The organism is Nonomuraea sp. NPDC049504 (assembly GCF_040676845.1).
Taxonomy (GTDB): domain Bacteria; phylum Actinomycetota; class Actinomycetes; order Streptosporangiales; family Streptosporangiaceae; genus Nonomuraea; species Nonomuraea salmonea.
Map to the genome: position 1 here is coordinate 449,857 of NZ_JBFAPT010000002.1, position 57,671 is coordinate 507,527.

Annotated in this window: 40 protein-coding genes and 1 other RNA gene (2 of these 41 only partly in view); 29 read left to right on the top strand and 12 right to left on the bottom strand. The window is 72.5% G+C overall.

Going from position 1 to position 57,671, the window contains the following annotated elements; all coding sequences use genetic code 11:
• The 7 genes from smpB to AB0K28_RS05415 all read left to right on the top strand — a co-directional run.
• On the top strand, nt 1–78 hold the 3' portion of the coding sequence (gene smpB, locus AB0K28_RS05385; protein WP_345396689.1) for an SsrA-binding protein SmpB. 390 nt of this gene lie to the left of the window's left edge; 78 of the gene's 468 nt are visible here — the last part of the coding sequence; its start codon lies beyond the left edge, outside the window; the stop codon is at nt 76–78.
• A 28-nt stretch (nt 79–106) separates the two neighbouring features.
• Nucleotides 107–1,972, top strand: coding sequence for a penicillin-binding transpeptidase domain-containing protein (locus AB0K28_RS05390; RefSeq protein WP_345396692.1), 1,866 nt, complete (start codon nt 107–109; stop codon nt 1,970–1,972).
• A gap of 447 nt (nt 1,973–2,419) precedes the next feature.
• Nucleotides 2,420–2,803: a transfer-messenger RNA gene (gene ssrA / locus AB0K28_RS05395) on the top strand.
• A 153-nt stretch (nt 2,804–2,956) separates the two neighbouring features.
• A complete protein-coding gene (locus AB0K28_RS05400; RefSeq protein ID WP_364365391.1) occupies nt 2,957–3,841 on the top strand; it encodes a hypothetical protein in 885 nt (294 codons plus the stop codon).
• Nucleotides 3,838–4,437 carry a hypothetical protein gene (locus AB0K28_RS05405; RefSeq protein WP_345396698.1) on the top strand — a complete coding sequence of 200 codons (600 nt, stop codon included), beginning with the start codon at nt 3,838–3,840 and terminating at the stop codon, nt 4,435–4,437. Before AB0K28_RS05400 ends, AB0K28_RS05405 begins: the two co-directional genes overlap by 4 nt.
• Before the next feature lie 121 nt (nt 4,438–4,558).
• Nucleotides 4,559–5,959, top strand: a complete 1,401-nt coding sequence (locus AB0K28_RS05410) for a hypothetical protein (RefSeq protein ID WP_364365393.1) — start codon at nt 4,559–4,561, stop codon at nt 5,957–5,959.
• On the top strand, nt 5,956–7,119 hold the full coding sequence (locus AB0K28_RS05415; RefSeq protein WP_364365395.1) for a hypothetical protein: 1,164 nt from the start codon (nt 5,956–5,958) through the stop codon (nt 7,117–7,119). The genes AB0K28_RS05410 and AB0K28_RS05415 overlap by 4 nt, the downstream gene beginning before the upstream one ends.
• On the opposite strand, the gene AB0K28_RS05420 is transcribed toward AB0K28_RS05415, so the two are convergent.
• On the bottom strand, nt 7,064–7,480 hold the full coding sequence (locus AB0K28_RS05420; RefSeq protein ID WP_364365397.1) for a hypothetical protein: 417 nt from the start codon (nt 7,478–7,480) through the stop codon (nt 7,064–7,066). The two genes, AB0K28_RS05415 and AB0K28_RS05420, sit on opposite strands and share 56 nt — an antisense overlap.
• Before the next feature lie 98 nt (nt 7,481–7,578).
• On the opposite strand from AB0K28_RS05420, the gene AB0K28_RS05425 reads away from it, so the two are divergent.
• From AB0K28_RS05425 to AB0K28_RS05445, 5 genes are all read left to right on the top strand, one after another.
• The gene (locus AB0K28_RS05425; RefSeq protein WP_364365400.1) at nt 7,579–8,541 is read left to right on the top strand and encodes a GlxA family transcriptional regulator; all 963 of its coding nucleotides are present in this window, start codon (nt 7,579–7,581) and stop codon (nt 8,539–8,541) included.
• A gap of 28 nt (nt 8,542–8,569) precedes the next feature.
• Nucleotides 8,570–10,177: a serine/threonine-protein kinase gene (locus AB0K28_RS05430; RefSeq protein ID WP_364365403.1), complete on the top strand. Its 1,608-nt coding sequence runs from the start codon at nt 8,570–8,572 to the stop codon at nt 10,175–10,177.
• On the top strand, nt 10,174–12,990 hold the full coding sequence (locus tag AB0K28_RS05435; RefSeq protein ID WP_364365406.1) for a BTAD domain-containing putative transcriptional regulator: 2,817 nt from the start codon (nt 10,174–10,176) through the stop codon (nt 12,988–12,990). Before AB0K28_RS05430 ends, AB0K28_RS05435 begins: the two co-directional genes overlap by 4 nt.
• Before the next feature lie 75 nt (nt 12,991–13,065).
• The gene (locus AB0K28_RS05440; RefSeq protein WP_364365409.1) at nt 13,066–13,680 is read left to right on the top strand and encodes a hypothetical protein; all 615 of its coding nucleotides are present in this window, start codon (nt 13,066–13,068) and stop codon (nt 13,678–13,680) included.
• The gene (locus tag AB0K28_RS05445) at nt 13,664–14,230 is read left to right on the top strand and encodes an OmpA family protein (RefSeq protein WP_345396721.1); all 567 of its coding nucleotides are present in this window, start codon (nt 13,664–13,666) and stop codon (nt 14,228–14,230) included. Before AB0K28_RS05440 ends, AB0K28_RS05445 begins: the two co-directional genes overlap by 17 nt.
• Nucleotides 14,231–14,372: 142 nt before the next feature.
• Here the strand turns inward: AB0K28_RS05445 and AB0K28_RS05450 are convergent, their stop codons facing one another.
• Together AB0K28_RS05450 and AB0K28_RS05455 are read right to left on the bottom strand one after the other, a co-directional pair.
• Nucleotides 14,373–15,446 (bottom strand): trypsin-like peptidase domain-containing protein, encoded by a 1,074-nt coding sequence (locus tag AB0K28_RS05450; RefSeq protein WP_364365413.1) that lies wholly within the window; start codon nt 15,444–15,446, stop codon nt 14,373–14,375.
• Nucleotides 15,447–15,466: 20 nt separating this feature from the next.
• A complete protein-coding gene (locus AB0K28_RS05455) occupies nt 15,467–16,897 on the bottom strand; it encodes an AMP-binding protein (protein WP_364365416.1) in 1,431 nt (476 codons plus the stop codon).
• 1,454 nt (nt 16,898–18,351) lie between these two features.
• Between AB0K28_RS05455 and AB0K28_RS05460 the strand changes: the two genes are divergently transcribed.
• Both AB0K28_RS05460 and AB0K28_RS05465 read left to right on the top strand, forming a co-directional pair.
• Nucleotides 18,352–19,224, top strand: coding sequence for a hypothetical protein (locus AB0K28_RS05460; RefSeq protein ID WP_364365419.1), 873 nt, complete (start codon nt 18,352–18,354; stop codon nt 19,222–19,224).
• Between the two features lie 68 nt (nt 19,225–19,292).
• The gene (locus AB0K28_RS05465) at nt 19,293–21,470 is read left to right on the top strand and encodes an acyl-CoA dehydrogenase (protein WP_364365422.1); all 2,178 of its coding nucleotides are present in this window, start codon (nt 19,293–19,295) and stop codon (nt 21,468–21,470) included.
• Nucleotides 21,471–21,486: 16 nt separating this feature from the next.
• Here the strand turns inward: AB0K28_RS05465 and AB0K28_RS05470 are convergent, their stop codons facing one another.
• A complete protein-coding gene (locus tag AB0K28_RS05470) occupies nt 21,487–23,301 on the bottom strand; it encodes a hypothetical protein (protein WP_364365425.1) in 1,815 nt (604 codons plus the stop codon).
• An 82-nt stretch (nt 23,302–23,383) separates the two neighbouring features.
• Between AB0K28_RS05470 and AB0K28_RS05475 the strand changes: the two genes are divergently transcribed.
• From AB0K28_RS05475 to AB0K28_RS05495, 5 genes are all read left to right on the top strand, one after another.
• On the top strand, nt 23,384–24,919 hold the full coding sequence (locus AB0K28_RS05475) for a hypothetical protein (RefSeq protein ID WP_364365428.1): 1,536 nt from the start codon (nt 23,384–23,386) through the stop codon (nt 24,917–24,919).
• A 121-nt stretch (nt 24,920–25,040) separates the two neighbouring features.
• Nucleotides 25,041–25,175: a hypothetical protein gene (locus AB0K28_RS05480; protein WP_281394582.1), complete on the top strand. Its 135-nt coding sequence runs from the start codon at nt 25,041–25,043 to the stop codon at nt 25,173–25,175.
• Between the two features lie 11 nt (nt 25,176–25,186).
• On the top strand, nt 25,187–25,990 hold the full coding sequence (locus AB0K28_RS05485; protein ID WP_364365431.1) for a glycosyltransferase: 804 nt from the start codon (nt 25,187–25,189) through the stop codon (nt 25,988–25,990).
• Nucleotides 25,987–27,165 (top strand): glycosyltransferase family 4 protein, encoded by a 1,179-nt coding sequence (locus tag AB0K28_RS05490; RefSeq protein WP_364365434.1) that lies wholly within the window; start codon nt 25,987–25,989, stop codon nt 27,163–27,165. The genes AB0K28_RS05485 and AB0K28_RS05490 overlap by 4 nt, the downstream gene beginning before the upstream one ends.
• Nucleotides 27,162–31,328, top strand: coding sequence for an alpha-(1->3)-arabinofuranosyltransferase family protein (locus AB0K28_RS05495; RefSeq protein ID WP_364365437.1), 4,167 nt, complete (start codon nt 27,162–27,164; stop codon nt 31,326–31,328). The genes AB0K28_RS05490 and AB0K28_RS05495 overlap by 4 nt, the downstream gene beginning before the upstream one ends.
• Here the strand turns inward: AB0K28_RS05495 and AB0K28_RS05500 are convergent.
• Nucleotides 31,255–32,400: an acyltransferase gene (locus AB0K28_RS05500; RefSeq protein ID WP_345396766.1), complete on the bottom strand. Its 1,146-nt coding sequence runs from the start codon at nt 32,398–32,400 to the stop codon at nt 31,255–31,257. The genes AB0K28_RS05495 and AB0K28_RS05500 overlap by 74 nt on opposite strands.
• A 166-nt stretch (nt 32,401–32,566) precedes the next feature.
• Between AB0K28_RS05500 and AB0K28_RS05505 the strand changes: the two genes are divergently transcribed.
• Both AB0K28_RS05505 and AB0K28_RS05510 read left to right on the top strand, forming a co-directional pair.
• The gene (locus AB0K28_RS05505; protein ID WP_364365440.1) at nt 32,567–33,484 is read left to right on the top strand and encodes a DUF3068 domain-containing protein; all 918 of its coding nucleotides are present in this window, start codon (nt 32,567–32,569) and stop codon (nt 33,482–33,484) included.
• A 162-nt stretch (nt 33,485–33,646) separates the two neighbouring features.
• Nucleotides 33,647–34,753 carry a nitronate monooxygenase family protein gene (locus tag AB0K28_RS05510; protein WP_364365443.1) on the top strand — a complete coding sequence of 369 codons (1,107 nt, stop codon included), beginning with the start codon at nt 33,647–33,649 and terminating at the stop codon, nt 34,751–34,753.
• 370 nt (nt 34,754–35,123) lie between these two features.
• Here the strand turns inward: AB0K28_RS05510 and AB0K28_RS05515 are convergent, their stop codons facing one another.
• Complete coding sequence (locus tag AB0K28_RS05515) at nt 35,124–35,933, bottom strand: crotonase/enoyl-CoA hydratase family protein (RefSeq protein ID WP_364365446.1); 810 nt, start codon at nt 35,931–35,933, stop codon at nt 35,124–35,126.
• A 116-nt stretch (nt 35,934–36,049) separates the two neighbouring features.
• Between AB0K28_RS05515 and AB0K28_RS05520 the strand changes: the two genes are divergently transcribed.
• From AB0K28_RS05520 to AB0K28_RS05540, 5 genes are read left to right on the top strand one after another with little or no spacing between them, the layout of a single operon-like run.
• Nucleotides 36,050–37,597, top strand: coding sequence for an acyl-CoA synthetase (locus tag AB0K28_RS05520; protein ID WP_364365449.1), 1,548 nt, complete (start codon nt 36,050–36,052; stop codon nt 37,595–37,597).
• Nucleotides 37,587–38,486 carry an OB-fold domain-containing protein gene (locus AB0K28_RS05525; protein ID WP_364365452.1) on the top strand — a complete coding sequence of 300 codons (900 nt, stop codon included), beginning with the start codon at nt 37,587–37,589 and terminating at the stop codon, nt 38,484–38,486. Before AB0K28_RS05520 ends, AB0K28_RS05525 begins: the two co-directional genes overlap by 11 nt.
• Nucleotides 38,483–39,511: a lipid-transfer protein gene (locus tag AB0K28_RS05530; RefSeq protein WP_364365455.1), complete on the top strand. Its 1,029-nt coding sequence runs from the start codon at nt 38,483–38,485 to the stop codon at nt 39,509–39,511. Before AB0K28_RS05525 ends, AB0K28_RS05530 begins: the two co-directional genes overlap by 4 nt.
• Complete coding sequence (locus AB0K28_RS05535) at nt 39,508–40,653, top strand: thiolase domain-containing protein (RefSeq protein WP_364365458.1); 1,146 nt, start codon at nt 39,508–39,510, stop codon at nt 40,651–40,653. The genes AB0K28_RS05530 and AB0K28_RS05535 overlap by 4 nt, the downstream gene beginning before the upstream one ends.
• A complete protein-coding gene (locus AB0K28_RS05540; protein WP_364365461.1) occupies nt 40,653–42,233 on the top strand; it encodes an acyl-CoA synthetase in 1,581 nt (526 codons plus the stop codon). The genes AB0K28_RS05535 and AB0K28_RS05540 overlap by 1 nt, the downstream gene beginning before the upstream one ends.
• A 64-nt stretch (nt 42,234–42,297) precedes the next feature.
• Here AB0K28_RS05540 and AB0K28_RS05545 read toward each other — a convergent pair whose 3' ends face one another.
• The 3 genes from AB0K28_RS05545 to AB0K28_RS05555 all read right to left on the bottom strand — a co-directional run bounded on the left by AB0K28_RS05545 (nt 42,298) and on the right by AB0K28_RS05555 (nt 50,411).
• Complete coding sequence (locus tag AB0K28_RS05545; protein ID WP_364365464.1) at nt 42,298–48,792, bottom strand: tetratricopeptide repeat protein; 6,495 nt, start codon at nt 48,790–48,792, stop codon at nt 42,298–42,300.
• Between the two features lie 96 nt (nt 48,793–48,888).
• Nucleotides 48,889–49,518: a LysE family translocator gene (locus AB0K28_RS05550; protein ID WP_345396810.1), complete on the bottom strand. Its 630-nt coding sequence runs from the start codon at nt 49,516–49,518 to the stop codon at nt 48,889–48,891.
• A 32-nt stretch (nt 49,519–49,550) separates the two neighbouring features.
• Nucleotides 49,551–50,411: a LysR family transcriptional regulator gene (locus tag AB0K28_RS05555; protein ID WP_345396813.1), complete on the bottom strand. Its 861-nt coding sequence runs from the start codon at nt 50,409–50,411 to the stop codon at nt 49,551–49,553.
• 109 nt (nt 50,412–50,520) lie between these two features.
• Here AB0K28_RS05555 and AB0K28_RS05560 point away from each other — a divergent pair, with 109 nt between their 5' ends.
• Nucleotides 50,521–51,045, top strand: coding sequence for a cysteine dioxygenase family protein (locus AB0K28_RS05560; RefSeq protein WP_364365468.1), 525 nt, complete (start codon nt 50,521–50,523; stop codon nt 51,043–51,045).
• On the opposite strand, the gene AB0K28_RS05565 is transcribed toward AB0K28_RS05560, so the two are convergent.
• A complete protein-coding gene (locus AB0K28_RS05565; RefSeq protein WP_345396816.1) occupies nt 51,042–52,397 on the bottom strand; it encodes a dipeptidase in 1,356 nt (451 codons plus the stop codon). The two genes, AB0K28_RS05560 and AB0K28_RS05565, sit on opposite strands and share 4 nt — an antisense overlap.
• Before the next feature lie 275 nt (nt 52,398–52,672).
• Between AB0K28_RS05565 and AB0K28_RS05570 the strand changes: the two genes are divergently transcribed.
• Complete coding sequence (locus AB0K28_RS05570) at nt 52,673–54,055, top strand: aspartate aminotransferase family protein (RefSeq protein ID WP_364365471.1); 1,383 nt, start codon at nt 52,673–52,675, stop codon at nt 54,053–54,055.
• A gap of 52 nt (nt 54,056–54,107) precedes the next feature.
• A complete protein-coding gene (gene ald, locus AB0K28_RS05575) occupies nt 54,108–55,217 on the top strand; it encodes an alanine dehydrogenase (protein WP_364365474.1) in 1,110 nt (369 codons plus the stop codon).
• A 1-nt stretch (nt 55,218) separates the two neighbouring features.
• Here the strand turns inward: ald and AB0K28_RS05580 are convergent, their stop codons facing one another.
• The gene (locus AB0K28_RS05580) at nt 55,219–56,577 is read right to left on the bottom strand and encodes a tetratricopeptide repeat protein (RefSeq protein WP_364365477.1); all 1,359 of its coding nucleotides are present in this window, start codon (nt 56,575–56,577) and stop codon (nt 55,219–55,221) included.
• 72 nt (nt 56,578–56,649) lie between these two features.
• Nucleotides 56,650–57,671: the 3' portion of a sulfite exporter TauE/SafE family protein gene (locus AB0K28_RS05585; protein WP_364365869.1), read on the bottom strand. 79 nt of this gene lie beyond the right edge of the window; the window shows 1,022 of its 1,101 coding nt (coding positions 80–1,101); its start codon lies off the right edge, out of view — the gene reads right to left on this strand; it ends in the stop codon at nt 56,650–56,652.

A 57,671-nucleotide genomic window follows, 5' to 3' on the forward strand; every position in this document is an offset into this window, starting at 1 on the left:
TGGGACAAGCGGCAGTCGCTGGCGGAGCAGCAGGCCAAGCGGGAGATGGCCCGCGCGCTGCGCTACCGCAACCGATGAGACGGCGGCACTGCGACCGATGCGATCGATGAGAGGCCGACCGATGCGGCGCGCCCGCCGCATCCTGGCCGCGACCGCCACGCTGGCGGTCGCGAGCACCACCCTGACCGGCTGCTTCGAGGAGTCGTCGCCGCACGACGCGGTGCGCGACTTCCTCGTCGGGTGGCAGTCGGAGGACTACGAGCTGGCCGCCGGCCGCACCGACGGCGATCCCGCCAAGGTGCGCAAGGCGCTCGAGGATGCCAAGCTCGAGCTCGACGCCGCCTCCTTCCGCTTCAAGATCACGGGCATCAGCGTCGCCGGCGACGAGTCCACGGCCGACTTCCACGCCGAGGTCGACCTGGGGGAGAACAACCCCCTCTGGGAGTACGAGAGCAAGCTTCCGCTCCACCTGGTCGACGGCGCGTGGAAGGTCCGCTGGTCGCCCTCGGTGCTGCACCCTCAGCTCAAGGAGGGCCAGCGCTTCGCGGTCGACACCGAGCCCAAGCCGCGCCAGCCCGTCCTCGACCGGGCCAACGACCCGCTGCAGAGCGACACCGTCCTCTACGTCGCCGGGGTCGTCCCCGACAAGCTGGGTGAGCGGGCCGAAGAGGTCGTCGCCAAGCTGTCCGACGTCACCGGCTACGCCCAGGACCGGCTGCTGAGCCGGGTCAGGTCGTCGCCGCCCGACAAGTTCGTGCCGCTGGTGACGTTCGGACGCTCGCGCTACCAGTCGATGCAGGCCAAGCTGGGCGCGATCGACGGCATCGAGATCGACGCGCAGGAGCAGCCGGTCAACCCCGACGCGCCCCGGCAGATCGTCGGCACGGTCAGCGCGCTCACGCCCGAGACCGAGCAGAAGCTCGGCGGGCCGCAGCGGGCCGGCGACTCGGTGGGCAGGAGCGGGCTGCAGCAGGCGTACCAGGACTATCTGACGGGGTCCACCGAGACGAAGGTGATCACCCTCGACCTCAAGACCGGCCGGCAGGTCGCGCAGCTCGAGGAGTGGCCCGGGCGGCAGAACGTCTCGGTCAAGACCACGATCGACCGCACCGCGCAGGCGTCGGCGGAGCAAGCCGTGGCCGAGACCCAGACCAGCGCGCTGGTGGCGGTGCAGCGCGACACCGGCGAGATCCTCGCGGTCGGCACCAAGGGGCTGCACCAGGAGCGCCACGCGCTGGCGGGCAAGTTCCCGGCCGGCACGGCGTTCTCCATCGTGGCCGCCGACGCGCTGCTGAAGGAGCAGGTGAGCCCCAAGCAGCGGCTGGCCTGCCCGCAGGAGCGCACGGTGGGCGGCGCCAAGTTCGCCAACGCCGCCCACAGCACGCCGCTGCCGGCGTCGGCCACGTTCCAGGAGAACTTCGCGAAGGGCTGCGTGACCGCGCTGGCCTCGCTGGCCCGCCGCGTCTCGGCCGAGGGGCTGCTCAAGAGCGCGCAGACGCTGGGCCTGGAGCAGCCGTGGCGGCTGCCGCTGAAGTCGTTCAGCGGCAAGCTGCCGAAGCTGTCCAGCGACGCCGACAAGGCCAAGGCCATCGCGGGCCAGAACGTCCAGGTGAGCCCGCTCAGCATGGCTCTGGTGGCCGCGGCGGTGGCCTCGGGCACCTGGCGGCCTCCCGTGCTGGTGACCGAGCCCAAGACGCCCGACGCGACCGCCACGGCGCCGCCGGTCACCCAGCCCGCGCCGCAGCAGCTCGACCCGAAGGTACGCGCGACCCTGCAGACGATGATGCGGGCCGGTGCGGCCGGCACGCCCGCGCAGGCGGGCAAGGGCAAGGTCTACGGCATCGCGGCCACCGCCCCCGAGGGCATGACCTGGTGGGTCGGCTGGCAGGGCAACGTGGCGATCGCGGTGCTGGCGAAGAACCACGACGCCAGGGCCGTGGCGGGCGACTTCTTCGCGGGCCTCGCGAACTGACGCCGCCGCATGACGCCGCCGCATGACGCCGCCGCATGACGCTGTGAACGGTGCCGCTCACGGCGCTGTGAGCGGTGCTGTGAGCGGTGCTGTGAGCGGCGCTGTCGGCGGTGTTGCGGACTGAGTGTGAAAATGTCCGGACGGTGAGCAACCATCCGGGTGGCCGGTCGCGTCTTACTGAGTGACTGGGCCCGCTCGGGGGTTGCGGTCCCAGTCGCCGTGATGAGACAGGACTTCATCTCGGGGGAAGTCCTGCCGTCCGGACCGGCTCGACCCTGCCGGTCGGCCCCCGGGAGCACGTGCCTCAGTGCCGGGCTCCCGGGGGTTTCGGCATGTATGGGGGTGGGGGCGCCGTGGGAATTAAGTTGGCGCCGAGGGTGTTGTCCGATGTACATTCCTGTTGCGCCGTCCCTCGCGGGGTCGGCGGTGACGGTTGACAACTGCACAGGGGGTGACTGGCTTCGACTTTGGCCTTGCAAGCCAGGTGAAGCGGGCCGAGGACTGCGGACATAACCTCGTTAATCCTGTGACCGCAAACAACAAGTGCCAATTCCAAGAGCACTGTGGCTGCCAGGGACTCCCTGGCGCTCGCTGCCTAAGCAGCGAAACCACTGTCAGCCCGGGAGCGCCTTCGGCCCGGGGTCTGGCATCGCTAGAAGGCTCCACCGCTCGACCCGGCCACGGGGAAGAGCGGGAAATCAAACAGTGGCTGAGCCCGTCGGCGACTCGCCTGCGTGATCGCCGGGGCTGAGAAAAGCACAGCAGGCTGCGCCCGGAGAAGCCCTGACTTGGGGTTGAAGGACGCGGGTTCGATTCCCGCCACCTCCACCAGTCTCGCGACAGGCCCGGTTCCCGTAGGGAGCCGGGCTTTCGTGCGTTTAAGGACCGGTCTGGTCACAGATCTGCCACTCCGTCACTACTCATTGCACTACGTGTGCCAAGGTGTTGCTCTGACATTTTCCTGTGCTGGAGTGGGGTTGAAGCGTGTCAAGGTTCGACTGGCGCCATTCGGTGTTCGCGCCGCTGGTGGGGCTGCTGGTGTCAGCGGTTTTGCTGATGACGGGGATGGTCCGGCAGCTGCTGCAGTTCGTGGGGGCGACCACGGCGCCGGGGGCGGCAGAGCTGGTGGTGACGCTGATCTTCGCGGTGTTCTTCACCACCGTGCTGCGGATCGTGCGGGCCGTGCCGGACATCCGCCGCGAGGCGGCCGCGACGGCGCGCGCCGAGGCCAGCGTGCAGTCGGTGCGGCCGAGCGATGACACGCTGGTCGGCAAGCGGCTGCGGCTGTTCAGAGAGGCCGCGGAGGCCGGTGGCGACGCCGAGGCGGTGCTGACCGCCCGCTCCGCGCTCGACGACGGTGAGATGGCCAACAAGCACCACATCGACCACGCGCTCATCTGGGCACTGCCGGTCTTCGGCTTCATCGGCACGGCCCTCACCATGGCCGCGATGGTCGGGTCGTTCTCCAGCGCCCTCGACAGCCGTGGCGACCCCGGCGTGCTGATCACCGCGCTCAAGCAGCACGTGCTGCCCGAGCTGGCCTCCGCGTTCGGCGTCACCATGATCGCGTTGTTCCTGAGCGTGCTCGCGTTCGGCGCGATGACGCTGATCGAGCGGTCGGAGCGGGCCAGCGTGGCGGCGGCCGACGAGGTGTTCCTCATCTACCTGGCCCGGCTGCCCGGCGGCAAGGGCGCGGCGCCGGCCGCGCCCGCCGGGTCCGAGCTGCGCGGCCTGACGCAGGAGCTGGCGCAGTCGCGGGACAGGACCGAGGAGCTGATCAAGGGGCTGGACGCGCTGCGCACGGCGGTCGAGCGGCAGAGCGCCGCCGAGAGCAAGCCGCAGAAGTACACGCTGGTGAGGGAGCAGTGAGGAAGCAGGCCAGCCGGTCGTTCGCGCCGCCGCTCGACCTGCGGTTCATCGACCTGTTCATGGCGATCGTGCTGGCATTGTCCTTCGTGGCGATCATGCTGACGGTCGTCGCGCGGATGCTGCCCACTGAGGAGTCCGCGCAGCCGCCGCGCCGCCAGCAGACCATCGCGCAGCTCGAACGCAAGCTTGAGGAGTCGGAGCAGGCGCGGCGGGCCGCCGAGGCGGAGCTGCGCGCCACCAAGGAGCAGATCTCCGAGCAGACCGCGTTCGCGCTGCCGTGGTGGCTGATCGGGTTCTGCGCGCTGCTGGGCGTGCTCACGGTGTTCATGAACTGGCGGGTGCGGCTGTGGAACAAGGGCAACCTGCCGCGCTGGTGGACCTGGGCGCTGGTGACCGTCGTGGTGGCGGTGGTCACGGTGGTGATCAGGGAGCTCAGTGACGGGCAGGGCTACCTGCTGCTCGCCGAGATCCCGTGGTGGGCGGCCGACGTGCTCTGCCTGGGGCTGCTGCTGGTCGCGTACGTGCTGATCACCGACATCCGCGACAGGCAGGCCAAGCTCGGAGAAATCAAGGCGAGATACACGCCGGATCGGTAGTAGGGTTCCGGACGGGCTGGCCGCGGGACTCCGGTGCGACTTCCGGAAACCGCCTATACCGCGACTCTTCGCAGCTCGCGCCCCCATTCCCCGGCCAGCTCCGCGACCGCCCCGGGGAGCCATGGAGACCTACGCCGACCTGATCGAGTGCGAGGACGTGCTGCTCTTCGCCAACGCCGCGATGACCGCGACCGGCCAGCGCGAGTTCCACAGCGACGCGGGCCGGCAGCGCCTCTCGCTGAGCTTCCTGCACGACTACATCCACACCAACTATCCCGATCTGTACGCCGCCACCCTCGCCCTCGACATCAACGACCACAACGCCGCCCTCATCATCGCGGGGCTGCTGCGGCGCAAGGGCGGCGTGGGCCACGAGGCGCGGCTGATCGCCTGGCGGCTCGGCCGGATGAGCCCGCCCCGCGTCTACCGGCTCTTCAGGGAGCTGCGGCGGGCGGGCGTCAACAACCGGCGCACCCGCGCGCTCGTCCGCGACTGGCTGGCCGCCCGGCCCGACCTGGCCTTCGACGCGGTGAAGTACCGGGCGGGGGTCAAGGCCGCGGTCCGGCACGCGCACCTCGAGCTGCCGGGGGAGCTGGGCGACTTCCTGTTCACGCCGTTCCGCCGGGCTCACTACGACACGCCCGTGCTGGAGGCGTGGCGGCGGGCCCACTACGACAAGAACGCCCTGTACGAGCTGCCGTACACGGTGGCCGAGGGCTTCGCCGCCCGCCACGGCATCGACAGGGCCGCGTTCCTGGAGGCGATCGCGCCCCGGCTGACCCGCTTGGAGCGGTTGCGGCTGAGCGGGGCCGCCGAGCGCGCCGGCACCGGCACCGGCGCTGATCTGGCCGCGCTGCCGCTGGTCAGGGTGGCCTCCTACGTGCTGTCGCTGGCGGCGGACGTCCGCGAGCGGCGGCGCGACGAGTTGGTCGCGGCGCTGCGGGCGTCGGCGGCCAGGGCGGCGGGGTCGCGCGCCGGCACCTGGGGGAAGGTGGCCGCGGTGCTGGACGACAGCTTCTCCTCCTTCGGCTCGCCCGAGAAGCGCCGCCGGCCGCTCGCGGTCGCGCTGGCCTGCCACCACCTGCTGGAGGCGCTGGCCGGCGACTACCGCGCCCTGTGGCTGTCCGGCCGCGCCGACCCGCTCAAGGTCCGCCCGTCCGGGCCCACCCCGCTCGGGCGGCGCGTCATCGACGCCCTTGAGCAGCGGCCCGACCTGCTCGTCATCGTCTCCGACGGCTGGGACAACGCGCCGCCCGGCCTCGCCTCCGAGGTGCTGCGGGTGTGGCGGCGCAAGCTCGACCCGGCCGGCGAGGTCGGCATCGTGCACCTCAACCCCGTCTACGACGCCGAGCACTTCGAGGTACGGCGGCTGTCCCGGGTCGTGCCGACCGCCGGCATCAGGGACGCCGAAGACCTGCCCGCGCTGGTGGAGCTGGCCAGGTTCGCGGAGGGGCGGAGCGGGGCGGCCGAGCTGCGGGCGTACCTGGCGGAGCGGGCGGCACCCGCGCTGGAGGCACGATGATCGACCTCACCGGGCTGGAGACGCGGCCCGCCCAGACCTGGGGCGCCCTGCGGCTGGTGCCGCTCGTCCGCCGCACGCCCATCGAGGACCTGCGGCTGCACGCCAAGGTGTACGGCGACGAGCCCACCGTGGTCGCGCTGCCCGACAGGTCGCTCTACACCGCGTACGTGCCGCACGCGTTCGTCGCGTCGTGGACCGGCGACGGCACCCCCGCGGCGGCGTACGGCACCCAGCTCGGGCAGCCGCTGCGGCACGTGCCGATCAGGATCAGGCGCAGGATGGCCCGCAGGGCCGACGGGAACCGCCTGCGCTTCCTGCCGCTGCACCTGGCCATGGAGGGTTTCCTCGCGCTCTGCTTCGGCGGCCCCGAGCTGGCGTGGGAGGAGTGGTCGCGCGAGGCGCTGCGGCACGGCCTGTCGCCGCGGATCGAGGAGGCCTACAGCGGGGCCGAGGTGCGCGGCCTGGAGGACGCGCTCAAGGTCTTCGAGATCCATCCCGGTCAGTGCGGGCTGCTGCTCTACGCCGGTGACACGCTGGCCTCGGCGTTCGTGGTGCCGCATCCCGAGGACTACCGGGCGCTGCACCCCACGCTTGTCCGCGACATGTACGGCGACCTCATCCACGAGTACGCCCTGTTCTTCCCGGCGCGCGACTTCACCGGCACGCTCGACGCCGCCGCGATCTCCTCACTGGCCGATCTGCGGGCCGCGGCCGTCCGCGTCGAGCGGGAGTGGGCCGGTTTCCACGACTCCGTGATGGCGGCCGGGCTGCTCCGCGCCCCCGCGCGGGTGCAGGAGGTGTACCGGATGGGCCGGTTCACGCTGAGCCGGTTCCTGCCCGCGTTCGAGCGCAAGGCCGAGAACCACATCGGCGAGATGATCAGCGACGGCGAGGGGCGTACGGCGTATCTGAAGACGTTCCGGCTGTCGGAGGCGCAGGTCAGGCGCGGCCACCTGCTGAGCGAGCTGGCCGCGCACGGCTGGCACATGGGCGAGACCGCCGCCGCGCTGGGCGTCAGCGAGCCATTGCTGGGGATGCGGCTGCGGCGGGCCGGGTTCGGGCACCTGCTGCGGCAGGACGTGCTGGACGGCTACCGGAAGGCGCTCAATGACGGCACCCGGCGTACTCGTCGAGGCGGAGCAGCATCGCCGCCAGCATGAGCGGGAACATGCCGACGTGCGAGACGAGCATGAGCACGTCTCCGTCGATGACGCCCGTCCACAGCAGCGGGAAGAGCGGCACGGCCGGGGCGAACATGATCGCGCACATCTCCAGCGTGGGCGCCCAGCGGTGCCCGCGCACCCGCATCCAGGCGCCCATGCCGATGGACATGTCGAACGCCATCGCCAGGTACCAGAGCTCGGGCTGCTCGGCGAGGGAGACGCCGAGGCCGGCGGCGGAGCGGAGCATGCCGATGAGGAACATGCCGGCGAACATGGCGATGATCATCTCGACGTAGTGGAGGGCGAACCTGCCCCAGCGGCGCCCCGTGGGCGTGGTGGTGGTGGTCGTCGTCGTCATGCCTCGACTGTCGCCCCCAGCGGTGGCGGGGCCCAAGGGAAGCCGTCCGGCAGGTCCGGATACTTGGGTTCCTTGTCCTTCGGACCTACAGTCGTGCCATGGATCGACGACGGTTCGTCGTGGTGGCGTACGAGGCGGCCGAGCTGCTCGACATCGCCTGCGTCACCTCGACGCTGGAGAGCGCCAACTGGCACGGCGCGTTACCGTACTACGAATACCGCGTCGCCACCCCCGGCGGCCATCCCATCACCACCGGCACCGCCCTCCGGCTCGACGCGCAGCTCGCCCTCGAACGCGTCACCGGGCCGCTCGACACGCTGCTGGTCTCCGGCGGCATCGGCCACGAGGACGCCGCCGCCAACCCCCTCGTCGTCGCCCACGTCAGGCGGCTGGCCAGGGAGAGCAGACGGGTGGCCTCGGTCTGCACCGGGGCGTACGTGCTGGCCGCCGCCGGGCTGCTCGACGGCCGGCGCGCCACCACCCACTGGAAGGAGGCGCACGTGCTGGCCGGCCGTTTCCCCCGGGTGACCGTCGACCCCGACCCGATCTTCATCCGCGACGGCAACGTCTCGACCTCCGCCGGCATCACCGCCGCGCTCGACCTCACCCTCGCCTTCGTCGAGGAGGACAACGGCCCCGAGCTGGCGAGGACCGTCGCCAGGAACATGGTCACCTACCTCCAGCGGCCCGGCAACCAGGCCCAGATGAGCATGTTCGTCGAGCCGCCCTCGCCCGCCAACAGCCTGGTCAGGCGGATCGTCCAGCACATCTCCACCCACCTGCGCGACGATCTCGCCACCGCCACCCTCGCGGCCGAGGCCGGGGTCAGCGAGCGGCACCTCACCCGGCTCTTCCTCAAGCACCTCGGCCAGACCCCCGGCCGGTACGTCCGCCAGACTCGCACCGAGGCCGCCGCCCACCTGCTCGCCACCACGTCGCTGCCGATGGCCGCCGTCGCCACGCGCTGCGGGTTCAACTCGGCGGAGACGCTGCGGCAGGCCTTCATCGACCGGTACGGCATCTCGCCGTCCCGCTACCGCCTGTCCCAAGCCGCCGGGTGAGTGCCCGGATCTGGCTAATGTGTCTGCGATGAACGACGACCGGGTCATAGGCGGGTACGCGCTGCGGCGCCTGCTCGGCCGGGGCGGCATGGGCGAGGTCCACCTCGCCACCACGCCGACCGGCGGCCTGGCCGCGATCAAGCTCATCGACCCCGCCCTGGCCAGGGATCCGGCCTTCCGGCGGCGCTTCGAGCGCGAGGTGGCGGCGGCGCGGCGGGTGGCGCGGTTCTGCACCGCGCCCGTGCTGGACGCCGGCCTCGACGGCGACGTGGCCTACCTCGTCACCGAATACGTCAAAGGGCCCGATCTGGCGCGGGCCGTGCGTGAGCAGGGGCCGCTGTCCGGCGGCAACCTGGAGGCGCTGGCCGTCGGCATCGCCACCGCACTGAGCGCCATCCACGGGGCCGGGGTCATCCACCGCGACCTCAAGCCGGCCAACGTGCTGCTGTCGCCGCTCGGGCCCAAAGTGATCGACTTCGGCATCGCGCAGCTCGCCGGGCACGACAGCCTGGCCAGCCAGGCGATGCTCGGGACGCCCGCGTTCATGTCGCCCGAGCAGGTGCGCGGCGAGCCTCTCACGCCCGCCGCGGACGTGTTCGCGTGGGGCGGGGTGATCGTGTTCGCCGGTACGGGACGGCTGCCGTTCGGCGGCGGGGCCCCGGCGGAGGCGCTGTACCGGATCACGCAGGATGAGGTCCGGCTGGACGGGCTGGACGAGGGGATCCAGGGGGTGGTGCGGCGGGCCCTCGCCAAGGATCCCCGGGTGCGGCCATCCGCTCAGGAGCTGCTGGCTGATCTGGTCGGGGGGACGCGGCTGGCGGCGGCCACCGAGGTCGTGGAACGCACATGGACCGGCTCCGTCCCCATGCACCCGGCCACGGAGGCCGCTGGTGATGCCGCCGGCCGATGGGGTGATGCTGAGCCGCTGGGCGCTAGGGATGGTGGTGCCGGAGGCTCTCCGGTCCTCAAGGCCGGCGCGCTCTCTGGGCGAGCGCGGAGGCGGCGGTGGCCCTGGGTGGTGGCTGGTGGGGCGGTGGTTGCCGGGGTCGTTGCGGGCGTGATGCTGCCTGGGGTGCTTGCTGCGCCTCGGTGGCCGTATGAGGCCGGGTTCGAGGCTTGGGACACCGGGGTGTCCGAGGGCGGGAGTGCTCGGCAGGCCGGGTCCGGTTATGAGTTGAGCGTCAAGCCTGGGTGGCGGTTGTGGAAGTCGGCGCCCGTGGCGGAGCCGCAGGAGGGTGTGGTCGTCAGCGCCACCGCCAGGCTTCGAGGTGGGGCCGGTGCGTATGGCGTGTGGTGTCATGGGTCGGCTCGGTCGGGTGATCGGTACGAGTTCGGGGTCGACGGCACGGGCAAGGTGTCGATCGTCAAGCGCCGTACGGGCACCGACGGCGTCACCCTCTATGGGCCCGCTGCCGTGCCGAAGACGGCCGCCTACCGGGTCGTCGCCGAGTGCGGGAGCGGTGGGGACGCGGTCGGGCTGCGGCTCTGGGTGAACGAGCAGTTGGTCGCGCAGGTGTCCGACGGCGACTCCCCGTACGGGCCTGGGGAGGCGGGTGTGCATGCGGCGTCCGCGCCCGGCCAGACCGTCCACGTGAGCTTCGAGTCGTTCGCCGCCAGGCCGGTGGCCGGCACGTGAGCGTGCGCTTCGGCCTGCTGGGGCCGCTGCGGATCGACGGTGGGCAGCCGCCGGGTCCGGCCAAGCACCGTACGCTGCTGGCCGCCCTGCTGCTGTCGGCGGGCGAGCAGGTGCCGGTCGAGCGGCTGCTGTCGGCGGTGTGGGACGACCGGCCGCCGGCTTCGGCGGAGTCGGTGCTCAGGGTGTACGTCAGCGCCTTGCGCAAGCTGGTGACCGGGATCCGTACGGTGGCCGGTGGTTACCTGCTCGACGTCGAGCCGGACGACGTGGACTGTCACCGGTTCGAGCGGCTGGTCGCCGAGGCGCGGCGGGCGCGGGCGGCGGGGCAGGTGGCGGGGGCGGCCGAGGTGTTCCGTACGGCGCTCGGGCTCTGGCGTGGGGAGGCGCTGGCCGGGGTGGAGTCGTCGGTGCTGCGCCGGGCGTACGGGGTGCCGCTGGAGGAGCTGCGGCTGACCGCCGTGGAGGAGCGAGTCGAGCTGGACCTGCAGCTTGGCAGGGGCGCCGAGGTGGTGGGGGAGCTGCGGGCGCTGACGGGTGCCCATCCGTTGCGGGAGCGGGCGTGGGTGCGGCTCATCGACGCGTTGCACCAGGCGGGGCGCAGGTCGGAGGCGCTGGGGGCGTACCAGGAGGCGCGGCGGACGCTGGTGGACGAGCTGGGGCTGGAGCCGGGCGACGAGCTGGTGGCCGCCCACCGGCGGGTCCTCAATGGCGATCATCCGGTGGGTCAGGGCGGCTTCCCGGCTGGTCAGGGCGGGTTTCCTGGCGGTCAAGGCGGCTTCCCCGCTGGTCAGGGCGGGTTTCCCGGCGGTCAGGGCGGCTTCCCCGCTGGTCAGGGCGGGTTTCCCGTCGGACATATGGGCTTTCCTGTGGGTCCGGGTGGCGGGTGGGTGGATGAGTTGCCGCCGGATATTTCGGACTTTGCTGGGCGGCGGCAGGTGCTCGACTGGATTGCGCGGACGGCCGCCGATAGCGCCGGCGCGCCCGTCCACCTCGTGCTGCACGGTCCGCCGGGGTGTGGGAAGTCAGCGGTGGCCGTGCATGCGGCCTCCGCGCTCGACCGGCCCCACGGTCGCCTGTACGCCGCGCTCGGCTCCCGCCCGCCCAGTGCGGTGCTGGAGGATCTGCTGCGCTCGCTCGGCTGCCCCGACGGCGCGGTGCCGCCGGGGCTGGACGACCGGGTTCGCCTCTACCGCAGCACGACCGCCCGCCGCAGACTGCTCGTCGTGCTGGACGACGCCGCCGACGAGGCCCAGGTGCGCCCCCTGCTGCCCACAGGGCCGGGCAGCATCACCCTGGTCACCAGCCGGTCGCCGCTGGCCGGGCTGGAGGCGGCGCGGGCGTACGAGCTGGGCCTGCTCGACGAGAATGAGGCCGTCGCGATGCTCGCCGGCGTGGCAGGGGCAGAGCGCGTACAGGCCGAGCCTGAGGCCGCGCTGCGCATCGTCAGGCTCTGCGGTCACCTGCCGCTGGCGCTGCGCATCGCCGGCTCGCGGCTGGCGAGGAGGCCGGGCTGGACGCTCGACCACCTGGCCGGGCGGCTCGGCGACGAGCGGCGCAGGCTCGACGAGCTGAGCGCGGGCGACCTCGCCGTACGCGGAAGCCTCGCCCTGGGCTACCGCGGCCTGCCCGACCCCGAACGGCTGCTGCTGCGCCGCCTGGGCGCCCTCTCGGCGCGGGACTTCGCGCCCTGGGTGGCGGGCGCCGACCTGGAACCGCTGGTGGAGGCCGGGCTGCTGCAGTCGCGCGGGCTCGACGAGGCAGGCCAGGAGCGGTACGGCTGGCACGACCTCACCCGCCTGTACGCCGCGGAACGCCTGGCCGGGGAGGACGGCGGTCCAGGCCCGGTGCTGGCCTCGCTGGCGGGCGAGATCCTGGAGCGCACCAGGCAGGCCAGGGCCGCGCTGCTCCCGGCGGAGCCGGGCACCGGCCGTACCGAGGTGCGCCCGCCCGCCGCCGGTCTGGAGACGGGCCGGCTGCGGCAGGAGGCGCGGTGGCTGAGCGCCGAGCGCCGCTTCCTGGTGGCGACCGTGCACGACTTCTTCCGGGTTGGTCTGTACGAGGCCGCCTGGCGCCTGGCCTTCTACCTGACGCCGCTGTTCGCGCTGAACGCCCACCACGACGACTGGCACGCCACCACCGCCACCGGCCTCGACGCGGCGAGGGCCGCCGGGCATCGGGAGGGCGAGGCGCTGCTGCTGCGCGGCCTGGCCGACCTGCACAGGGCCGAGGGGCGTACGGAGGCGGCCGCGGCGGCGTTGCGGGCGGCCCAGCCGCTGGTCGAAGGGCTGGAGCTGGCCCGGGTCACGCTCAGGCTCGGCCTGGTGCACGCGGCGCGTCCCGGCGGGGGCGGCGAGGCGGAGCGGGCGTTCGTCCGGGCGTTGCAGGTCTTCGAGGAGCACGGCGACCGGCGGGGACGGGCGGACGCGTTGCGCGCGCTCGGCGCCCTGCGCGGGGACGAGGGGATGCTGGGGGCGGGGCTGGCGGCGTACGAGGAGCTGGGTGATCCGCGCGGTGCGGGGGAGGCGCTGCTCGACCTGGGCAGGCTGCACCTGCGGGAGGGGCGGATTGCGCGGGCGCGCGAGTGCGTGGAGCGGCGGTTGCGCGTCAACCGGCGGCTGGGCGACCGGCTGCCGGAGGCGGTGGCGCTGCTGGTGCTGGCCGAGGTGCTGACGGCCGCGGGCGACTTCGACGCGGCGGTTGAGACCGTTATGAGAGCTATGGCAGAGTTTGACGCCCTTGGCGATGGCCAGGGCAGGGCCGAGGCGGAACGGCTCGCACACGAGCTTCAGAAGCGGCGTGAACTACGCAGGTGACGCGACTATGCGGATACTGAACGCCGCCTCCCTAAGGTGAGGCCCACAACCCCCGACGACGAAGGTGACCACACGATGCGAAAGTTGTTCGCGCCGGCTGTCGCGGCTCTCGCGCTGGCGGGCTGCGGCATGATCCCCGGCCCGCCCGGCGCCGGTGGCGGCGAGGAGCGGCAGACGCAGACCGCCGCCCAGGAGCCCGCCCAGCCGACCCAGACGCCCACCCAGGCGCCGACCCAGACGTCGACCGGGTCGGCCCAGCAGGCGCCCGCCCAGGACACCACCGTGATCGCCACCCGCGAGGCCAAGACGGGCGCGGGCGACATGTACGGCGCCGCCCGGGTCGACATCACCTCCCTGCGCCGCCAGGGCAAGACCGTCAGCCTCACCTGGACCGTCACCGCGACCGACGGCAAGGTCAACCTGCACAACGGCATGGGCCGGTCGGCGCTCGACTTCACCGTCTCCAACGTCTCCCTGATCGACCCCGTCAACGCCAAGCGCTACCGGGTGGCGCGCAACGGCACGAGCGAGGACGCCGAGTGCGTGTGCTCGGGCACGCAGGGGCAGTTCCTGGAGTCGGGCGAGGCGTCCACGCTGTACGCCGTCTTCGCCGCACCGCCGCCCGACGTCACCAAGGTCAACGTCGAGATGCCGATGATCGGCGTGCTCAGCGATGTTCCGATCTCTTAGCGTCGCGCTCGCCGTCACCCTGCTGCCCGCGCTGTCGCCGACGCACCCGGCGACGCCCCCGCCCAGCGTGCCCGCCGACGCCACCGGGGTCGTCGAGGACCTCGTGCTGCCCGTCGAGGACATCATCGGCGAGGTCGAGTCCATGGACGGCACCGAGAGCGAGACCACCCAAGGGCGCCAGGTGACCGTGGCGGTGACCAGCGACGTGCTGTTCGCGCTCGACAAGTGGCAGCTCGCCGCCAAGGCGCGCGACCGGCTCGCCGAGGTGGCGCGCAAGGTGCGGACGGAGGGGGCCGGCGGGGTCGTCAAGATCGAGGGGCACACGGACGACCAGGGCACCGACGCCTACAACCGTAGGCTGTCGCTGCGCCGCGCCCAGTCGGTCGAGCGGGCCATGCGCGGGCTGCTCACCGACGCCGGCGTGACCCTCCAGGCGCACGGGTACGGCGAGAGCCGCCCCAAGCTGCCGAATGTGGTGGACGGCAAGCCGGTGGAGGCCAACCGCGCCAAGAACCGCCGCGTCGAGATCATCTTCACCGCCGAACAGTGACTCTCCCGGGTCACTCGGCGGGCTCGCGCATGGCGGGATCGCTGGACACCACACCCTTCTCCTGCGCCGCACCCCCTCTCCACGCTGAACTCCCTCCGCTGCGCCGCACCCCCTCCTGCGCCGCACCCCCGGTGGTCCGGGCTCAGTCGGCTTGGAGTTCGCCGAGGGTGACGGTGACGGTTTGGTCGGTGCCGTCGGCGCGGATCAGGGTCACCTTGGCGCGGGCGCCGGGCCGGAGGGTGGTGATGATCTCCGCCAGGGCGGCCATGGTGTTCGTGGGCTTGCCGTTGATCGAGGTGATCACGTCGCCGGGCCGGATGCCGGCCTTCTCGGCGCCGCCGCCGCGTTCGACGCTCGCCACCCCGACCCCGGCCGGCTGGCCGTCCGAGCCGATGACCGTGCTGCCGCGGATGCCAAGGGCGGCGCGGTGGCTGTTGGTGACCTTGCCGTTCTTGATGATCTGGCGGGCGATGTCGGTGGCCGTGTTGCTCGGGATGGCGAAGCCGATGCCGGGCGCGGCGCCGCCGCCCAGTTGCGGGTCGGTGGCGGCGAGGGTCGGGATGCCGATCACGCTGCCCGACAGGTCGACGAGCGCGCCCCCGCTGTTGCCCGGGTTGATGGCGGCTGAGGTCTGGATGGCGCCGGCGATGGTGGCCCCGGGCGAGCCGGGGTCCTGGGGTTCGCTGACCGTACGGCCGAGTGCGGAGACGATGCCGTCCGTCACGCTGCCGGACAGCCCGAGCGGGTTGCCCATGGCCAGCACGATCTGTCCGACCCGCACTTTGGACGAGTCGCCGAACCTGGCCGGCCGCAGCCCGTCCGCCTTGTCCACCTTGATCACCGCGAGGTCGCCCGCGGCGAACGACTTGACCAGCCGGGCCGACCGCGGCGCCCCGCCCGTGGCGATGGTGACGGTCATCTGCGTGGCCTGGCCGACGACGTGGGCGTTCGTGACGATGTGTCCGCTGCGGTCGAGCACGATGCCCGAGCCGAGCCCGACCTTCGTGTTGATCTGCACGATGGACGGCAGGACGTCCGCGATCACCTTCTCGTACGCCGCCTCCAGGCTCTGCGGCGAGACGGGAGGGGACGTCGTCGGGGACGGCGACGTGGGCATGGTCGCGGTGGGGGTGGTGGCGCCCGTCGTGGACGGGGGAGGGCCGCAGCCTGTCAGCAGCACTGCTGCGGCGGCCAGTCCTGCGGCGATCTCCCTCATGACAAGGTGAACTGCCCAGCTCACCCCGAAAGATACGCCTCCCTGACGTTTCTCCTGCTGAGCTTGCCGGTCGGGGTGCGGGGCAGCGACTCGCGGTACTCGATCACCCGGGGGTGCTTGAGCCTGGCCAGACGGGGCGCGCAGTGGCGCAGCAGCTCGGCCGTGAGCTCGTCCCCCGCGCTCACCCCGGCGGCCGGCTGTACCAGGGCCACCACTTTGTGCCCCCACTCCGGGTCGGGCACCCCGATCACCGCGACGTCGGCCACCGAGGGGTGTTCGAGCAGCGCCGCCTCGACCTCCGCCGGGTAGATGTTGACCCCGCCGGAGATGATCAGGTCGGTACGCCGGTCCAGCAGGAACAGGTAGCCGTCCTCGTCCAGGTAGCCGATGTCGCCCGGCGTGTACGCGCGTCCGCGCATCGTCGAGGCCGTCTTGCCCGGGTCGCCGTGGTACTCGAACCGGTTGATGCCGCCGATGTAGACCAGGCCGGGGGAGCCCGGCGGCTGCTCCTCGCCGTCCTCGCCGATGATCGTGAACGTCATCCCGTCCAGCGCCCTGCCCACCGTGCCCGGCCTGGCCAGCCACTCCTCCGACGAGACCATGGTCGCCACCGCGGCCTCCGTGGAGCCGTAGTACTCCCACAGCACCGGGCCCAGCCAGTCGATCATCGCCTTCTTCGTGGCCGGCGGGCAGGGGGCGGCGCCGTGGTAGAGGTGGGTGAGGGACGACAGGTCGTACTTCTCCCTGTCCGGTACGTCCAGCATGCGGTGGAACATGGTGGGCACCATGAACGCGTTCGTCACCCGGTGCCGCTCGATCAGCTCCAGCGTGGCGGCGGCCTCGAACCGCTCCGGCGCCACGATCGCGTGCCCGAACTGCAGCGCCATCATCGCCTGGCCGTACGGGGCCGAGTGGTAGAGCTGCGAGCACACCAGGTGGACGCCGTCCATCGGGAGATCGAAGTGGCGCCAGCTCTTGCGCATGAGGATCGGATAGAGCTCCTCCGGCGTCAGGTCCAGCAGGCGGCGGCGGACGCCTTTGGGGCGGCCTGTCGTACCGGAGGTGTAGAGCATCATCGAGCCCGCCTTGCGGAGCGGCGGTGGCGTGGCGGGCCGGCCTTCGATCAGCTCGGGCACCGTGAGCGCGTCCGGGGAGATCACCGCCTTGGCCTGGCAGTCGGCCACGATGTAGTCGATCTCCTCGGTGGTGAAGTGCCAGTTGACGGGGACGAGGTAGACGCCGATCTGGTACGTCGCCAGCATCATCGTCAGGGCGTCGAGCCCGTTCTTCAGCACGGTCACCACGCAGTCGCCCGGTCCCGCGCCGCGCGAGGTCAGGCCGTTGGAGGCGCGGTTGACGCGGTCCAGCAGCGCGCCGTAGGTCGTGCCCTGGTCGCCGAGGAGGGCGGGGCGTTCTGGGTCGTGGGCGGCGATCTCGTAGAAACCCCTCATGTTCGCTGACATTACAGAATTAGATTCTGCTGGGGGAATAGAGGAAATATCGTGCTCGTCGGTGACGTAACCTCATGGCCATGGCGGACGACGGCGAGCAGACACCTACGTATGACCCACCCACCACCCCGTTCCGCAAGATCGTCCTGCCCGCCGAGGAAACGGTAAAAATCCCCCTCCCGACCCCCGACACCAAGCCCCCCGCCCCCACCAAGGACCCCAAGTCCTCCGCCAAGGACTCCGGGCCGGCGAGGGATGCGACTCCGGGCAAGAGCGCCGCTTCGGCGAAGGGCGCGGCACCGAGTAAGGGCACGGCACCGAGTAAGGGCACGGCGTCGGGTGGGGCTGCCGCCCCGGCCAAGGGCGCTGGTTCTGGGCAGAGCGCTGGAGCTGGAGCGGCCAAGGGCGCCGCACCGGCTAAGGGTGCCACGCCAGGCAAGGAGGGTGGGCCGGGCAAGGGTGGCAGGCCCGCTAAGGACACTAAGGGTGCGACGCCGGGCAAGAGCACGGTCTCGGGCGGTGGCGCGGGGTCGGCTCAGGGTGCTGCGTCGGGCACGGGTGCGGCCTCTGGGAAGGGCGCGGGTCCGGCTCAGGGTGCTGGGGCGGGCAAGGGCGCGGCCTCTGGGGCCGGGTCGGCTCAGGGTGCTGCGGCGGGTAAGGCCGCGGGCTCTGATGGAGGACGGCCGAGCGGTCCCGAGCCAGGCACGGCCCCCGCCAAGGGTGCTGGCTCCGGGCAGAGCGCTGGGGCGGGCAAGGGGACCGGGTCCGGGCAGGGGGCTGGTGGTTCGGCTGCGTCGCAGGGTGTTGCGGCGGGGGCTGAGGCCGGGCAAGGGGCTGCGGCTGAGGAGGTTTTGGGGCGGCGTTTGGCGCCGCGTTCGGTGCCCTCGCAGGATCTTGGGCGGAAGGTTGCGCCCATCACCAAGCCCGATGCCAAGCCGGTGCAGGGTGTGCCGCCTTATGCGCCGCCTAGGCCGGGCTCGGGGCCGAATCCGGTGCCGCCCGGTGCCGGACCTACCCCCGTGCCGCCGGGTGTCGGGCCGAATCCGGTGCCGCCGGGTGTCGGGTCTCATCCAGTGCCGCCGGGTGCTGGGCCGAATGTCGGGTCTGGGCCGCGCTCGGGGCCCTATCCGGGGCCGCCGCCGGGGTCTGGGCCCCAGTCAGGGGCCCATCCGGTTCCGCTGCCTGGGGCGGGGCCGCAGTCGGGGCTCCATGCGGGTCCGCCGCCGGGGGTGGGGCCCTATGCAGGGCCCGGGCCGCAGTCAGGGCCGAATCTCGTGCCGCCGCCCGCGTCGGGGCCGAATCCTGTGCCGCCGCCCGGGGCTGGGCCGTATTCCGGGTCTCAGCCGCACTCGGGGGGCAATTCCGTCCCGCCGCAGGGGGCGGCTCTTCACATCGGACCTGGGCCGCATTCGGGAGCAAATCCGGTGCCGCCGCCGGGTCCTTATGCGGGGCCGATGCCGGGCTCAGGGCCCAATCCCGTGCCGCCTGCGGGGCCGGGGGGCGCGGCCGTTGGTGGGCAGGAGCAGCGGTTCGGGCAGCCGGGGGTGCGGGCGTTGGTGCCCCCGCCGCCCAAGCGGCGCGGGCTCGGGGATATTCCGATCAAGGTGATCTACCTGTTCGGGGCCATTCTCGCGACGGTTCTGGCTGTTCTGCTGGTGTTCGTGGTGTTCTCCGGGGATGTGCCGAACCGGGAGCAGGAGCAGGTCGTGCAGGTGGCGCCGGTGCCTACGACGCCGACGCCGTCCGCGTCCGCGAGCCCGACGGCGACCGAGACGCCGATCGTGTTGCCGCCCGTCCCGGCGAGCAAGAAGTACGCCGCGTTCCCCGGCACGGCGTCCGCGGTCACGGGGACGATCACCGACAAGAAGTCGGGCATCAGCTACCCGAGGCTGGCCGCGCCGTGGGCGGCGAAGTCGTTCTCGCCGTTCTCGATCGCCCAGCGCATCGGCAAGGTCGCGGTGCCGCACACGGTGGTCGCCTCGGCGATGCTCCCGGGTGACGCGCCGGAGAAGAAGCCGTCGTCGAACGCCGACTACCGGGCGATCGCGACGCAGGCGGCCCGCTGGACGATCCGCACCCAGTATCCGAAGGGCGCGACGCTGGACGAGTGGACGGCGTCGAAGAAGATCCCGGTGGGCAAGGGCTGGACGCTGGGCTACAAGGTGACGTTCACGTCGGGCGGCAAGAAGCAGGTGGCGCAGGCGATGGTGACGGTGGTCGAGGTGGGCAAGACGAAGCCGGCGATGCTGATGGCGTCGATCCCGGAGGCGAACAAGGCCCGCTGGCGCGATCTGAACACGCTCGCGGAGCAGGTTCGTCCACTCTGACCGAGAGGCAGAAGCATCCTCTAGAATATGGTTCTGGGCATGACTCGGACCTGGCTGGAGGATGAGTAATGGCGATCGGTTTGAGCGAGGAGCACGAGGCGCTCCGCGAGTCGGTGAGCGGCTGGGCCGAGCGGAACATCCCCTCGGAGCTGCTGCGCGCGGGCAGCGAGGGGCGTCCGCCGTTCTGGGCGGGCCTCGCCGAGCAGGGGCTGCTCGGCCTGCACGTGCCCGAGGAGCACGGCGGCTCCGGCTACGGCCTGCTGGAGGCGGCCGTCGCGATCGAGGCGCTGGCCGAGCGGATGGCGCCGGGCCCGTACGTCCCGACCGTGCTGGCCAGCGCGGTCATCGGTGCCTCGAAGCGCCCCGAGCACCTGGAGCAGTACGCCGACGGCACCCTGACCGCCGCCGTCGCACTGACCGGCAATCTGACCGGCACGCGCACGGAGGACGGCTCGCTGGTCGTCTCCGGCACCGCCGAGCCCGTGCTGGGCGGCTCGCTGGCCGACTCGCTCGTGCTGCCCGTCACCACCGACGACGGCGAGGAGTGGGTGCTGGTCGAGGCCGCGTCGGCCACCGTCACCGAGCTGAAGTCGCTCGACCTCACCAGGCCGGCCGCCAAGGTCGAGCTGGACGGCGTCAGGGTGCCCGCGTCGGGCATCCTGGGCGGCGTGCAGCGCTCCGACGTGCGCGGCATCGCGGCGATCCTGCTGGGGGCCGAGGCGGCGGGCCTGGCGTCGTGGTGCGTCACGGCCGCCTCCGAGTACGCCAAGGTACGCGTCCAGTTCGGCCGCCCGATCGGCCAGTTCCAGGGCATCAAGCACAAGCTGTCGCGCATGCTGGTCGCGCTGGAGCAGGCGCGCGCCACGGTCTGGGACGCCACCCGCGCCGAGGGCAAGGAGCTGGAGTTCGCCGCCGCCGTCGCCGGGGTGATGGCCCCCGACGCGGCCGTGCGGTGCGCGAAGGACGCCGTCCAGACGTTCGGCGGCATCGGCTACACCTTCGAGCACGACGTGCACCTCTACTACCGCCGCGCGCTCACCCTGCGCGCCCTGCTCGGCTCGTCGGCCGAGTGGGCGGGCACGGTGGCGGAGCTGGCGCTGGCGGGCGTGTCGCGGGAGATGGAGATCGACCTGCCGGAGGGCGCGGAGGAGCTGCGCGAGTCGATCCGGGCCGAGATCGCGGAGATCGCCGGGCTGGAGGGCAAGGAGCAGAAGCGGGCGCTGGCCGAGCGCGGCTTCGTGATGTCGCACCTGCCGAAGCCGTGGGGCCGCGGCGCCAAGCCGCTGGAGCAGGTGCTGCTCGCGCAGGAGCTCAAGGCCGCCAAGGTACGTCTGCCCAACATGATCATCGGTGCCTGGGTGGTGCCGTCCATCGTCGCGTACGGGACGCCTGAGCAGCAGCAGCGCTTCCTGCCCAAGACGCTCAGCGGCGAGATGATCTGGTGCCAGCTGTTCTCCGAGCCGGGCGCGGGCTCCGACCTGGCCTCGCTGCAGATGAAGGCGGAGAAGGTCGAGGGCGGCTGGAAGCTCAACGGCCAGAAGATCTGGACGTCGGTCGCGCACGTCGCCGAGTGGGGCATCTGCATCGCCCGCAACTCCAGCGAGGGCTCCAAGCACGAGGGCATCACGTACTTCCTGGTGGACATGAAGGCGCCGGGCGTGACGGTCAGGCCGCTGACGGAGATGACCGGCGAGAACCTGTTCAACGAGGTGTTCCTCGACGACGTGTTCGTGCCGGACGACCTGGTCGTGGGCGAGGTGGGCCAGGGCTGGAAGGTGGCGCGCAACACGCTGTCCAACGAGCGCGTGTCGCTGTCGTCCGGCTCGGGCGGCACGGGCGCGTCGGTGCCCGACCTGCTGGGCCTGGCCGGGCGGCTGGGCAGGGAGCTGACGCCGGCCGAGAAGCAGCGGGTGGCCGAGGTGGTCTGCGAGGGCCACTCGATCAACGCGCTGTCGCTGCGGGTGACGCTCAAGCAGCTGGCCGGCAGCGAGCCGGGCGCGGACGCCTCCGTACGGAAGCTGCTGTCCACCTCGCATGCGCAGCACGTGTCGGAGACGGCGGTCGAGCTGCTCGGGACGTCCGCCGTGGTCGCCGCGGACATGAAGCTGGGCGACGCCGGCTACTGGAACAGGGCGGTGCTCGCGACCCGCGCCATGACGATCTACGGCGGCACCACGGAGGTGCAGCTCAACATCATCGGCGAGCGCATGCTGGGCCTGCCGAGGGACCCCGAGCCCGGCAAGTAGTGGGAGAGACGCCCGGTCAACCCAGGGGGATGGCCGGGCCGTCCTCGTCGGGGGCGGGGCGGCCGATCCTGATCTCGCCCACGCAGGCGTCGGGGCCGAGCGAGCGCAGGAACAGGTCGGCTCCCTGGCCGTGGACCTGGGCGTACGTCGTGCCCAGGTCCTTGCCGGCGGCGGCCTGCGCGTGGCCCGGGCCGCCGAGCCGGACCGCGAGGGTGGTCGGGGCGGCGTTCAGGTAGGAGATCTGGGCGGTGTGGACGCCGCCGGGCAGCGGCGCGGGCAGCCGGAAGCGCACCTCATCGGCCCCGACCGGTACGCACGTGCGCTGCGGCACCCGCAGCCCGCGCACGGTGACCGGCCGCAGCCGACCGCGCGCGTCGAAGGTCAGCGGCTCGCGCAGCGGCCCGTTCAGCGCGTCGACCCAGGTGACCGGCCACGGGCGGGGCACGCCGAGGAGCTTGGAGTGCCGGGCGTACTCGTGGAAGAAGACGGGCGCGGCGACCTCGGGCGGCACGTACGTGTCCAGCACCACCGTCCCCGAGGGCACCTGGGACAGCGCCCGCTCGGCCGTCCGCACGTAGTCGCGCACGGTCCGGCCGAGCGGCCGGTCGGCGTACGCGGCGACGGACCAGACCGAGCCGGCGGCGACGACGGCGGCCAGCGGCACCCAGCCGAGCCGCCACCGGGGCAGGGGCCGTGACCAGGGACGTTCCTCGCCGTCGAGCGGGATGAAGGCGAGCCCGGCGGCGAGCGCCATGACGGTGGCGGTCGCGGCGAGGTAGCGCAGCTCGTGGCCGAGCACGCTGGGCCCGAGCACCTCGATCCGGCCGAGCAGCACCGGCACCACGTCGGCCAGCAGGAAGTAGAAGAGCAGCGTCAGCCAGGCGGCCCAGGCCCGCCGCCGATGCCGCAGCGACACCGCCACCACGATCGCGGCGACCGCCGACCCGGCCCAGACGAGCGGCTCCGGCGTGGCCGCCATCGCGTAGTCGTCGCCGATCGGCCGCCACTGCCAGGGCCCGCCCAGCGCCGACGGCACCAGCGCGCGGACGCCGAGCACCCACGCGAACTCGGCCGCCGTCCCCGCATCGGGCAGCTCGGGCGTCTGGGTGGCGTCGTTGAGCTGCACGGAGCCGTAGAGGCCGGTGAAGAAGACGGCCGCGTACGCGGAGAGGATCACCGCGTACGGCACCCAGGCCCGCCACAGCCGCCACCATCCGCGCGGCGCCAGCCAGAAGACGGTCACCACCAGCATCAGCACGGGGATGAACGCGGCCTTGACGAAGAACAGCAGCCCGAACACCGTCCACGCGCACGCCGCCAGCAGATGCCGGGCACGCCCATGACGCACGTAGAGCACGTGGGAGGCCAGCGCCATCGGCAGCGCGAGCTGCAGCGGCAGCGTCTCCAGCACCGCCGCCCACCACGACAGCGACGGCACGGTCATCGGCGTGATCAGGTAGAGCCCGAGCGGCACGAGGATCGCCGGCCGCGGACCGAACAGCACCCAGAGGAGCCGCAGCATCGCCAGGCTCGCCCCGGCCTGCAGCGTCATCGTGGTGGCGTGGGCGAGCAGCTCGTTGTAGCCGCCGAGCCTGGCCATCGCCCACGAGATGCCGAAGCCGCCGGGCAGCAGGTGGCCGACGTCCACCCACATCAGGTAGTCCCAGGTGAGGCCGCTCTCCTGGCCGCGCATGATGTAGTGGAAGTCGTCCTGGCGGAAGAACGTCCGCCTGACCAGCTCGTACTTCCACACGAGCTGCACGGCGACCATCACCAGGCCGGCGGTCAGCACGGCGTCGCGCTCGCGCAACCGCTGCCACATGGTCGTCATCCCCGTCCTCCCCCGGGCGCAGCGTAATCACGGGACCGGCCGCGAAGGAATGATCGTGTCCCGGTTGTGATGTCATAGCGGGATGTCTCACCCCGCCCGTGCCGGGCTTTCCGCCGCCCTGCTCGGGCTGGTGCTCGGCTGCGTGGCGCTCGGCCCGGCGCTGGGCTGGGGGTTCGTGCTGGTCCAGGACATGGTGTTCGTGCCTGAGCCGGAGTTCTCGCGCTTCACGTTCGGGCTGGCGGGCGGGGCGGCGCGGGTGGTGCCGAGCGACGCCGTGGTGACCGCGCTGGCGCAGGTGCTGCCGGCCGAGCTGGTGCAGAAGGCGATCCTGCTCGGGATCTTCGTGCTCGGCTGCTCGGGGACGGCGCTGCTGGTGCCGTCGGACTCGCTCGGGCCGCGCCTGGTGGCGGGGGCCTTCTACGTGTGGAACCCGTACGTCGCCGAGCGGCTGCTCATCGGGCAGTGGGCGCTGCTGCTCGGGTACGCAGGGCTGCCCTGGGTGGTGCGGGCGGTGTGGTCGGGGCGGCGGCTCGCCCTGGCGATGCTGCCCGCCGCCGTGGGCGGGTTCGCGGCGATGACGGTGACGGCGATCACCGCGCTGCCCGCCGCCGTGCCGCGCCCGCGAGTGGTCGCCAAGGTGGCCGTGGTGCTGGCGCTGTTCAGCCTGCCGTGGCTGGTGGTGACGGCGCTGCGGCCGTACGGGATCGAGGGTGACCCGGTGGGGGTCGCGGCGTTCGCGGCCAGGGCGGACACGCCGTTCGGCGCGGTGGGCAGCCTGCTGTCGCTGGGCGGGATCTGGAACGCGTACGCGGTGCCGCCCGGCTACGAGAGCCTCGTCGGCGCGGTGGCCAGGCTGGTGCTGACGCTGGTGGGGGTGGTCGCGTTCCTGCGCAGCCGGTTGCCGGACAAGTGGGGGCTGGCCGGGGCCGCCGCCGTCGGGCTGGCGGTGGCGTCGGTGGGGGTGAGCGGGCCAGGGCGGGCGGCGTTCGAGTGGCTGATCGGCGTGTGGGGCGGGTTCGGGGTGTTCAGGGACGCCCAGCAGTACGTGGCGCCGCTGGCCCTCGTGGCGGCGCTCGGGCTGGGGCTGCTGACCGAGCACGTGGCGGGCCGCAAGGCGTGGGTGGGCGCGCTGGTGCTGGTGCCGGTCGCGGTGCTGCCGACCCTCGCGTGGGGCGCGCTCGGGCGGCTGGACGCCGTGCGCTATCCCGACGGCTGGACGGCCGCGCGCGAGGTGATCAGGCGGGACCCGGAGCCGGGCGAGGTGCTGGTGCTGCCGTTCGAGTCGTACCGGCGCTTCCCGTGGAACGGGCACCGGGCGGTGCTCGACCCGGCCCAGCGCTTCTTCGCGGTGGCGGGGCGGCGGGTGGTGACCAACGACGCCGTACGGGTCGGCGGCCTGGTCGTCGGCAGCGAGGATCCCCGTGCCCAGGAGGTAGAACGCGTACTAGTAGGACCTTCGCCGGACCTCCGCGCAGCAGGATTTCGCTACGTGATAGTCGACGCGGGGACAGTTGGGGAGCGCCATCGTTTCGACGTGTGGCTACGGAGCGCGAAGGTCCTGGTCGATACCGGTGACCTGCGCTTGTATCGGTTCGACGGCCAGGTGGCGGCCCGCTGACCTCGATCGGTACCCTCGTCAATGGCTTTGTTAGAGTTTCGCCTAGCTACTTCCCAGTAGCAAGAATTGGTTCTAAGTTTGGGGACGCCCGCACCACCCGCCCGCTTCAGGAGGAACCCCCGTGATCAAGATCCTCTTAGCAGCGATCATCGGCGTCGCCGTGGCGGCACTCGTGGCCACGGTCACCACGGTCTCCTTCACCGGCGCCACGGCCACGCCGGTCAACCAGCCGCTCTACAACTACGGCGACCGGTAACCCCAAGCGCCATGGCACCCTCTCCGCTTGGGGGCGAGGGGGCGAGCCGGCGACCACTGCTCGAGATCGTCATTCCCGCGTACAACGAGGAAGGACGACTACCCGGGGGGCTCCTGCAGCTGTGCGCGAAGCTTGCCCGCATGCCGTTCCCCACCTCCGTCATCGTCGTGGACAACGCCAGCACCGACCGGACGGCCGAGATCGTCTCGGACTGGCCGCGCGGCCCCGTTCCCGTCCGGCTCGTCCGGTGCGCGACCCCCGGTAAGGGCGCCGCCGTCCGGGCCGGGCTGCTCGGCACCACCGCGCCCTTCGTCGGCTTCTGCGACGCCGACATGGCCACCGACCTCGACGCCATCGACCATGCGCTCGGGCTGCTGCTGTCCGGCGAGCGCGTGGTGATCGGCTCGCGGGCGCACCGCGACTCGCGCGTGGAGAACCGGCACAGCCGGATCCGCGAGCTGGGCGCGTACGGCTTCCGCGCACTGGCCGGCGCGCTCGTGCGCGGCGTCAGCGACACCCAGTGCGGGTTCAAGTTCTTCGACGGCGTGCTCGCCCGCGAGACCGCCGGCCTGCTGCGCACGCCCGGCTTCGCCTTCGACGTCGAACTGCTCGCGCGCTGCGTCGAGGCGGGCGGCCGGGTCAGGGAGATCCCCGTACGCTGGCGCGACATGCCGGGGTCCCGCTTCTCCCCGGCCCGGCACACCTTCGGCATCGTGCTGGAGCTGGGCCGGATCTGGCTGCGGCTGCGCACGAAACCCGGCTCCGCCGCCCGGCCGGCGTGGGAGCCGCCGCTCGACCCCGTCGGATATCCGTGAAGATCGCCGTCGTCAACTGGCGTGACCCCTGGCATCCCCAGGCGGGTGGCGCCGAGACCTTCGCCTGGGAGTCGGCCCGCCGTTTCGCGCGGGCCGGCCATCAGGTGTGGTACGTCACCGCGCGCGCTCCAGGGCAGCGCCGCCGCGAGCGGGTGGAAGGCGTGTCCTTCGTGCGGATGGGCGGGGTCTTCACCGTCTATCCGCTGGTGCTGGCCTGGCTGCTGCTGCGCAGGGGGCACTTCGACGCGGTGCTCGACTGCCAGAACGGCATCCCGTTCTTCACCCCCTGGGCGGTGCGGCGGCGGACGCGGGTGGTGTGCGTGGTGCACCACGTGCACGACCGGCAGTTCGGGGTGCACATGCCGGGGTGGCTGGCGGCGTTCGGGCGGTTCCTGGAGGGGCCGGTGTCGCGGTGGAGCTACCGGCGGCACGCGAGCGTCGCCGTCTCGCCGTCCACCGCGCTCGCCATGCGCGAGCGGCTCGGGTGGCGCGGGCCGGTGCACGTCATCCCGAACGGGGTCAGTGTCGCTCGACCCGGGCCGGTCGCGAAGAGCCCTGAGCCGCGGGTGGTCTGCCTCGGGCGGCTGGTCGCCCACAAGCGGGTGCCCCTGCTGCTGGACGCCGTCGCCGAGTTGCGCTCGCATCGGCCCGGTCTGGTCGTGGACGTCATCGGCAGGGGACCTGAGGAGGACGCTCTGCGGGCCCGGCTGCCCGAGGGCGTCACGCTGCACGGCTACCTGCCCGAGGACGACAAGGCGCGGCTGGTCGCGCGGGCGTGGCTGCACGTCAGCGCCTCCCAGGGGGAGGGCTGGGGGCTGAGCGTGCTGGAGGCCGCCGCGCTGGGCGTGCCGACCGTGGCGTTCGACGTGGACGGGTTGCGCGATGCCGTACGGCCTGGTGAGACCGGGTGGCTGCTGCCCGAGGGGACCGGGCTGGCCAAGGGGATCGCCGCCGCACTCGACGAGCTGGACCACACTTATGCCGTGAAATGTCGGGAATGGTCTGACCGCTTCTCCTGGGACCGCACCGCCGACCGCCTCACCGCCCTCCTGCGCGGCGACGACCCCGGCGCCGACCCCGCCTTCGGCGGGCTGAGCGGTGGCCCCGGCGCCGGCGGTGGCGCCCCGCGCGAGAGGCGCGGTGGCGAGCCCGGCTCCGGCTGGGAGCGGCCATGACCCCGGCCGCCAGGCCGCCCGCGACCGGGCGGATGAGGACGCTGCTGCCCACCCGGCTGCCCACCGACAAGCTGGTGGCCGGGCGGCGGACCGGGGCGGGGCGGCCGGTCGGGGAGGCCGCGCGGCGCCGCCTGTGGCTGCTGCTGTGCTGCTTCGGCTTCGGCCTGCTCGCCTTCACCACCCGGCCGGGCCACCTCATCTCCGACACCAAGATGGACCTCGCGCTCAACCCGGTCGGCTGGCTGGAGCGCGCCGCCCACCTGTGGGACCTGCAGCACTTCGGCCAGCTCCAGAACCAGGTGGCCGGCTACATCTTCCCGATGGGGCCGTTCTTCGCGCTGGGCGAGCTGGCCGGCGTCGAGCCGTGGGTGACGCAGCGGCTCTGGCTGACGCTGCTCATGTGCGTGGCCTTCCTCGGCGTCGAACGGCTGGCGGGGTGGCTCGGCATCGGCTCGCCGGGCACCAGGATCGCGGGGGCGCTGGCGTACGCGCTGGCTCCGCGCACGCTGTCGATCATCGGCGAGATCTCCGTCGAGTGGCTGCCCGCCGCGATGCTGCCGTGGATCCTGCTGCCGCTGCTCACCGCGTCGGAGACCGGCCAGCGGGCGCGCGGCGCCATCAGGTCGGCGCTGGCGGTGGCGCTGTGCGGCGGCGTCAACGCGGTCGCGGTGCTGGCCGTGCTGGTCGCGCCCGTGCTCTACATCCTCACCAGGCCGCGTCCCGTGCCGCGCTGGCGGCTGCTCGGCTGGTGGTCGGGCGCGGTGGCGGTGGCCACCCTGTTCTGGTCGCTGCCGCTGCTGCTGGTCGGCCGGTACGCGTTCTCGTTCCTGCCGTACACCGAGACCGCGGGGACCACGACGGCCGTCACCTCGCTCACGAACGTGCTGCGCGGCGCCTCCGACTGGGTGCGTTACCTGCCGCTGAACGGCGTCCTGGAGCAGCCGCCGGGGTTCAGGATCGCGACCGCGGCCTCGATGGTCGTCGTCACGGGCGTGATCGCGGCGCTCGGGCTCGCCGGGCTGGCCCGCCGCGACCTGCCGGCCAGGGGGTTCCTGGTGGCGGTTTTCGTGGTCGGCGTGGTGGCGCTGGTCGCCGGGCACGCGGGCGCGCTGGAGCCGGTCACCGCCGAGCCGGTGCGCTGGCTGCTCGACGGGCCGCTCGCGCCGCTGCGCAACCTGCGCAAGTTCGACCCGCTGGTCCGGCTCGCGCTCGCCCTCGGCCTGGCGCACCTGCTGGTCAAGGCCAGGATGCCGGTCCGTACGGTGGCCGTCGCCGCCTGCGCAGCGCTCGTCGTGCCCGTCTTCAACCAGGGCCTGGCCGCCCCCGGCGACTTCGAGGACGTGCCCGCCCACTGGCGCGAGGCCGCCGCCTGGCTGGACACGAACGCGGGCGACGACGGCGTGCTGCTCGTGCCGGGCGCCAAGTTCGGCGAGTACGTCTGGGGCCGCCCGATGGACGAGCCGCTCCAGGCGCTGACCACGGCCCGCTGGACCACCAGGAAGATCGAGCCGCCCGGCTCGGTCGGACTGACCCGGCTGCTCGACGCCATCGACCAGCGCCTGACCTCCGGCCACGGCTCAGCGGGCGTGACCGCCGTGCTGCGGCGGCTCGGCGTGCGCTACCTGCTCGTCAGGAACGATCTCATCCGCCAGAACCTCCAGGGCGCCTGGCCGTCGCGCGTCTACGAGGCGCTGCGCGAGTCGCCGGGCATCACGAAGGTGCGCTCGTTCGGCGAGCCGGTCGGCGACAGGGAGACCGACGACGCGGTCAACGCGCTCGACCCCGCCTTCCCCGCGCTCGACCTGTACGAGGTGCCGGACGTCGCCGGCCTGGTCACCGTGCGCCCGGCGGCCGACGCGCTGGCCGTGCGCGGCGGGCCCGACTCGCTGCTCGCGATGGGCGACCTCGGCCTGCTGGGCGACGAGCCGGTGCTGGTCAACGGCGACGCGGGCACCCGCGAGGCGCCCTCCGTGGTCAGCGACGCGCTGCGGCTGCGCGAGCGCTCGTTCGGCGAGTTGCGGACGAACTGGTCACCGACCCTCACGGCCGACAAGAAACGCGACTTCGACGGGGTCAGGGCGCTGGACCTGCTGGAGAAGGGCTGGCTCGACGAGGCCGCGGTCGCCGAGTACGACGGCATCGCCGGCATCAGCGCCTCCTCCTCGGTCGCGGACCCGTACGCGCCGGCCGGGATCAGCAGCGCGGGACGCGGCCCGTACGCGGCCATGGACGGCAACACGAAGACCGGCTGGGAGAGCGATGGCACCAAAACCTCGCAGGGCGAGTGGCTGCGGGTTGACCTGCGGGGACGGATGCGCATCCCGTACGTGAACGTCATGTTCGCGCCCGACCTGCTGCTCGGCCAGGCGGTCTCGCGGGTGGCGGTGGAGACCGAGTCGGGCAGCCTGGTGCAGGACGTCGCCCGTACGACGGACCCGCAGCGGCTGCGCGTGCCGGACGGGCCGACGAGCTGGGTGCGGCTCAAGGTGGCCGGCACGGCGTCGGAGACGTGGACGTACGGCCAGCGCATCGGCGTGGTCGAGCTGTCGATCCCCGGCGTCACGGCCGGTCGCACGATCCGGCTGCCCGGCCAGGGCGGCGACGCGTACGTCATGGACCGCGGCCTCGACGAGCGGCCCGCCTGCATGCGCAACCCGCAGCGCTGGGTCTGCAACGAGGTCGCGCTGGCCGAGCAGAGCGAGGAGACCGGTTTCGACCGGACCTTCCGCGCCGATGCGGCTTCGAGCGTGACCGTGCGCGGAACGGCGGTCCTGCGGGACTCTGAGCTGATCGACCGCTACACCCGCATCCGTGCGGACCTGACCACGGTGACCGGCTCGTCCCAGCTCAGCGATGACGCCGTGGTCGCGCCCAGATCGGCGTTCGACGCCGACGACAGCACGACCTGGATCCCCGACGCCGACGACAAGGAGCCCACGCTCACCGTGGCGTGGAAGGGCAGGAAGACGATCTCCCGCGTCCAGATCGGCCGCCCAGGCGGCGATCAGGCGCCGCTCGACGTGATCGTCACCGGCGACGGCGGGGCCGTGCGCGGCGGGCGGGTGGACGAGCACGGCCTCCTGACGTTCAAGGCGATGAAGACGAGCCGGCTCAAGCTCCGCTTCACCCCCTTCTCCCAGCGGCTGCAGGTGACCGAGCTGGTCATCCCCGGCGTGGACCCGGTGGGGCGGCCCGCCGACGTGCCGCTGCGGCTGGCGTGCGGGTTCGGCCCGACCATCGAGGTGAACGGCCGCAGCGTCCCCACCCGGGTCACCGGCACCCACGCCGACCTGCTCGAACAGCGGCCGGTGCGGATCACGGGCTGCACGAGGGCGCCGCTCGCCGCCGGGGACAACCGGGTGCGGGTGGCGGGCTGGGACCCGTACGCGATCGACGCGCTGGTGGTCGGGGCGCTGCCCGAGCGGCCCGCCGGCGTGGAGGGGTCGGCCGTGCCGAGCACGTGGACGCCGTCGCAGCGCGAGGTCGCCGTCAGCGCGCCCAAGGACGCCTTCCTCGTCGTCAACGAGAACTTCAACGCCGGCTGGCGGGCCAGCATCGGTGGCGAGACGCTCAAACCGGTCAGGATCGACGGCTGGAAGCAGGCGTGGGAGCTGCCCGCCGGCACCTCGGGCACCGTACGGCTCGACTACCTGCCCGACCGGCTCTACCGGCTCGCGCTCCTGCTGGGGCTGGCCGGGATCGCGCTGCTGGCGCTGGCCGCCCTGGTGCTGCGGGGGCCGCGGCCCGAGCACGTACGCGAGACCGCCCCCGCCTCGGCCGCCCGGCTGTCGCGGCCGCGTGCGCCGCTCGTGGTGGTGGCGGCGCTGGCGTTCGGCGGCTGGACGGCGAGCTGGCCCGGCATGCTGGCGGTGCTCGGCGCGGTGCTGGTGACCCTGCTGCTGCGGGCCAGGCGGTGGCCCGCGCATTGGGCGGCGGCCGGCGCGTTCTGCGTGGCGGCGCTGTCCCTGGCCGCCGGCATGACGCTGCGGGACTACGGGATCGACGTGGAGGTGCTGATGGACCCGCTTATGGACCACGTGCCGCAGCTCGCGTCATGCGCGGCGGTCGGCGTGCTGTTCGGCCAGCTCGTCACGGAGCCGGCGCGGCCGGCAGCGCCGCGCGAGCTGCCGGCGGCGAGGCAGGTGCTGACCGGTGTCGGCTGAGCTTGAGCGCGCTCACCTCGATCAGGTGGTAGCTGCCGACGCTGAGCAGCATCGTCACGATGAACGAGATCACCGCGACGCTGGTGAAGTCGGCCTGGAACGGCTGCGCGCCGGTCAGCTTGAGCTGCAGCGTGATCACCGGCGCGTGCCAGAGGAAGAAGCTGTAGGAGATGCGGCCCAGGTAGCTCGCGACGGGGTTGCCGAGCACCCGGTTGCGCAGCGAGCCGGGCCTGGAGGCCAGCGCGAACGGCGCCACCAGCAGCACCGCGACCGCCGTCTCCAGGCTGAGCCGCCACAGCGACTGCCCCAGGGTGGGCAGCACGAGCGTGCGCGGGCCGGCCAGGTCGGTGCTGAGCAGCGCGTACAGCAAGCCGGCCAGCACCAGCAGCTGCGGGGCCAGCGAGTCGATCACGCGGCTGTGCCCGATCCACACCGACAGCACCGCCATCGCCATGCCGCAGCCGAAGAACGCCAGGTGGTACGGCAGCAGCAGGGCCAGGTCGGGCTGCCCGGACAGCCGGGCGACGACCACGGTGACCACCGAGATGAGCGGCAGCACCGCGATGCCGGCGAGCAGGCGCACCGGACGGTTGCCGCCGCGCGCCCACCGGTGCAGCGCCCAGCCCAGCACGGGGAGCAGCACGTAGAAGGACATCTCGATGGGCAGCGTCCACATCTGGTAGAGGCCGTCGGGCGTCGGGTCGGCGGGGAAGAAGTTCTGCGCGAGCAGCATCCACTTCAGCCAGCCGGTCCAGTCGTACGACGCCCACGCCCACAGGGCGAGCGCGCTCACCAGCCAGTAGACGGGCATGACGCGCAGCACCCGGCGCCACAGGTAGCCGAGCGGCCGGGGTCGTGGCGTATCCTCGATCATCGCGCGCGCCCACGGGCGGTAGAGGAGCAGGCCCGACAGGAGGAAGAAGATGGGGACCGCGATGCCCAGGCGGCTCATCAGCCAGTGGAGCATGCCGTCGCGGTACATCACGCCGGTGTTGCTCCCGACGTGCAGCAGCCAGACGCCGAGCGCGGCCACCGCGCGGATGCCGTCGAGTGCCGCGTCCCTGCCCTTCATCGCTGCTCCAATGTCCCGTCGCCGATTGCGGCAACCACGATAGAACCTGTTTCTATCGATTTGGTTGCGGTGGTTTGCCCGCCGCTGACGGGCGTCACCCCCTGTCATACTTTGATGCTCGACGATCGCACCGAACGACAACATGTTCTACAATGCGGAGGCCTCGATGGGTCGCATCTCAACGCTCGTCCTCATCGGGTTCGGGGCTTTCTTCATCGCGCTGGCTCCGCTGCTGAGATTCTGGGCGGCGGACCAGATCATCTCCGCGCCGGCCGACCAGTTCGGCATCTCGCGGCTGGAGGCCAAGAACGCCCAGTACTTCTCGCTGCAGGACCTCAAGGTGCTCACCGGTGACCTCGACATCATCGTCACCACCCGCGGTGATGTGAAGGAGGCCACCAGTGACCGGGTGGTCTGGGACGAGGCCACGGTCGTCAACGACGTGACCAACAAGCGGCCCCAGATCGACATCTCCGAGCGGCGCAGCGCCTTCGACCGCTACACCGGGGTGGCGCTCAACTGCTGCGGGTCCAGCGTCGAGAAGGCACCGGTCACGCTGGAGGGGCAGGTCTACAAGTTCCCCTTCGACGTGGAGAAGAAGACGTACAAGGTGTTCAACGCCACCGCGCAGAAGGCGTTCGACGCCACGTTCGTCCGCGAGGACAAGGTCAACGGCCTGCCGGTCTACGTCTTCGAGCAGACCGTGCCCCCGACCAAGACCGAGACCCGCAGCGCGCCCGCCAACGTGCTCGGCATCACGGGCACCACCGGTGACGTGCAGGTCGACCGCTGGTACGACGGCAAGACGACGTTCTGGATCGAGCCGGTCACCGGGTCGCCGGTCCGGCAGGAGGTGCAGCGGCACGAGGTGCTGAAGACGCAGGACGGCGTCGAGCGCTCGGCGGCCTTCATCGCGACCGCGAAGATGACCGAGAAGACGGTCGACGACCTGGTCAAGGGCGCCCAGGACGGTAAGAACATGATCAACCTGCTGCGGAACACCATCCCGCTCGTGCTGCTCGTGATCGGCGTCGTGCTCGTCGTGGCCGGCGTCATCGTGGGACGCCGCGCCCCGGCCGAGTGACCTCTCCATCAAGGGCCCGTTCGCTTGAACGGGCCCCTTTTCTTTTGACCTGACACCCTGACTGGAACCGGTTATATATGTAGGTTACTCGCCGGTACCAGACGAAAGGTTCTAGCCTAGAACGCGTTGCAGTTCGCCGCTTTCCAGACGTATTGTCGGGCCATGCGGACACGCGTCACGGACATGTTCGGAATCGAGCTCCCGATCTTCGCGTTCAGCCACTGCCGGGATGTGGTCGCCGCCGTCAGCAAGGCCGGCGGCATGGGCGTGCTCGGCGCGCTCTACTTCACCCCGGAAGAGCTCGAGATGGAGCTCAAGTGGATCGACGACCACGTGGACGGCCGGCCGTACGGGGTGGACGTCGTCATGCCGGCCTCGTACGAGGGGGCCGACTTCGCGCCGGAGGAGCTGGTCGGCCGGCTCCAGACCATGATCCCCGACGGGCATCGGGCGTTCGTCGAGGGCCTCCTGGCCAAGCACGGCGTGCCGCCCCTGTCCTCGGACGCCGACCCTGGCCGGGTGCTGCTCGGCTGGACCGACGCCACCGCCCGCCCCCAGGTCGAGGTCGCCCTGCGTCACCCCATCGCGCTCCTGGCCAACGCGCTCGGGCCGCCGCCCGCCGACGTGGTCGAGCTCGCCCACGCCCACGGCGTCAAGGTCGCCGCCCTCGCCTCCACCCCGCGCCACGCGCTCAAGCAGGTCGAGGTCGGGGTGGACGTGGTGGTCGCCCAGGGCACCGAGGCCGGCGGGCACACCGGCGAGATCTCCACCATGGTTCTCATCCCGCAGGTCGTGGACGCGGTGGACGTACCGGTGCTGGCGGCGGGCGGCATCGGCAACGGCCGTCAGATGGCCGCTGGGATGGCGCTCGGGGCCGAGGGCGTCTGGACGGGCTCGATCTGGCTCACGGTCGAGGAGGCCGACACTCCGGAGATGGCCCGGCGCCGCATCCTCGCCGCCACCTCCCGCGACACCGTCCGCTCCCGCAGCTGGACCGGCAAGCCCGCCCGCCTGCTCAAGAACGAGTGGACCGAGGCATGGGAGTCGGAGGAGTCGCCGGGCACGCTTCCGATGCCGTTGCAGTTCATGCTCGTCTCAGACGCTCTGCGCCGCATCGGCCGCTCGGACGCCGCCGAACTGGCCACCTTCCCCGCCGGCCAGATCATCGGCGTCATGAACCAGGTCAAGCCCGCCAAGGACGTCGTCTTCGACCTGGTCTCGGAGTACGCCGAAGCACTGGACCGCCTCCAACGCCTCACCTCCGACTGACCTCACACCGGCACGACGGTGACCATGCTCTCAAGTCCCACGAAATCGTCCGTTTTGCGGGTGTAAAGCGGGAGTCCCCGGCTGGAGGCGATCGCCGCGATCATGAGGCCCATGCGCCGCGGCCTGGGATCCCGCTTGGCTGCGAGTGTGAGGGCGACCAGGCTGCCATAACGGGCCGCGGCCTTGGAGTCGAAGGGAAGCGGCTCGAAATCGACGGCGGCGATGCCGAGTTTTCCATGCGGGCGGCCCGGGACGCTTCGTCCTTGGCCATGGTCACGCCTTGGTGCAACTCGGCGAGCGTGATGGCGGTGAGTTCCGGCTGCTTCGGAAGGGCCTCGGGCGAGATCTTCGCGAGGTCGATGTAAGAGCGTCAGCGGCCCTGGTAGAAGGCGGGGCGTTTTTCGCGGAAGGCGCGGGTGCCTTCCTTGGCGTCCTCCGAGCCGATGACCGGCCAGCCCAGCTCGTCCGAGACCTTCAGGGCGTCCTGCTCCGGGAGGCCCAGCGTGTCGCGGTAGGTGCGGAGGATGGCTTGGACGGCCAGGGGGCCCGAGCTTGCCACGTCGTCCGCCAGTTCGCGGGCCACCGCCAGTGCCTGGCCGTCCGGGACCACGCGGTTCACCAGGCCCATCGACAGAGCCTCCGCGGCCGTGACGGCGCGGCCGGTCAGCAGGAGGTCCATGGCGTGGCAGTACGGGATCTGGCGGGGGAGGCGGACGGCGCTGCCGCCCATCGGGAACAGGGCGCGCTTGGCCTCGAAGAGGCCCAGGGTGGCGGACTCGGCGACCACGCGCAGGTCGGTGCCCACCAGGAGTTCGGTGCCTCCGGCGACGGCGTAGCCCTCGACCGCGCAGATGATGGGCTTGGTCGGCAGGTCCTCGCGGAGCAGGCCCTTCCAGTGGAAGTTCGGGATCTGGGCGGCCCTGGCCTGGACGTCCGGGTCGGTGGAGGGTTGTCCCATGGCCTTGAGGTCGGCGCCGGCGCAGAACGTGCCCTCGGCGCCGGTCAGGATCGCCACCCGGATGCCGGGCTCCTCGGAGGCGTACGCCCACGCCGACGCCAGGCCGATCAGCATGTCGGAGGAGAGCGCGTTGCGGGCCTCCGGCCGGTTCATGGTGACGGTCAGGACGTGCCCGTCGCGTTCGATCCGGCAGTGCGGCGTGCTGATCGGCAGGAGCTCCACGGGTGCCTCCGAAGTCGCTAGATCAAGCGCTTGCTACGAACTTTGGCCCAGGATACGCTCCCACCAGCAAACGAGAACAGGTTCCTGTTTTGCCCGCCCACAGCTGAGGAGATCAGATGGGCACGCTCGGTTTCTGGAGGCTCGCGCAGGCGGATCCCGAGTGGGTCGCGGCCGTGGACCCCGACGGCACCCAGCACCGCGCGGGCGACCTCCTCGCCCGCTCCAACCGCCTCGTGCACGGGCTGCGCGCGCTCGGTCTGCAGCCGGGCGACGGCATCTGCGGCCTGGTGCCCAACGGCGCCGACGGCCTCGTCCTCTATCTGGCGGCGCTGCAGGCGGGCTGGTACTACACGCCGGTCAACTGGCACCTGACCGGGCCGGAGATCGCGTACATCGTCTCCGACAGCGAGGCCAAGGCGTTCTTCGTGCACCCGCGCTTCCTCGCCGAGGGCATTCGCGGCGCCGAGGCCATCGCGCCCGAGCGGCGGTTCCTGACAGAGGGCGAGGCCGGCGGGTTCTGTCCGATGAGCGAGCTGACCGGCGGGCAGCCGGACACCGCGCCGGAAGGCCGCACCGCCGGCGCCACCATGCACTACACCTCGGGCACCACCGGCAAGCCTAAAGGCGTCAGAAGGCCGCTCAGCGGGATGGATCCGGACGACGCTGCCGAGCTGATGACGTTCCTTCTCACGTTGTTCGGCATGACGCCGGGCCGGCCGAACGCGCACCTGGTCACCTCGCCGAGCTACCACACGGCGGTGACCCAGTTCGGCGGCTCCGCCCTGCACATGGGGCACACGCTCGTCTACATGGACAAGTGGGACGCCGAGGAGATGCTGCGGCTGTGCGAGCGGCATCGCGTCACCAACTCGCACCTGGTGCCCACCCACTTCAAGCGGCTGCTGGCGCTGCCGGACAAGACGCGCACCGCGTACGACCTGTCCTCACTGCGCTGGATGATCCACGCCGCCGCGCCCTGTCCCGTACCGGTGAAGTGGGCGATGCTCGACTGGTGGGGCGACTGCGTGTACGAGTACTACGCGGCCACCGAGGGCGGCGGCACCATCGCCACGCCCGAGGACTGGAAGGCCCACCCCGGCACGGTCGGCAAGGCCTGGCCGATCAGCGAGCTGCTCATCGTGGACGACCAGGGCGAACCGGTGCCCACCGGCACCCCCGGCACGATCTACATGAAGATGATGGGCGCCACGTTCGAGTACAAAGGCGACCCCGACAAGACCGCCGCGAACCGCCTCAAAGACCACTTCACCGTCGGCGACATCGGTTACCTGGACGAGGACGGCTTCCTCTACCTGTGCGACCGCAAAGCCGACATGATCATTTCAGGCGGGGCCAACATCTACCCGGCCGAGATCGAGAACGAGCTCATGGTCCACCCCAAGGTGGCCGACGTGGCCGTGTTCGGCATCCCCGATGAGGAGTGGGGTGAGCAGATCAAGGCCGTCGTCGAGCCCGCGCAGGACACCGAGCCGGGCCCCGAGCTGGCGGCCGAGCTGCTGGCCTCGCTGGAGGGCCGCCTGGCCAGGATGAAGTGGCCCAAGAGCATCGACTTCATCGCCGAGATGCCCCGCGAGCCCAACGGCAAGCTGCTCAAACGCAAGCTCCGCGCCCCGTACTGGGAGGGACACGACCGTGCCATCTGATCCGCTGGTCGCGCAGCACGTCCTGGAGTTCCCCGGCGGCTACACGCGTACGACGGGGCCGGTGATCGGCCGGTTCCTCAGCGAGTTACGCGCCCGCCGCCTGGTCGGCGTGCGTACGGCGGAGGGCCGCGTCCTGGTGCCGCCCCTCGAGTACGACCCCGCCACCGGCGAAGCCGTCACCGGCGAGTACGTCGAGGTCGGCCCGGCCGGCACGGTCACCACGTGGGCCTGGGTGGACGAGCCGCTCCCTGGACACCCGCTCGACCGCCCCTTCGCCTGGGCGCTGATCCGCCTCGACGGCGCCGACACCGACCTCGTGCACGCCCTCGACCCCGGCAACCCCAAGGCGCTGCGGCAGGGCATGCGGGTCTGGCCGGTCTGGCGCGAGCAGCCCAAGGGCCACATCACCGACCTGTCGCACTTCGTCCCCGAGGTCACCCAGATCGTCTCCGACGTGCGCGCCGAATACCGCCTCCAGGCCGGCGGCGCGCTGCGGGTCTTCCTCGAAGGGGTCGAGCGCGGCGTCCTCCTCGGCGGGCGCTGCGAGCGCTGCGCCAAGGTGTACGTGCCGTACCGGGCGGCGTGCCCCGAATGCGGCAGCGCCCTCCCGGACACCTTCGAAGTGCCCGACACCGGGACGATCACCACGTTCGCCATCAACAACCTGCCCGACCCCCGGGCCCCGCAGGTGCCGTTCGTGTCGGCGTACATCCTGCTCGACGGCACCGACATCCCCATGATCGCGCTGGTCGGCGACGTGCCCGCCCACGAGGTACGCCAGGGCATGCGGGTCAGGGCGGTCTGGGTGCCCGAGAGCGAGCGCACGGCGTCCATGGCGAACATCCGCTGGTTCGCCCCCACCGGTGAGCCCGATGTGGAGCTGTCATGAGAGATGTGGCCATCGTCGCGTTCGCCCAGACGCGGCACACCGATCACGACACCGGCCTGAGCGAGCCCGAGCTGATCACCCCGGTCATCAACGAGATCAAGGAGCGCACCGGGCTCACCAGGTTCGGCTTCACCTGCTCGGGCAGCTGCGACTACCTCGCGGGAGCGCCGTTCTCGTTCGTGTCGGCGCTCGACGCGCTCGCCGCCTGGCCGCCGATCTCCGAGAGCCACGTCGAGATGGACGGCGCCTGGGCCCTGTACGAGGCGTGGGTCCGCCTCCAGCACGGCGACGTCGACTCGGCGCTGGTCTACGGCTTCGGCAAGTCGTCGCTCGGCGACCTGCGCACGATCATGACCCTGCAGCTCGACCCCTACTACCTGGCTCCGCTCGGCCTCGACCAGCTCTCCTACGCCGCGCTCCAGGCCGCCGCCGTCGGTGCCGACCCCGGGGAGCTGGACGAGATCGTCCGGCGGAGCAGGGCGGACGGGCGCGGCAACCCGTACGCGCTGGATCTGCCCGAGCCAGAGCCGGGCGGCGAGGACCACGCCGTGCGGCCGCTCAGGAAGATCGACGTGCCGCCCGTCACCGACGGCGCGGCGGCCGTCGTGCTCGCCGCCGGCGACCTGGCCAGGCAGCTGTGCCCCAGCCCTGCCTACATCACGGGCATCGCCCACCGCATCGAGCCCCACTACCTCGGCCTGCGCGACCTCGCGCGATCAGGCTCGGCGGCCGACGCCGCCCGTGCCGCCGGGGTCGCCAAGGGCCCGGTCGAGGTGGCCGAGCTGCACGCCCAGTTCCCGCACGAGGAGGTCATCCTGCGCGAGGCACTGGAGCTCGGCAACGACACCCTCATCAACCCCTCGGGCGGGCCGCTCGCCGCCAACCCCGTCATGGCCACCGGCCTCATCCGCATCGGCGAGGCCGCGCGGCGCATCCACGACGGCGCCGCCCGCCGCACCGTCGCGCACGCCGCCGCCGGCCCCTGCCTGCAACAGAACCTCGTGACCGTCCTGGAGGCCCGATGAACAGGTGCGCGGTCATCGGCGTCGGCCAGACCCGCTACACGACCAAGCGGCGCGACGTCTCGCTCGCCGGGCTCGTCCGCGAGGCGGCGCAGCGGGCGCTCGACGACGCCGGGCTGACGTTCAAGGACATCGACGCCGTGGTCGTCGGCAAGGCGCCCGACCTGTTCGAGGGCGTGATGATGCCGGAGGTGTACCTCGCCGACGCGCTCGGCGCGGCCGGCAAGCCGCTGATGCGGGTGCACACCGCGGGCAGCGTCGGCGGCTCCACCGCCATCGTCGGCGCCTCGCTCGTCCAGGGCGGCGTGCACGACCGGGTGCTCGTCGTCGCCTTCGAGAAGCAGTCGGAGTCGAACGCCACCTGGGCCCTGTCCACCCACCTGCCCTTCAGCTCGTCCCTCGTGGTCGGCGCGGGCGGCTACTTCGCGCCGCACATCCGCGAGTACATGCGCAGAACCGGCGCACCCGGGCACATCGGCACGCTCGTCGCGGTCAAGGACCGGCTGAACGCGCTGAAGAACCCGTACGCGCACCTCAAGATCCCCGGCATCGACCAGAAGATGGTCGAGTCGACGCCCATGCTCTGGGAGCCCATCCGCTACCTGGAGACCTGCCCCTCCAGCGACGGCGCCTGCGCGCTCGTGCTGGCCTCGGAATCGGCCGTCACCGGCACGCCCGCCTGGGTGCACGGCACCGCCATGCGCTCCGAGCCGATCTTCCGCGCCGGGCGCGACACCGTCAGCCCGCAGGCCGGCAAGGACTGCGCCGCAGACGTCTACCGCCAGGCCGGCATCACCGACCCGCGCAGGGAGATCGACGTGGCCGAGGTCTACGTGCCGTTCTCCTGGTACGAGCCCATGTGGCTGGAGAACCTCGGCTTCGCCGCTGAGGGCGAGGGCTGGAAGCTCACCGAGTCGGGCGCCACCGCACTCGACGGCGACATCCCGTGGAACGCCTCGGGCGGGGTGCTGTCCAGCAACCCCATCGGGGCGTCGGGACTCATCAGGTTCGCCGAGGCGGCGCTGCAGGTGCGCGGCATGGCCGGCGAACACCAGGTGGACGGCGCCCGCACGGCGCTCGGCCACGCCTACGGCGGGGGAGCCCAGTTCTTCGCGATGTGGATCGTCGGACGGGAGAGACCCTGATGGAGTTCAACCACGCTGACCTGTTCGAGGGGCTCGCGGACACGATCGGGGAGCGCACGGCCATCGTCTGCGGCGCTGAGCGGCGCACGTACGCCGAGCTCGAGGCCGAGGCCAACCGGCTCGCCCACTACCTCATGGACCTCGGCATCCAGCCGGGACAGCACGTCGGCCTGCACCTCTGCAACGGCGTCGAGTACGTCGCCGGGCTGCTCGCCGCGCTCAAGATCCGCGCCGTGCCGATCAACGTCAACTACCGCTACGTCGAGGCCGAGCTGCTCTACCTCTACCGCGACGCCGACCTGCGGGCGCTGGTCTACGACGTCGAGTTCGAGCCCCGGGTCGCCGCTGTCGCCGGGCAGGCGCCGCTGCTCGACCACCTCATCGCCGTGGGCGGGCCGCCCTCGATCGGCGGGGCCGTGACGTACGGCGCCGCTCTGGAGCGCGGCCGGCCGGACCGCGGCTTCCCCGCCCGCTCCGGCCAGGACCTCTACATCATCTACACCGGCGGCACCACCGGCTTCCCGAAGGGCGCGATGTGGCACGTCGAGGACCTGTTCATGGGGTTCGGCGGCGGCAACCCGTACGGCGAGCCGCGCGCCACGCCGCAGGAGGTCATCGACGAGGCGGTCAAGGCCAACCCGATGGTGATGATGGCCGCGCCGCCGCTCATGCACGGGGCCGCGCAGATGGCCACATTCATCGCGTTCTGGATGGGCTCGACCATGGTGTACGTCCGCAAGTTCGACGCCGCCGATGTCCTGCGGACGATCGAGCGGGAGCGCGTCACCACCGTGAACATCACCGGCGACGCCATGGCCAGGCCGCTCACCGATGAGCTGGCGACCGGCTCGTACGACGTCTCCTCGCTGTTCGTGATCAGCTCGACCGGGGCGATCCTGTCCGGCGCCGTCCGCGACCGCCTCCAGGAACTGCTGCCGAACGTCATGATCCTCGACAACTTCGGCTCCACCGAGTCCGGCTACACCGCCTCCGGCGTGGCCGGCTCCTCACCCGAGAAGGGCCTGCGCTACCAGCCCAACTCCGTCGTCAGGCTGGCCGTCCTCGACGAGGAGAACCGGCCCGTCGAGCCCGGCTCAGGGCAGCTCGGCACCGTCGCGCGGTCGGGCTGGGTGGCGTTCGGCTACTACAACGACCCCGACAAGACCGCGCGCACGTTCGTCACCTCCGACGACGGCACCCGGTGGCTGCTCACCGGCGACCTCGCCACCGTCGAGAAGGACGGCACGGTGAACGTCTTCGGGCGCGGCTCCCAGTGCATCAACACCGGCGGCGAGAAGGTGTTCCCCGAGGAGGTGGAGGCGGTGCTCAAGGGGCATCCCGGCGTGTTCGACGCGGTGGTTACCGGGGTGCCGGACGAGCGCTGGGGCAACCGCGTGGCCGCCGTCATCGAGCCGCGGCCCGGGGTGCCGGTGACGCCTGAGGAGCTGGACGCGCACTGCCGGACGCTGCTGTCGGGGTACAAGGTGCCTCGGACGTACGCGTTCGTGGACGAAATGGTCCGCTCTCCGGCCGGTAAGGCCGACTATCGGTGGGCTCGGGAAACCGCAGAAAACGCCTGAAAACCTTCGCCTGAGCTGGGTCCGGGGGCGCTCGGCCTGGCTCAGGCGGCGCGACTGGCTCGGCTCAGGTCGTGTGGCGTAGTTCGTCCTGGAGGGCCTGGGCTTCGGCCGTCCCGCCGGCTTTCTCCAGGAGGGTCAGCCTGCGCCGCAGAACGTCACGGAGCAGGCCGGCGGGGGCGTCGTCATCGGGGAGGCCGCGCAGCAGGTCGGCGGAGACGCGCAGCGCGGCGTCGGCGGCGTCGTTCCGGCCCAGCTCCTGCTGGCACATGCCGAGCCGGGCGTGCGCGACCGCCCGTGACAGCGGGTCGCGGGTCACCTGCGTACCCCGATGGAAGACCAGCCCGGCCTCCAGCGCCCGGCCCGCCTCCATGAGCGCGTCGCCCAGCATGAGCATCGCCCTGGACAGCAGCCCGGCCTGCATGGGGTTGCCGGGCGAGAACCGTTCGAGCGCCGCCACCGCCTCCCGCAGCGGCTGCACCGCCTCGGCCGACCGCTCCCGCATCCTGAGCGCCCCGGCCAGCGTCAGGCACGCGCCCGCCCTGCTGGTGTGCAGGGCCTGCGCGTTCGTGCCCGTGGCCAGCAACTGGTCGTAGATGGTGATCGCCTCACGCGCCCTGGCCTCCGCCTCGGCGCCGTCGTCCAGGCCGAGCAGGGGCAGCAGCTCGGAGCTCTGCGCCAGCGAGTCCGCCAGAATCGCCCGGTACGTCAGGTCGCCAGGCATCTTCCTGGCCGCCGGGATCAGGCCCTCGACCAGCGTGTTCGCCTCGGCCAGCGCGCCCAGCATCATGTGGCACCTGATCAGCCGCTGGGTGGCGAGCACCTGCTGGACGGTGCCCGGCTCGTGGTGATCTGCGGCGATCCGAGCGTACTTGGTGGCCTCCTCAGGCCGTCCCTCCGCCAGCAGGTCGTCCGCGATGAGCGCGGCCGTCTCGGCGGCGGCCTGCGGCTCCGGCAACCGCCTGAACAACGTCAGTGCCTCCACGAGGTGCGCCAAAGCCTCCCGTTCCCGCCCGAACACCCTCAGCACCCGCCCGCGCACCTGGATCGCCCGCGCCCGCACCAGCGGCAGCTCTCCACCCGCCTCCTCGGCACGGTCCACCTCGGCCAGTGCCCACGCGATCGCCTCCAGCGCCGCCTGCGGCCGGTCGAGCGCGGCCAACGTGGACCCGAGCCGCGCGAACACCGCCGCCGCGACACCCGGATCATTCAGCTCATCGCACAGATCAGCGGCCCGCTCGCAATGCGCCAACGCCTCCACCGCCCGCCCCTGATCGAGCAGCGCACCGGCGTAGTGGTGCAACGTCTCGGCCAGCGGACGCGGATCACGCTCATCGAGCAACGCAATGGCCTGCTCAAGCACGGGCAGTGCGGGCCGCGCGGCGGCGGCGAGGCCGTGGCCACGCGGTACCCCAGCGGCGGCGAGGGTGGCGAGGGCGTGGCCGAGAGGTTCGCGGTGGGCGGGGGAGACGGCGGCGAGCCCTCGATGGACGCGTACACACAGCTCGGCCACCTGCACCGCGCTCGCGACGTCGCCCGCCCGCGCCGCCGCCGCGCCGAACGCCGTCAGGCACCGGCCGTACCGGTCGTGGGCGTCCGTCCCGCCTTCCGCGCTGAGCGGCACCTCACGTTCAAGCGCCTCGGTGAACGCGGTCAGCGGCCCCACCAGCCCGCCGACGTCCACAAGGTCATGATCGTCCCCGTCGGCGAACCGACCGGCAGTCGCCAGCACCTCACCCGCGAACCCGGAAAGCGCCCCGATGAGCGCATCGAGCGCATCCGCCCCGGGCAGCGGACGAATACCGAGAATCCGCGCATACAACACAACCCCCGCCGCCGGCCCCTCCTCCTCCACCCGCAACCGCGCCAACCGCACCAGCGCCAGCACATGCACACCCATGAACTCATCCGGCACCCGCCCGGCGGGGCTCCCCCTGAAGGTCGCGTCCGGGGTCTGAGCGGTGAGGGTTGCCATCGCGGTGGTGCCCTCGGCCAGGCGGGCTTCGGCGGCGTCGGGTTCGTGCAGGTCGGCGAGGCACAGGCCGGCCAGCTCCAGGCAGGCGGCGGAGAGGAGCCGTTCGTCGTCGCCGCCAGGCGCGGGAAGGAGGCCGAGTGCGCGGTCGACGGAGGCCAGGGCGCCCTCCGCGTTCTGGCGGGCGAAGCGGATTCCGGCCTGCAGCCGCAGGGCGCCGGCCAAAGCCGACGGGCGGGCCGCGCCTTCGGCCACCAGGGACGTGTACAGGTCGACCAGGCGGTCGGCCGCCGCCTCCGCGTCCGAGGGGCAGTCCGCGCGGGACAGGGCGACGGCTTCGAGGATGAGCAGTTCGCCCAGCTCGGCCTGGGCGCCCGCCTGCGGGCGGCTCGCCTCGATGGCGGTGAGCAGGTGCGGGATGGCCTCTTTGTACCGTCCAAGACCCACCAGCGAACGGCCCAGCGCCGCCGCCACCATGCCCACGGCGATGGCGTGCGGGGCGGCGGGCGCGGCATGACGTTCGAGCAGCTCGGCCGCCTGCATGGCCAGCGCGAACCCCTCCCCGGCTCGCCCCGTGTCCGCCCAGACCCGGGCAAGGTCCGCCTGCGCCGACAGGTACGCATGGATGCGCTCGATCTCCGGCGTACCGGCGCGTTCCACCGCCTCCCTGCACTCGGCGAGCCGCCGCTCCGCCCTGGCCACCGCCTCCTCTGGCCGGTCGAGCACCATCCGCAGCAGCCACGGCTCGTCGGCGGGCCGGTCCGCCTCTCCGCCCCTGCGCAGCCGGGCCCGCATCTCGGGGCCGTACCGGCGGTAGGAGGGGTCCTCGACGCTCAGCACGTCGTACAGTTCGGCCGCCATCTCCAGTTGCGCCGGCCCGTCGGCCGTCCGGCCCAGACCGTCCAGGCAGAGGCCGAGCAGCCGCCGCCCCCTCGCCTGGGCCGCCATGTGCCCCTCGGACGCCTCCACCGGCACGGCCATGGCCTCCTGCAACGGCCCGAGCGCGTCCTCAGGGCGGTCGTCGGTCAGCAGCAGCTCGCCCAGGTCGAGCAGCCGGTCGGACAGGGCGGGCCGGTGCTCGGCGGGATCGAGCGTCACGAGGGCCCGCAGGTTCCGTACGGCCTCCGCCGCCGCCCTGATGGCCGCGTCCAGGTCGTCGAGCCCGGCGTGCAACCTCGCCACCAGGCCGGCCGCCGACGCCAGCATCGCCCGCAGCCCCGGCTCCTCACCCGCCAGCCCCCGCAGCCGCGCCACCGCCTCACCCGCCGGAACGAGCGCTTCGGCCGGCCTGCCGTTGCCCTCCAGCCAGGCGGCGACAAGGTGCAGCCGCTGCGCCACATCCCGATGCGTCGGCGCGACGCCCCTGACCGCCGAGGTGACCGCCACCGCCAGGCAGGCGGCCAGCTCAGGCAGCACCTCAGCCGTACCGACCTGGTCGAACGGCATCAGCGGCTCCGGCCCCGCCACCGCCTCATGCCCCGCCCCCGCACCCCACCCCGACCCACCCGCACCGGTCCCGGTGAGCCCGCCCCGCCCGGCCCCACCCAGCTCGCTCGCGCTTGCTCCAGCGAGCCCGCCCCCAACTGCCCGACTTTCGCCCGCCCCACCGGAGGCACTTCCACCTGACCCGGTGAAAGCCCTCTCGCTGCCCGCGTGCGTCAGGCCGCTCTCACCGGGCGGAGTGGGGTTGCCGGCGCTTGCTCCGGTGGTGCTGGTGCCTGGGGTGGCGAGGCCGCCTGGGCCGGCGTGGGCGTTCCAGGTGGGGCTGGGCTGAGGGCCTGTGCTCGTCCCGGTTTTGGCGAGGGTGAGGAGGGTGGTCAGGTGGGAGGCGAAGCCGGGGTGGCCGCCGGCGCCTTCGAACGCCGTCACCGCCTCCTCCAGGCGGCCGCTCTCCAGCAGCGCGCAGGCCACGTTGTACTGGGCTCGGGCGGCAGGCCCCGCGTAGCGGGGGTCGTCCTCGGCGAGGAGATGGAAGCGGGTCGCCGCCTCCTTCGCGGGCTTGATCGCCCCGCCCGCCTCGCCGCCCAGCAGCAGGTACGCCCCCAGCCCGAACAGCGCCTCCGCCTGCCCCACCGCGTCCTCGTACGGGGGAGCGCCGGCGTACAGCTCCACGGCCTCCGCCGCCGCCGCGACCGCCTCGCCCACCCTGCCGACGGCCGCCAGCCCCCGCGACCACCACGCCAGGGCACCGGCCAGCGCGACCCGTTCCCCGGTCGCGCGCCGGTGCCGCACGGTCAGCTCGGCGAGGGTGACGTCCAGCGCCCGCAGGCCGAGCCCGCCGTTGCGCAGCCCAGGGCCGGCGTTCCCCGGTTGCGCCACGGGGAGGGCGGCCACCGCCTCGGCGAGCTGCCGGTCCCCGCCGAACAGGACCAGCGCCGCGTTGACCGCGTCGCCCAGCCCGCCGCCGGGATCGCCCACGGCCGCCGCGACCAGCCGGCCGATGCGGCTGGCGATCAGCGACCACAGCGCCGCCCTGACCCGTTCGCGGCCGGCGGCGAGCCGCAGCACGTCGAGCATCCGTACGAGATGCGCCGTCGTCCGTGCCTCGTGATCGTGGACGGCGAGGACGAGCGCGTCAAGATCCTCCGTCCCGTCCAGCAGCTGCTCACCCACCACATCGAACCCGTGGGCCGGCACCCCCACCCGCCCCGACCACCGCGCCACCTCCTCGGCCACCCCGCCCTGCCGGTCCACAGAGGCGGCGTGCGCGGTGGCCGCGCCACCGATGTGGGTGGTGGTGTCAGGGCTTGTCGTGTCCGCGGCGGCGCTGGGGTGTGCTGAGGCTGTGGAGGGGGTGCGGGCGCGGATGCTGGGGACGGTGGTCAGCAGGGCGGGGAGTTCGTCGGGGCGGGGGGTGGTGAGCAGCAGGACGGCCACCGCCTGTCGTCTTGCCGAGTGGCCGAGCCGCTCTGGCCCGCCCGGCCGCTGGTCGCCCAGGTCGCCGAACCACTCGAACCTCTCCCATGGAGGGGCGATCGCGTCACCGTGCTCGTCCAGCTGGGGTTGGGGAGCGGTCGGCTGATCGTCCTCGGGGCGGGGCTGCCATAGCTGGGACCAGCGGGCCGACTCTCGGGTCAGGAAGCGGTCGATCAGGGTTGCGCCGCTGACCGGGGAGTCGCCGTCCAGATGTAGTAAGGCCGCCAGGTGGACGTGGAGGGGGAGGCCGTATTCCGGGTCGTCGAGGCGGGGTGGGGTGGGGAGTGCGGCTTGGCCTGGGGCGAAGGCGCGCATGGCGGCCAGGGCGTGGTCTTCCCGCTCGGGGAGCGTCAGCGGGTGGGTGTTGAGCTGGATTCTCGTGGTGTTGAGGCGTCTCAGACGGCCGCCGGCTGCTGTGTCGAGGCGGCGCCACCAGTCGGGGTCGCCGGGTTCGCGGGCCACCAGCAGGAGTCGTATGCGGGGGTTGCGGCCGTGTTGGGCCAGGCGGCGGATCAGCTCGCCCACCAGCGGGGCCGATGGCTCCGGGCCGTCCAGGACGACGAGTGTCGGTCTCGAAGCCTCCAGGCGGAGCACCTGTCCGGACGGAGGTGTTCTCAGGTCGCTGGGTGGTGGTGCGGAGAGTATGGCTGCGAGGGTGTCCCGTGGGAGGAAGCCCGCGTCCCATCCGGCCGAGCCCAGCTCCGCGCACAGCTCGGCGGCCAGCCGGGTCTTTCCCGTGCCGCCTCGCCCGGTCAGTACGGCGATCGACAACGCCGCCGCCTCCGCGGCCCACGCGTGCAACTCCGCGAGCGGCGCCTCCCGGCCCAGGAACGGCACCACGGCGTGCCGAGCCATCAAGTCCGCCCAGTGGCCGTGGCCGCGCACCGAGGCAGGCGGGGGGACGACCGGTGCGGCCAGGACGTCCGGGACAGGCGGTGCCGGTGAGGGGTTGCGGGCAGGGGGCGGTGGTGCGGGGAGGGCTACGGCGGGGGTCAGCAGGGTGGCAAGGGCCACGGCGGGAGGGCCGGGGATGGTTTCGAGGCGCCAGGGGGCGACGCCGGTCAGGTCGCGGAAGCGTTCGTCGGCGAGCAACGCGGTCACCGGGACGACGTCGAGGCGGCGCGGCGCGTACCCGATGACCACGCCGACGATCTGCCCGGCCGGTTCGGCGAGCAGCGCGGCGCCGGGCAGTCCGTGCCAGAGCGCCGCCGGGCGGGTCTCGAAGCCGGGGCTGACCACGCGGGCCGTCAACGTCTTGGACACGGCGCTCGCGGGCGGCTCCACCAGCCCGGACACCGTCTCAGGCGCGCGGGCCCCGCCCCGCTCCCCGGCCTGCCCGTAGCCGGACGCCGCGCAGCGCGCCGTCGCCCCCGTGACGCGGCCCCAGCGCGTGTGCTCGATGTCGGCCAGGGTCGCCCAGGCCGGTTCCGGTACGCGCAGCAGCACCGCGTCCGCGCCGCGCCGGCCCCGCCACACCGGCTCGGCCGGCAGCCAGCGGTCCGACCACGCCGGGCGTACGTGGCACGGCCCGCCCGCGTCCACGACCTGCCCGGAGGTCAGCACGAGATCGGCACCGATCGCGTACCCCGAGCCGGTCACGCCGACGACGTCGTCATGACCGGAGAAGACCTCGGCGACCCGTTCGAGCCCGAGGCTGTGCGGTGGCGTGTGCATGGGTCCGCCTATCAGCTACGTCCCGGCGTGCCTTCCCCCTGATCAGCGGCTGATCTAACTCACTATCGCACTATGGCCCGGAAATTTCCCGGCTTGTCACGCCTTCTCCGTCGTGAGCCACGCCGCCATCCCCAGGTACACGAGCCCGCTGCCCACGTCCAGCCGCCGCCGGGCACGGGCCGACCCGCGCAGCCGGCCGGCGAGGGCGGAGGACAGCAGCGCGTACGCACCGTCGGACGCCACCCCGAGCACCACCCACAGCAGCCCGAGCAGCAGGATCTGCGGCCCCACCGGCCCGGCCTCCGGGTGCACGAACTGCGGCAGGAACGCCAGGAAGAAGATGGCCGTCTTGGGGTTGAGCACGTTCACCACGAACCCCTCCCAGAACAGCCGCCGCCGCGTCTGCACCGGCAGCTCCACCGGCGTGTCGCCGGTGGAGCCCTTGCGCATGAGCTTGCGGACGCCGAGCCAGAGCAGGTAGGCCACGCCGACGTACTTGACCACGGTGAACGCGGTGGCCGACGCGGCCAGCAGGGCGCTGATGCCGAGCGCGGCGGCGGCCACGTGGACGAGGGAGCCGGCGTGCACGCCGAGCACCGAGATGATGCCCGCGCCCCGGCCTTGGGCGACGCTCCTGGTGACGATGTAGAGCACCGCCGGTCCCGGGACGATCAGCAGCCCGAGGGTGGCCGCGCAGAAGAGGGCGAGGGTGGTGATGTCCGGCATGAGGCCATCGTAGGAACGGCGTCAACGACTTTTCAGAGGCTCTGGGTGAGGGCGGTGAGGAGGGCCTGCGTGGCGGGCGGGTGGGGTGGTTCGCCGTAGACGGCGGCGTACACGTGTCGCACCGAGCCGGGCACCTCGCGCGCCCGCACCTCGGGATGGCGGTGGGCGGCGAGCGCGAGGCCGGGCAGCAGCGTCACGCCCAGCCCGGCGGCCACCAGCGCCTGTACGGCCACGATGTCGTCGCTGGTGAACCCGATGCGCGGCTCGAAGCCGGCCTTCGCGCACACGTCGAGCAGGTGGCTGCGGCACCGGTCGCAGCCCGCGATCCAGGAGGACCCGGCGTGGTCGGCGGGCGCGCCGGGCTCGTCGGCGGCCAGCAGGAAGCTGGGGTCGTCGAGCAGGTGGACGAGGTGGAGGCCGTTGTCCTCCGGAGCGGTGTCGTCGTACCGGAAGATGACGGCGACGTCGACCCGCCCGGCCCGCAGCAGCCGCAGCGCCTCGGGCGGCTCCACCTCGGTGAGCTGGAGCCGCAGCCCGGGATGGGCGTCGGCGAGCAGTGTGGCGGCCTTGGGGATGAACGTGCCGAGCGCGGAGGGGAAGGACGCCAGCCGGACCCGCCCGGACCGCAGCCCCACGTGCGCGGCGAGCTCCTCGGCGGTGGCGTCGAGGCGTTCGATGATGTCGGCGGCCCGCTCGGCGAGCAGCCGGCCCGCCTCGGTGAGCCGGATGCCGCGCCCGGCGCGCTGGATGAGCTTGGCGCCGGTCTCGGCCTCCAGCCTGGCCAGGTGGTGGCTGACGGAGGGCTGGGAGTAGTGCAGCTCCTTGGCGGCTTCGGTCAGCGAGCCCTTACGGGCGACCGCGAGGAGGACGCGCAGACGAGCGACATCCAGCATCCATCAAGCATATCTATCGATCAACCACAAGACATCTGTTGGACCTATCAGTCGAGGTGAGGGACCGTGGAAGGGAAGGCAGCGGACGGACCTCGGCAGGGGGTTCACCATGAAGACCGCCACCATCACCAGACCAGGTCTGGACGTCCTCGTGAGGGGCGTGTCGCGCATCGTCGCCCGCGGCCTGGGCGCCAGGCCGACCGCCTTCGCGGTCGCCGACCTGCTCCGCGACCACCTGCCCGGTCTCGACGTGCTCACGCCGGACGAACGCGAGGGCTCGCCAGGCGGCTACGTCTCGCACGTCCTGCACGCCGAGGACCGCTTCTCGATCTGTGGCGTCGTCTGGCGCCCCGGCCAGGAGACCCCGGTGCACGACCACGTGTCGTGGTGCACGTTCGGCATCCTGAGCGGCATCGAGTACGAGATCCTCTACCGCGACATGGGCGACCACCTGATCGAGATCGGCCGGGCCGCCAACGACCCGGGCGAGGTCAGCGGGTTCGCCCCGCCCGGCGACATCCACAGGGTGCGCAACACCAGCGACGAGGTGGGGGTGTCGCTGCACGTGTACGGGGCGGACGTGGCCAGGCTGGGCAGCAGCGTCCGCCGCGTGTACGACCTACCCGTGCGTTAGACCCCGAGCGCCGACGGCAGGCTCAGCTCGTGCAGGAACAACGCCTCCGTCGTGGCGACCCGGCGCAGCTCCTCAAGATCGACCCGCTCGTTGGGCGCGTGGATGGCGGCCTCCTCGTCCTCCGCCCCGAACAGCAGGATCTCGGCCGCGGGGAACTGCTTGAGCAGGGTGCTGACCAGCGGGATCGAGCCGCCGGCGCCGACGTCCCTGGGCGGGCGGCCGAAGGCGCGCTCCATGGCGCGGTTGAGCGCCGAGCGGGCCTTGCCGCCGGAGTCGGCCTGGAAGCCGGCGCCCACGGTGTGGTCGCCGAACGACACCCGCACGCCCCACGGCGCCACCTGGCGCAGGAAGTCGGCCACGGCGTCGATCGCGGTCTTGGGGTCGCTCGCCGGAGGCACGCGGACGGTCACCCTGGCCCGCGCGACGGGCTGGACGGCGTTGATGGCGCCGGAGACGGTCGGCACGTCGAGGCCGGTGACGGTGATCGCGTACGACGACCAGAGCCGGTCGGCCAGCGACCCCGACCCCACGAGCGAGACGCCGTCGAGCACTCCGGCCGTCCTCCTGAACTCCTCCTCCGACGGCCCCTGCCCGAGGAACGACCCGCGGGGCAGGCCGGGCACGCGCACGTCGCCGTTCTCGTCGTGCAGCGCGGTCAGCATGCGCATGAGGGCGGCCAGCGCGTCGGGCGCGGCGCCGCCGAAGGACCCGCTGTGCACGGGCTCGCGCAGCGTGCGCACCTCGATGGTGAACGCGGCCATGCCGCGCAGCGAGGTGGTGACCGCCGGGTCGGCGACGCGCGGGTTGCCGGTGTCGGCGACCACGATGGTGTCGGCGCGCAGCAGCTCGGGGTTGCGCTCGACGAACGCCTCGAGGCGGTCGCCGGCGTATTCCTCCTGGCCCTCGATGATCACCTTGATGCCGACGGGGAAGTTCCCCTGGAAGGCGCGCAGGGCGGTGACGTGGGAGATGACGCCTGACTTGTCGTCGGCGGTGCCGCGGCCGTAGAGGCGGCCGTCGATCAGCGTCGGCTCGAACGGCGGCGTGCGCCACGCGGCGGGGTCGCCGGCGGGCTGCACGTCGTAGTGGGCGTACAGCAGCACGGTCGGCATGCCGGGCGGGGCGGGGGCCTCGCCGTAGACGGCCGGGAAGCTGCCTTCGACGGGCACCTGCTGCACGCGCGGCAACCCGGTGGAGCGCAGCAGCTCCTCCGTCATCTTGGCGGCGGCGAACACCGGCTCCTGCGGGTGCCCGGGGAAGGCCACGGAGGGAATGGCGGCCAGCCGCTTGAGCTCCTCGACGGCCTGCGGCATCGCGGCGGAGACAGCGTTCTCGATCTGTTCAGGAGTCACGGGACGGTCCCCCGGGGGTCGTTCTCAACAGTCGCGCCCGTCACCGGGCGCTCACGGCAGTTTCGGTCTCATTGGACCACAACCGGTCCTGTCCTGCGGAAACAGGACAGGTCGCGGTCCTGACCCGCGGGCTAATCTACCTGCGGATTTCGTCGTGGTTACATATGGGTTCTGCGGATCCCGATTTTCCTGCATATTGCTGCGACCGATTCGCTTGGCAACTCCGCAGGTGAACGTGCAGACTGTGGGGAGTTCAGACACGAGGGAAGATAACCATGACGCAGCCGGAACTCGACGTCCTGAGAGCCGCGCAGGACAACCTGTGGTTGCACTTCACCCGACACAGCGCCTACGAGCAGTCCGAGATCCCCACCATCGTGCGCGGTGAGGGGTCCTACATCTACGACATCCACGGCAAGCGCTACCTCGACGGTCTGGCGGGGCTCTTCGTCGTCCAGGTGGGTCACGGCCGGCAGGAGCTGGCCGAGGCCGCCGCCAAGCAGGCACAGGAGCTGGCGTTCTTCCCGCTCTGGTCCTACGCCCACCCCAAGGCGGCCGAGCTGGCCCAGCGGCTGGCCGCTCACACCCCGGGCGAGCTGAACCGCGTCTTCTTCACCACCGGCGGCGGCGAGGCGGTCGAGACCGCGTGGAAACTCGCCAAGCAGTACTACAAGCTCGTCGGCAAGCCCCTCAAGCACAAGGTCATCAGCCGGCAGATCGCCTACCACGGCACCCCGCAGGGCGCGCTGTCGATCACCGGCATCCCGGCGTTCAAGCAGATGTTCGAGCCGCTCGTGCCGGGCTCGGTCAGGGTGCCCAACACCAACCACTACCGCGCCGACGAGATCACCGGCGTCCCCGGCATGACCCCCGAGCAGTACGGCCGGTGGGCCGCCGACCGGGTGGCCCGCGCCATCGAGATGGAGGGCCCCGACACGGTGGCCGCCGTCTTCGCCGAGCCCGTCCAGAACGCCGGCGGCTGCTTCCCGCCCCCTCCCGGCTACTTCCAGCGGCTGCGCGAGATCTGCGACGAGTACGACGTGCTGCTCGTCTCCGACGAGGTCATCTGCGCCTTCGGCCGCCTCGGCACCATGTTCGGCGGCGAGAAGTTCGACTACGTGCCCGACATCATCACCTGCGCCAAGGGCATGACCAGCGGCTATTCCCCGATCGGCGCCATGATCGCGCACGAGCGGCTGTTCGAGCCGTTCAAGGACGGCGACACCATGTTCGCCCACGGCTACACCTTCGGCGGCCACCCCGTCTCCGCCGCCGTCGCGCTGGCCAACCTCGACATCTTCGAGCGCGAAGACCTGCTCGGCCACGTCACCGCCAATGAGCCCCGCTTCCGCCAGACCCTCGACGACCTGCGCGACCTGCCGATCGTCGGCGACGTGCGCGGCTCCGGCTACTTCTGGGGCATCGAGCTGGTCAAGGACAAGGCGACGAAGGAGACGTTCGACGCCGAGGAGTCTGAGCGGCTGCTGCGCGGCTTCCTGTCGAAGGCGCTGTTCGACGCCGGCCTCTACTGCCGGGCCGACGACCGCGGCGACCCGGTCATCCAGCTCGCGCCGCCACTGATCGCCGGGCAGAAGGAGTTCGACGAGATCGGCGAGATCCTGCGCGGCGTGCTCACGGAGGCGTGGGCACGGCTATGACACCCTTCCATCCGGTACGACGACGTGCCGGTTCCCGAAAGGAACCACCGCAATGAAGATCGGCGTCCCAGCCGAGGTCAAAAACCACGAATACCGTGTCGCCGCCACTCCGGCGGGTGTGCACGAGCTGGTGCGCAACGGGCACGACGTCTCCGTACAGCGGGGCGCCGGCCTGGGTTCGCAGATCACCGACGAGGAGTATCTGGCCGCGGGCGCCAAGATCATCGACTCCGCCGACGCCGTGTGGGCCGAGTCCGACATGGTGCTCAAGGTGAAGGAGCCCATCGCCGAGGAGTACCACCGGCTGCGCGAGGGGCTGGTGCTGTTCACGTACCTGCACCTCGCCGCCTCCAAGCCGTGCACCGACGCGCTGCTCGAGGCCCGCACGACCGGCATCGCGTACGAGACCGTGCAGGTGGGCAACGCCCTGCCGCTGCTCGCCCCGATGTCCGAGGTCGCCGGGCGGCTGGCGCCGCAGGTGGGGGCGTACAACCTGATGCGCTTCAACGGCGGCAGGGGCATCCTGCCGGGCGGCGTGCCCGGCGTCGCGCCCGCGAAGGTCGTCGTCATCGGCGGCGGCGTCTCGGGCCTGAACGCCGCGCAGGTCGCCGTCGGCATGGGCGCCGACGTCACCGTGCTCGACACCAACATCGACCGGCTGCGCCAGATCGACGCCATCTACCAGGGCCGGCTCAAGACGGTCGTGTCCACCTCGTACGCGATCGAGCAGGAGGTCCTGCGGGCCGACCTCGTCATCGGCGCGGTGCTCATCCCCGGCGCCAAGGCCCCGACGCTGGTCTCCAACGACCTCGTCTCCCGGATGAAGCCCGGCTCCGTGCTCGTGGACATCGCCATCGACCAGGGCGGCTGCTTCGAGGACTCGCGGCCCACCACCCACGCCGAGCCCACCTACAAGGTGCACGAGTCGGTCTTCTACTGCGTGGCCAACATGCCCGGCTCGGTGGCCAACACCTCGACGTACGCGCTGACCAACGCGACCCTGCCGTACGCGGTCAAGCTGGCCAACCTGGGCTGGCGCGACGCGCTCAAGAGCGACCCGGGGCTCGCGGGCGGGCTCAACACGCACGGCGGGCGGCTCACGAACGAGCCGGTCGCGCAGGCGCTCGGCCTGCCGTACACGCCGGTCTCCGAGGTTCTCTGAGTCAGCGGACCCCGAGGCGGCGGCGCAGGTCGCGGGCCGTGGTCAGGACGTGCTGCAGCTCGCCCTGCCCCGGCCACGGCGAGCTGCCGGGACGCAGCAGCGTGCCGCGCACCGACGCCAGGTGCTCCACCGCGCTGAGATGCACGCCGCTGCGCGCCACCAGCCACGCCACCACGTCGGAGTGGTCGTGCAGCGGCCGGGTGACGACGTCCCACGTGCTCAGCACCTCGGCCAGGTCGGCCACGGCCGGCGGCTCACCGCCGCCGCGCCCGATCGCCGCCGCGGCCAGCTCGGCCCTGGCCGTCAGCTCGGGCTCGGCCGGTCGCGCCCACGCGGGCGGCGGCGGGTCCGACAGCCACGCCTGCGCCTCGCCGTGCTCGCCCGCAACCGACAGCAGGCCGCCCAGCTCGACGGCGGCCTCGTGGTGCCCCGCCTGCGCGGCCTGGCGGAACCAGTGGCGCCCGCCCGCCAGGTCGCCGAACTCGGCTATCAGCAGCAGCCCGTAGTTGTAGGCGGCCTCGGCGTCGCCGCCCGCCGCCGCCCGGCCGAACCAGTGGCTGGCCGCCGCCGTGTCGCCCAGCTCCACGCAGACGAACCCGGCCATCCGCTGGTCGCACGCCCGCCCGGCGGCGGCCGCCTGCTCGAACCAGCCCCGCGCCGTGCGCAGGTCGCCCCGAGACAGCGCCACCCCGCCCAGGCGCGACGCCGCGCCGGGATGCTCGCTGCGCGCGGCCAGCCGGTAGTACGCCTCCGCGCCCTCGGGGTCGCGGCTCGCGTCGAGATAGAGACCCAGGCAGTACGCGGACTCGGCGTGGCCGCCCCTGGCCGCGTACTCCCACCAGTGCAGGGTCTCGGCGTCGTCGCCCCCGCAGTACGCCAGGAACCCCAGGTCGTGGGCCGAGGCCACGTCGCCGTCGGCCGCCGCCCTGCGATGCCACTCGCGGGCCGCGCCCAGCTCGCCCGTCTCCTCGCACATCAGCGCCAGCCGCCGGGCCGCCGCCCGGGACCCGGCCGTCGCCGCGCTCTCGAACCACACCCTCGCCGCCCCCGGGTCGCCGCGCTGCTCCAGCAGCAGGGTCGCGAGGTGCGTCGCCGCCTCGGCGTCGCCGGTGCTGGCCGCCGCCTCGTACCAGGTGACGGCCTCCTCCAGGCTGCCGTGCTTCTCGTGCCAGATGCCCAGGTTGTACGCGCTGTCGACGTTGCCGCCCGCGGCCGCCCGCTCCCACCAGTGCTTGGCCGCCGCCCGCTCGCCGTGCTGGGCGTAGAGCTTGCCCAGCCGGTGCGCGGCGCGGGCGTCACCCGCCCGCGCGGCGGCCAGCAACTCGGGCTCGTCTCCTGCGCGCGGCGCTGGTACCGCCACCTCTCCTCGCCAGGCCATGGCGACAGACTGGCACGTGATCAGCCGATCGCGAACCGTAATCGCCCTAAGGCTTCACGAGAAGTTGATGAAGCCCGCGTACATGCCCATCCCGCAGACGTACCGCAGGGTGCCCGGGGGCCGGGGCGGCAGGCGTACGGTGGCGGGCAGCGCCACGTCGCGCCCCTCGATGACGACGGTGCCGGTGCAGCCCTGGTCGAGCACCTTGAAGACCACCTCGACGGGGGCGTTCGCCCGGGCGTCGACCATGGCGGGGCGGTAGCCCTCGCGCGTCGCCCACACGGTCACCGACGTGGGCCTGCTGCCCTGCGAGGTGGCCTGGGCGGGGGCGGGGGCGGTCAGCCAGCCGCCGAGGTTGACGCCGGTCCCCGCCGTCCACAGGCCGGCGGCGATCGCCACCACTCCGGCCAGCCGGGCCAGGCGGGTCCTGGAGACGCGCCGCAGGACGTACCCGAGGAGCGCGAACGCCGGCGCGGTGCCCGCCACGAACCCCGCCATGACCGCCGCACCCGCGAGCGGCGAGCCGCTGGTGATCGCGACCATCTCCATGCCAAGCGTGACCCCGCAGGGCACGAGGACGGTGACCGCCCCCAGCAGCGCCGCCCGCCGCCCGGAGGCGGGACGGGGCTCGGCGGTGGGACGGGGCTCGGCGGTGGCAGGGCCGCATTCGCCGCAGGCCGTCGGCTCCTCTTGGAGTTCCGCGCCCGCTGTCGGCTCCTCTTGGAGTTCCGCGCCCGCCGCCGGCTCCGTGCCGGCTGCGGGCTCCGCGCCTGACGGCGGGTTCGCGCAGGGTGTCCGGTCGCGCCGGATCAGGCGGACGGCGAGGGCGATGACCGTGAGGCCGGCCGCGACGAGCAGCACCGCCCGCGCCTGCGGCGGCAGGGTGACGGCCGAGCCGAGCAGCCCGAGCAGCGCCCCCGCCGCCGTGTGCGAGGCCAGACGCCCCGCGAGGAACCAGCCGACCAGCGCGGGATCACGCCCGCGAGGCCCGTCGGCGAGCCCGATGAGCAGCCCGCCCTGCGCCGCCGTACAGGTCGCGGTGCCCGCGAGCAGACCGGCGGCCGCCCCGCCGGCCA

Coding starts and splice junctions, on each gene's coding strand:
- AB0K28_RS05390 (WP_345396692.1), top strand. CDS start 107: ATGAGAGGCCGACCGATGCGGCGCGCCCGCCGCATCCTGGCCGCGACC.
- AB0K28_RS05410 (WP_364365393.1), top strand. CDS start 4,559: ATGGAGACCTACGCCGACCTGATCGAGTGCGAGGACGTGCTGCTCTTC.
- AB0K28_RS05415 (WP_364365395.1), top strand. CDS start 5,956: ATGATCGACCTCACCGGGCTGGAGACGCGGCCCGCCCAGACCTGGGGC.
- AB0K28_RS05420 (WP_364365397.1), bottom strand. CDS start 7,480: ATGACGACGACGACCACCACCACCACGCCCACGGGGCGCCGCTGGGGC.
- AB0K28_RS05425 (WP_364365400.1), top strand. CDS start 7,579: ATGGATCGACGACGGTTCGTCGTGGTGGCGTACGAGGCGGCCGAGCTG.
- AB0K28_RS05430 (WP_364365403.1), top strand. CDS start 8,570: ATGAACGACGACCGGGTCATAGGCGGGTACGCGCTGCGGCGCCTGCTC.
- AB0K28_RS05440 (WP_364365409.1), top strand. CDS start 13,066: ATGCGAAAGTTGTTCGCGCCGGCTGTCGCGGCTCTCGCGCTGGCGGGC.
- AB0K28_RS05445 (WP_345396721.1), top strand. CDS start 13,664: ATGTTCCGATCTCTTAGCGTCGCGCTCGCCGTCACCCTGCTGCCCGCG.
- AB0K28_RS05450 (WP_364365413.1), bottom strand. CDS start 15,446: ATGAGGGAGATCGCCGCAGGACTGGCCGCCGCAGCAGTGCTGCTGACA.
- AB0K28_RS05455 (WP_364365416.1), bottom strand. CDS start 16,897: ATGAGGGGTTTCTACGAGATCGCCGCCCACGACCCAGAACGCCCCGCC.
- AB0K28_RS05460 (WP_364365419.1), top strand. CDS start 18,352: ATGCCGGGCTCAGGGCCCAATCCCGTGCCGCCTGCGGGGCCGGGGGGC.
- AB0K28_RS05465 (WP_364365422.1), top strand. CDS start 19,293: ATGGCGATCGGTTTGAGCGAGGAGCACGAGGCGCTCCGCGAGTCGGTG.
- AB0K28_RS05470 (WP_364365425.1), bottom strand. CDS start 23,301: ATGACGACCATGTGGCAGCGGTTGCGCGAGCGCGACGCCGTGCTGACC.
- AB0K28_RS05475 (WP_364365428.1), top strand. CDS start 23,384: ATGTCTCACCCCGCCCGTGCCGGGCTTTCCGCCGCCCTGCTCGGGCTG.
- AB0K28_RS05485 (WP_364365431.1), top strand. CDS start 25,187: ATGGCACCCTCTCCGCTTGGGGGCGAGGGGGCGAGCCGGCGACCACTG.
- AB0K28_RS05495 (WP_364365437.1), top strand. CDS start 27,162: ATGACCCCGGCCGCCAGGCCGCCCGCGACCGGGCGGATGAGGACGCTG.
- AB0K28_RS05500 (WP_345396766.1), bottom strand. CDS start 32,400: ATGAAGGGCAGGGACGCGGCACTCGACGGCATCCGCGCGGTGGCCGCG.
- AB0K28_RS05505 (WP_364365440.1), top strand. CDS start 32,567: ATGGGTCGCATCTCAACGCTCGTCCTCATCGGGTTCGGGGCTTTCTTC.
- AB0K28_RS05510 (WP_364365443.1), top strand. CDS start 33,647: ATGCGGACACGCGTCACGGACATGTTCGGAATCGAGCTCCCGATCTTC.
- AB0K28_RS05520 (WP_364365449.1), top strand. CDS start 36,050: ATGGGCACGCTCGGTTTCTGGAGGCTCGCGCAGGCGGATCCCGAGTGG.
- AB0K28_RS05530 (WP_364365455.1), top strand. CDS start 38,483: ATGAGAGATGTGGCCATCGTCGCGTTCGCCCAGACGCGGCACACCGAT.
- AB0K28_RS05535 (WP_364365458.1), top strand. CDS start 39,508: ATGAACAGGTGCGCGGTCATCGGCGTCGGCCAGACCCGCTACACGACC.
- AB0K28_RS05540 (WP_364365461.1), top strand. CDS start 40,653: ATGGAGTTCAACCACGCTGACCTGTTCGAGGGGCTCGCGGACACGATC.
- AB0K28_RS05545 (WP_364365464.1), bottom strand. CDS start 48,792: ATGCACACGCCACCGCACAGCCTCGGGCTCGAACGGGTCGCCGAGGTC.
- AB0K28_RS05550 (WP_345396810.1), bottom strand. CDS start 49,518: ATGCCGGACATCACCACCCTCGCCCTCTTCTGCGCGGCCACCCTCGGG.
- AB0K28_RS05555 (WP_345396813.1), bottom strand. CDS start 50,411: ATGCTGGATGTCGCTCGTCTGCGCGTCCTCCTCGCGGTCGCCCGTAAG.
- AB0K28_RS05560 (WP_364365468.1), top strand. CDS start 50,521: ATGAAGACCGCCACCATCACCAGACCAGGTCTGGACGTCCTCGTGAGG.
- AB0K28_RS05570 (WP_364365471.1), top strand. CDS start 52,673: ATGACGCAGCCGGAACTCGACGTCCTGAGAGCCGCGCAGGACAACCTG.
- ald (WP_364365474.1), top strand. CDS start 54,108: ATGAAGATCGGCGTCCCAGCCGAGGTCAAAAACCACGAATACCGTGTC.